Origin of the sequence: Psychrobacter sp. SC65A.3 (assembly GCF_025642195.1) — a bacterium.
Taxonomy (GTDB): Bacteria; Pseudomonadota; Gammaproteobacteria; order Pseudomonadales; family Moraxellaceae; genus Psychrobacter; species Psychrobacter cryohalolentis.
In genome coordinates this window covers 576,714-634,384 of sequence record NZ_CP106752.1, presented here as the reverse complement: position 1 = coordinate 634,384, position 57,671 = coordinate 576,714, and the positions used below count along the sequence as shown (strand labels likewise).

Sequence of the window (57,671 nt, the reverse complement as noted above, 5' to 3'; positions counted from 1 at the left end):
CTTATTTAATAACAAACCTGATGAGCATCTAAACTATGAGCTGATACCGACGGTTATCTTTACCCACCCTCCTATTGGCACCATTGGTTTGTCTGAAATCGATGCCGTAAATCAATTTGGTAAAGACAATATCAAATGCTATACCTCCACCTTTACGGATATGTATAGTGCGGTGACTCAGCATCGCCAAAAGTCTACAATGAAGCTGATATGTTTAGGCGAGGAAGAAAAAGTCATTGGCTTGCACGGTATCGGCTTTGGCGTGGATGAGATGATTCAAGGCTTTGCGGTCGCGATCAAAATGGGCGCAACCAAAGCTGACTTTGATAATACCGTTGCCATTCATCCAACTGGCTCAGAAGAGTTTGTGACGATGCGTTAGCAATGGACTAGGTAATATTAGTAATAGCCTTATCTATGATATAAAAAGGATACCGTTTGGGTATCCTTTTTTATTATCAGCAACCAATAGAAGTGCTTATTTATTAGCCCTTATTTATTAAAAAGTATCAAAACCTCTAATTACCTAATACCCACTCATCATTAATTAGATAAACTTTAAATCCCGTCTTGTTGGTTTGGCTATTACCCGCAATCGTTTGGGTGACATCAGCGCTACAGAGATAGGCATTTTCACCCTCAATGGTATCGCAGTCGATATTCTCAATGCGCTCAAGCTTTGGCATCATGGTCTCCATCATGCCGCTCATGGCTTTTGCCATCTTATCATTGCCTGCGTTAGCCTTTGCGTCCTCTACTATCTTGGTAGTTTGCTCATATTGCGCTTCGATCAGCCCTTCAACCGTATTTTCAGGAGGCGCATTAGAACACGCGGTAAAAAACGGCGTGAATACCATAATGAATACCGATTTTTTGAAATTTCTCACGTCGTCGTCCTGATATGTTTATAAAATTTAAGGTGCGGATAATTCAGACAGTACAATCGGGATGCTGCTATGATGTGCTTAATAATGATGGTTGCGAGATAATCATGTGGCAGGCGTATTTTTTTATATTACCGATTGGGCTTGGCATTTTAACCTTGGTTGTCAGTCTGATATTTTTATTTGCCTATATCACCTCTAATGACAATGCCACACGCTTACCAGCATTTAACTGGTTTAAGCGCTTAATTGTGGTGGCATTTTTACTGCTGAGTATAGGACTGTTTATGACTTTCAAATACTTTTGGGGTCGATAATATTAGCCTTTACATATTTTTTAACTGACTGGTTTTTCTAATTCTAGTAATTCCAAATCCTGACGCTTTGGCTCGCCATTATTACCATCATTTGGAAACGGCATTTTATTGCCATTTAGCTGATAACCACGGCGCTGATAATAAGACAATAGCTCAGGACGATGGCTTAAAATAGACATGGTCAAACGAGCCGGCTTTTTATTGGTTGCTTGACTATCAGTGGCTTGCTTATCTGATTGCAAATGACGACCTGCAAATGTCTCAGCTGCTTGCAAAATCACGTTGCCAACGCCCTGCCCTTGTAGCTCAGGATGGACGGCAAACATGCCGATATAGGCTTTTTTATCACCAGCAGCATTAACTTGCATATCTACTCCGATACATCCTAACAGCTCACCCGTTTCTTCTCCATCACGCTCACCTGTTATGGTTTTTGGATAAACGAAAAGATAATGGGTGGGATTAGTGATGGTACTAGCCAGCTCATCTTGAGTGATACGAATACCACCGATTAAGTCTGCTTCGTTGGTCCAGCCTTCTGTCTGCCGATAACAACGATTCAATAGCTGCTCAAGTGCGTCGATATCACTAGCTTCTGCTTGGCGTAAGAAAACAGTTTCTTTATTGGCATTTTCGTTATTAATATTGTCGTTATTAGCCTGGTTTTCATTCATATTATTTTGTCCTTTTATTATCCGTATGTTCAGTTCATTACAAAAAGCTCATAAAGAGGCAGATAGAAATTTTTGCCGCCTCTGTCGGCGGAGGCACAGCACGCAAGAAAATTTCTATCTGCCTTATGTATTGATAAAATACGTGAGATTTTTATGTGATACCTATCCTAGATTAAAAAGCTGACCTAAATAAATAGCTCAGCTTTAATAGTAATATTTATCCGTTTTCATTACTAGCGCGATAACGCCTGCGCTTGCTCGATGATATCAAACCCTGCGTTAATCTGTGCCCGTGTTGGCGCATGACCTTGGCGTAATAACTCAGAGAATGCCACCAGCTCCTTATCACGTCCAAGCGAGCTTGCTGCACTGGCACGCATGTTTTCATCTTCGTCATCGAAGTAGTATTCTATGTAGTTAAAACTATCTGGCGAACCCATTAGAATGCCATGATCTGGCGTCGCAGCATGTCCACTATAACGCAAACTTTTGCCATATTGCATCGTCCAAAAGAAAGGAATACGCTCCTGAAGCGATTTGACGTTATCGTCATTTAAGATAGCAGCTGCCGTCACCATGCCATGTTGCAATGCAACCCGCCAGTGCTCAATACGCATACGCCCCAGTTGATTGGGCGCTTTGGCAATATCCCCCAACGCATAGACACCATCGCGCAGTTGTAAATGCTCATCGACTTGTACGCCATCTGGATGATTTGTATTCTGTAATAACTCGATACGCGGTGCGACACCTGTTCCTAAAATGACGATATCAGCATCGATTTGCTCACCATTGGCTAATTTGACGCCAGACACTTGTGAGAAGTTATCTTCGTTATTGTCAGTAGTATTTTTAGCTGCAGTGATTTCAGAGACGCTGGCATCAAACACGAACTCAACACCATTTTCTTTATGCAATTTAATCAGCGCATTACTGACCGTTTCTGAGACGATATTGCCCATCACGCGATGGTCTTGACCGATAACAGTGATAGAAGCAGTAGTACCCGATTGCGCCAATGCTGACGCAACTTCCATACCGATAAAGCCCGTCCCGACGATGACTACGCGCTGATCATGACTGGCGGCTTTGATTAATTTGGCATCATCCATACTACGCAAGGTATAGACACCATCAAGCGTTGCCCCTTTAATAGGTGGAATCTTGGGCTCAGCGCCGGTTGCCACAACCAAAAATTCCGCTGTTAGCTTGTTGCTATCACCCTTTTCATCTGTTATCACGATACTACGCTCATTGAGCAACACTTCACTGACCGTTTGCTTTAAGCGCAGTTCAATATCGTGTTTGCTTGCCCAATCTGTACCGCCCAGTAATAGCTTTTCTTCTGGCATATTACCGGCCAAAAAAGCCTTGGATAATAAAGGACGATTATAAGGGGCTTTGTCCTCGGCACTCACCAAGGTAATCTTGCCGCCGTAGCCAGTATTGCGCAGCTGATGGGCAGTCATAAACCCTGCACCACCGCCGCCAACGATAATGGTATGAGTATCAGTCAGCTTATCATTTTCAACCTGCTTATCTATCTTGGCTGAGGTATCAACCGTTAGGCTATCGCCATTATCTATGATTTGATATTGAGTCAAGCCTGTTGTCGCGATTGGCTCCAGTAATGCGCCGTCGCTGCTGTCAAAAGTTGCATGATGCCAAGGACAAATAACGCGATTACCACAACGCAAACCTGTACCCAAATCTGCTCCAGCATGCGGACATTTGCCATCAAAAGCACGAAACGTGCTGTCGTCGCGGGTAATTAAAATGATACTATCGTCATCTTGCTTATACGATTTCATGCCGCCGCTGACAATATCAGCTTTGTTGATAGTGACTGTATTTATAGTAGCTGCCTTACTCATAAGTCATCCTTAACGGTTATAATGGTTCCTGTTTAAAGCGTGTCGAGACTTATCGATAGTAGCAAGCCTCCTTCACTTATGCTGTTCTTTTGTATATTGACCACGTTGCAAAACGTAATGACTGCTTTTTTAATCCCTATTAATGTTCTATAAAACGTAAAAGACTATCTTATGACTGTTCAAGACCATGATATTACCGCTGCTACTGATACTGCCAATTTACCGCAGCCGATACAGCCGCTGTTAAAGCATGCTACTTACAAGGCTCATACCACGGATTTTATTGTTAACGAGTTGCTACCATTAGAGTTCACCGGTGAGGGTGAGCATCTCTGGCTACATATCCAAAAGTCAGGGATGAACACGGCGTATCTTGCCAAATTATTGTCCGAATGGGCGGATATTCCTTTACGTGATGTCGGCTTCTCAGGACTGAAAGACCGTCATGCGCTAACAACGCAGTGGTTTAGCTTGCGCATACCAAAGAAGCAATTACCAGACTCTGAGTTTGCGCCCGTAGATATCGGTGCTAATGAGTCAATCACTATCCTTGAACAGCAGTGGCACAATAAAAAACTCAATCGCGGCACGCATAGAGCCAATCAATTTACCATTACTTTACGAGATATCCAGTTTGCTGATTTAGAAGTTACAGCGTCCGAGCAGGATTTATCGGCTAAACAAAGTGACAAAAGTGCTGTCGAGCAGCATTTAGCCAATATCAGCACAACGGGCGTGCCCAATTATTTTGGCCCGCAGCGCTTTGGTCGCAGTGGCAACAATATTAGAGAAGCATTGTCATTGTTTGCGCGTCCTGTACCTGAGGCCCGTCCGCCGTCTAATAAAGGCAAACGTAAACGCGTGCCACGCGAGCAAAACACTATGGAGCTATCGGCGGCACGCAGTTTGATATTCAATGAGATATTGGCAGCACGTGTCCGTGATGGTAGTTGGAACAACGGACTTGCAGGTGAAGTATTTAATCTAGATGGCTCAGGCTCGATATTTGCAAGCGACGAGATAGACGATACCTTACGAGCCCGTCTTGAATCAGGCGATATCCATCCGACCGCCGTGCTGTGGGGCACAGGTAATGAGAAGGTCAGCGGCAAAGCGGCAGCCATGGAAACTGATATCGTAGCGCATAGTGCATTGTTAACACAGCTAGCCACAGGTCTAGAGCAGCGTGATATCAAGGCGCAAAGGCGAGCACTACGATTACCTATTGAAGCATTAAGCTGGGAATGGCAGGATACAGAAGGTAGTCAGATACTAATCTTAAACTTTACTTTGACGACCGGTAGCTTTGCGACCAGCGTATTAGCAAGTTTGGTACAAGAATTAAATACCTAGACATTATCTATGTCATAACCGGTTAAGGACCTAAAAGGTTAAAGTACTGATTTATTTGCTAGCGGTATAAAATGAGATAACCGTGCTATTTTCTGCTGCTAGTATCTCGTTGGCACTAACGACTTGATTACGTCCGCGATCCTTGGCTTCGTATAGTGCTTTATCAGCGATACAAATCAAGCGCTGGCAAATGTCGATGGGCAATTGTGCCTTCGCGATTTCTGTGGCGACTCGTTTTCTTCTGTGGGCAATTCTTCGTTGCGAGCTGTTTTGTATTGGGCTACTTTTTTGCAATTCTTTAATAGATAAACGGTCTTTTTTTGAACTATTTGGCGATTGTATATTCTCTTCTAATTCAGTAGCCCTATATTCACTTTGAATATGAATACGCTCAGCATGCGTCAAGGTATAAACTCCTAAGCTTGCCGTAACATTAAAATCTGCATGGTTGTCGCCACTGATAACTTGCTCAGCAATATCTCGTCGCAGCTGTTTAGCAATCGTCATGACGCTATCATGCGAGGTATCTGGGAGCACGATTAAAAACTCTTCTCCACCATACCGACTCACAATCGCCTCTTCTGTCAATGAATTCAATAAGGTTTGTGCAACCTCAGACAATACTTGATCGCCAACATCATGACCATAATTGTCATTAATGTTTTTGAACCAATCTAAGTCTAATAATATAATACTGACGTCCTGCTGATCTCTCATTGCCAAAAGCGCCTGCTGCATTTGCGTTAAGCCATAACGGCGACTTTTTAGCTGAGTCAATTCGTCATGATTGGCATACTGCATAATCTCCGCTTTACTGTTATCCAATATCAACAGCAGCGTGCGAAACATATAGATGATAAAAATCGCTTTTGGCAGCGACATATAAATATGTGTGCTGCGCCAAAAAAAAGCGGAAGAAAAACGCAGTTGATTAAACGTATCCCAGCTAAGCGTCCCATTTTGAAATATGGACGCAGAGATGGCATTTTCGATAGCCGTGGTCTCGCTATAGGTCAAATAGTTATAGCTATCCAAGGGAAAAGAGGTCGCTGTCATTTGTTGCAGGTTGGGAATCGTAAAGCCGAAATAGGGAATTAATGTAGCCGAAAAAATCAGCATACTATGAGCCAAAAAAGCCTTCCATACATAACGTCGCCGTATAAGCATCATACCCAGCATCGCCCCGCCCACCAGCGACACCCCAGCAACCAAGCTGCTATGCCCCATTACCAAAATAACCACCGCAATATAAGTACTATAAAGCGTGATTAATACCGCCTGCCACGTATGTAGCGAGCCGCGACCGGTTTTAATAGGCGATGAGCGACTGATCATCCATAAAAAGAAGAGTCCAAGCAGCGTAATGCCAATCCATAAAGGATACAACAGCGCCATGTCGACATAGGAGCCATAGGTCTCTCTACGAAACCAAACATACAAGCACCAGATCCAATGTAAGGTAATTTCCATCAACACAAACAATGCTAGCAGCAATGCTCTATCAGCAGCCTGCCACTCGAAAATAACTCGAGAGAGTTTTCTATAGCCTAGATGAGATATCGAAAAAGCCATAGTGGGCTACCGAAAACAATGAAAGTGATTGAGTTAAAACCAGAGCAATCCATCCGGTGTCATGATTGATACTAAATCTGAACTTATCATTGAGTGTGGCAATTTTTACACTATTTATCAATCCGTTTAATTGATTCATCGGTCAATAAGTGCAGCCGTTTTCTAGTTAAGACAAAGCCGCAAAAGATTGCCAGATACCTTGCTGTTCGGGATGCATGTTAGGGACATCGCCCAAGCGTCGCCATGGCATATTACTCCCATGAAAGTCACTACCTATCGATGCAGCAAGCTTGTGCTCAGCAATACTACGGTCAACCATTTTACGCGTACTGACAGGCTCGCTATTGGCAGGTAACTCACAAGCATCACCACCAAGCTGCGCAAATTCTTCAATAAGCTTACGGACGCGCGTCGCTGACAGCTGATACCGCGTTGGATGTGCCAACACCGCTTTGCCACCACATTCCTGTATCAGCTCAATGCCGCGCTGCATTGTCAGCGCCTCGATCGCCACATAAGCAGGTTTATTGTCTGCCAAATACTTATCAAAGGCTTTTTGTACCGTCTTTACTTCACCACGTTCAAATAACACTTGTCCGATGTGTGCGCGCCCAACTGCTTGCGGGTTGCCACTAGCTTTAGCAAGAACAGCTTGCCACAGCTCATCATAATCGATACCAAGCAGCTTACTGAGTTTTTCTGTAATACGTTGACCGCGAGTCGCGCGGCTGTCTTGCAACTGTTGTAGGGTGGCGTGCATTTTTTCGCGGTCGGTAAAATCAAGACCAAGTACATGAATAATTTTGTTAGTAGATTTATTTTTACCGTAGCCGCCGCTCAAGGTATGCTCACAGCTGATTTCTACGCCATTAATCAGTTTTATATTGCAAGCTTCCGCCGCGGCGCGTGCTTCATCGATACCTAGCAAGGTATCATGATCGGTTAAGGCCAATACATTAATGCCAGCCGTATGGGCGCGCTGTACCACTTCTGCCGGCGCATAAGTGCCATCAGAGCAGGTACTATGACAATGTAAATCGATTTTCATAAAGCAAGCCTTAGAGTTTTGAATATTCTTGAGTAAAATCAGGTTAAAAGCGCCAAAGCAACTCATATCAGAGGATTATAGTGTTGATTGCTTTTTTTTGGCGCAGTAGACGTGTAAACTAGCGCATACGTTTTAGTTGGACATTTTATTTGCTATGAAAGCCTTATTAGACTTCATTCCTTTGATCGCGTTTTTTATTGCTGCTCGTTACAATGGTATTTTGGCAGCAGCTGGCGCATTGCTCGTTGCCACTATCATCGTCTATGCGATTCACTTTGTGCGTCAAAAGGGCAAGTTCGACAAACAGCAATGGGTCGTCTTATTGTTAACCATCGTTTTTTGCGGTGGTACCCTGCTGTTGCGTGACGATATTTACTTGCGCTGGAAATCACCGATTATTAACGGTATTTTTGCGCTAACGCTATTGGTCAGTGCCGCAATCAATAAACCTTTGATGCAATTGGCAATGAAAGATGTTTTTTCGCTCACGATGAGTGGTTGGAAAAAACTGACCATTGCTTGGGCATTGTTTTTTGCGATGATGGCGGTCCTACATTATATCACGGCATTTACCATGTCTGATGAAGCTTGGATTAACTTTAAAACTTATGGCTGGATTCCGCTTATGCTGGTATTCGTAGTTGCTCAGTTTTTGTTATTGAAAAAGCATCTAAACCCTGCATTGACGGATAAGTCTGCTAAATAAAAAGTTAAATAGCAGCTGATAACTTAATAGTAGATATTTTGTTATCTCTGAATGCCAATGATAACTATTATGCTTTATAAAGTCTGATAAGACAAAATGACGCATGATAGTTATTGATTCTAACGCTCTATTTTTATTATTAATTGGGGAAGCAACATGTCTTTATTCGCCATTATCGGTCATGACGTAGCAGGCAGTAGCGCGCAACGTCAGCTGACACGCCCAGAGCACGTTGAGCGCTTACAAGTATTGAATCGTGAGCAGCGCTTGATTATCGCAGGACCAACACCGATTGAACATGGTAAAAGCGAGATGTCAGGCAGCCTGATTATCGCGGACTTCGTCTCGCTTGAGGCAGCTCAAAACTGGGCAAGCGCTGAGCCGTATTTGCGTGACGGTGTCTACAGTCATGTCGATATCAAGCCATTTATTCAAGCGTTACCAGCAGTGAATGTCAGCACAACAAATGAGGTAGCATCATCGTGATTCAGCGGTTACTCTCATTAAAAAGTCGTAAAAATGATCTTGCAAGTACTGCTTTTGCGGGCATAGTATCTATTACTGCCCTGTCAATGTCAGTACATGCAGCGCCAACACTGACTAATCAAACCGAGCCCGCAGCAGGGATTGTGCCAGCACTAATTGCAGCTAACAACGCTCCTCAATCGAGCGACCCTCAAACAACTGCTCCGGTCATAGAAATGGCTACCGCAGCAAAGCCTGCTACCGATATTAACGATACCTTGGCGGCACAGCTGCAACCATCAAATAAAGCTTTATCGGCTGCCAACCAAGAATTACTAAGCCGTAATGCCCAGCTACAACGCCAAGTCAATGATTTGCAGACGCAAGCAAACGTCTTGGTTTACGAAAGTCAAGGTCAATTATTTTTATATGGTGCATTTACTGTTTTGCTTAGCCTATTGGTCGGTATTTTCATCTCATGGCTGGTATTTGTTCGCCGTGAACGCTGGTAGTTGCATTTTTATCGATTGAAATCATCTATTGGATTGATGTCTACCGATTTGATGCTTCACTTCCTACTTGCTTGACCACTGTGGGGTTGATAAATAATTATGCCCAAACCAGCTTCTATGGCTATTAATACAATCAAAAGCACGACACCAGCACATGTTATCTCTCCAGCCAACATTGAGTGGCAAATTGATGCTGCTGGTAATGAAGTGCCAATATCAGGTGAGTTTGGCGATGCCTATTTTTCGCAAGCAGATGGTTTAGCAGAATCTCACCATGTATTTTTGGCACATAATCAGCTGCCCACGCGATTGGCAAACCTTATTCCCAAGCAATGCTTTACGATCTACGAACTAGGTTTTGGTACAGGACTTAATTTACTCGCGACTTGGCAGTTGTGGCGACAGCTTCGATTAAAACATCCGCACTTAGCAAGCGCCTGTTTGCACTTTATTACTACCGAAAAACATCCCGTCCTCCTTAATGACTTAGCAAAGATACTTGCCCCACTTGGACAACGTACACCTGAACTGGCACTGTTGATTGAGCAACTTTTAACCAGTTATCCTCCTCTTATCGCTGGTTGTCATCGGCTAGATTTTATTGATGATAATTTAACCCTTGATATTTGGCTAGGTGATGCTAGTGATAGCTTAGCAAGTTTAGATAGTGCAGTAGCTACTCAGCGTCCGTATATCAATGCCTGGTTTCTAGATGGGTTTGCACCTTCTTGCAATGAGATCTTATGGACAGAGCGTATCTTTAGCCACATGCAACGCCTATCACGTGCTGGCACGACTGCTGCTACCTATAGCTGTGCAGGTATCATCAAACGTGGATTACAGTCGCAGGGTTTTGTCATTAAAAAGAGCAAAGTGCTTGGGTCTAAGCGCGAGATGCTCACGGCCGTTATGAGCGAGATGTCATCTTTAGATAAGCCTATTTCAACCTTATCTAATAAGGTGCCTTTGTCCAACTATCCTAATAATGCAGTCGTTATTGGTGCTGGTGTGGCAGGACTACTGACTGCATGGTCACTTGCCAATCGTGGTATAAGCGTGACAGTGCTCGATAAAGACGCACCGCTGGCTGGTGCATCCGGTAATCCGCGTGCCCTACTCGCCCCAAATATGACGCCTATTCATCATGTTTATGAGCATCTGCATTCTATTGGCTATTTATACAGTGGTCGATTATATCGATACTTTAATCAGCAAGCTGCTATCCAAAAATCGCCGCTGATACTTGAGCAGACCGGCACATTAGACTTATTGGTGAAAACTAATATTGGTACGGAGCAGATTTTAGATTATCCAGATACTATGGCAACCACTATCAGCACTGAAAAAGCACAGGATATCAGTGGTTTAAAAGATAAAGACTTAGCTCATAATTTGTATCTGCCACAGTCCGGTTTGGTCAATCCACAAGCCTTGAAAACTGTTATTCTTGCGCACCCCAATATCACCTATCAGCAGCTCAATATTATCAATATTAAGGAAACCGAGAACAGTATCATTTTGACAGGTTCTAAAGAGGACAAAAATGCGAGCCAAGCCTCTTTGACTATCACAGCTGACCATGTTGTGATTTGCGCGGCTTATGAAAGCCATCAATTGGATAAACGTATCGTTAAGTGCCGGACGATTCGCGGGCAACTGTCTTGGTTTACGCCAACTGCGCAGCAACTGACTAAATTGCCCAAATTGCCGCTCAAATACAGTGGCTACTGTGCGCCATTTATTGGACAGAGCGGTGATGCGGAACTGAACCCGATTAGCGAAAATCAGCCACAGTTTTTACTTGGTGCAAGCTTTATCGATGGCGATACCAATATCGATGTCCGAGATGAAGAAAATCAGCAAAATTATGACAAGTTGATTGAAGATATGCCTGAATTAAGCAGCGTCTTGCCAAATGATATCAGTACATGGCATGCGCGTGCTGGCATTCGTACTCAAACGATGGATTATCATCCACTGGTCGGATTACTTGCGCAAAGTCAGCGTTTATGGACCATGTCAGCAATGGGTGCAAAAGGTTATGCAATTGCACCTATATGTGCCGAAGCGTTAGCAGATATGATGTTAGGCTGTTTTACCCCTTTATCGGCTGTTACGTTGGCGCGCCTATCACCCAATCGGGCGCGGCTACATAAAGTACATAAGCATAAAACACGTCAATCATTAATTTAGGTTCAGTACCTTAGCTATATGCCTAATTATGACCCTCACTAATGGATAGCTGTCTTATTATGAAAACTCTTCCCTTTACCTTTATAAAATCAAAACCATATTTTCAGGCTGTATCTGCCATTTTTTTAAGCTTAGCACTGTTGATTGCCTGCAAAAAAACACCAGAGCCTGAGACAGCTAATGAAACAGCCACAGAACTGGCAGTTCAAACGACACCTGTGACTTCCAACATTAATGCACCCAATGTTGCTGATGATATTAATACCAACGCGTCTGCTGCGAATCCAGAACAAGATGTGAACTTAACGGAGCTAGAGGATAATCTTGGCACAACGGATACCTCTGTCATTGACCCTGCTCCAGCGCCCAATCCAGAGCAAGCCATTAAAGGCGCGCAAATCACTGACGTTAAATATCGAAGTACCTCGGGCGAATCATTATCAGTCGTTTTTGAGACTTCAGCAGCGGGCATGCTCAATGCCATCATCACCTTACCGAACAAACCTAAAATGACCTTAAGCGCGCCTGAGGGTCAAGGTAATAATCCTACCTATCGCTCAAGCGATGGCAATGTTCAGCTAGTTAGTCATGATGGCGGTGGTACGGTAGATTTTATTCAAAATAATAAAATGACAAGCTTTGATGCCATTAGTGCCGATGCAGAAGTGATTACTGAGTAAGCTTTATAAGTATAAAAATATGTCGTAAAGTTAGTGGAAATGGCAATAAAAAAGGCTGCAAACGTTGATATCGTTGCTGCCTTTTTTATTGCCTAACTGACCTATTTTTCTATTATTTAACCAAATCCAGTAGTTTTACCAAACAGACTCACTAGCCAGCTCATCAATGACCACAAACCCCAACCGATAATGACAATGACAATGAGCCCCAACATATCAGGAATATGCAGATACAGCCAAGCAACTATTGGATTGCGCCAAAAAGCGCCAAAACGACTTTGCTGCTTATCTTCAAGTGATTGATGCAAAAACGGTCGATCCATATGGATGGTTTCGGTGATGCCATACTCGTTTTGTAGATGCTCATGCACGATGCCCAAGGTCTTACGACTAGGACGAATAAAGATGTCAAGCAGCGTCCCGATACCCGGTACGATACCAACCACCATATCAATCAGTGCCAATCTGACAGCGGGCGTCATTTTATGTGCGGGTACACCGAGCTGACGACCCAATATAAACGCATAGCTGGTTAACACCAGACCTGCTAAATCTCCTGCCAGCGGAATGGTCGAAAGCGCAGCATCTGCGCCCATGCCTTGCTTGGTGAAAGGCACACGTACGAGCGAATCCATGGTATTGGCAAATTTTGCCAATTTACGCTCCGTCTCAATCACCTGCTCGCGCGTCAAACCATTCTCAGCCAGTCTCGCCTCATAATCTATCTTAGAAGCACTATGCGCAGATGATTTCTTGGTCTTTAGTCTCGAAAATTTATTGATTTTATCCATTAAAAGTCGTCCAGATACAAGCGATGGCTATAAGAACAAAAACGTAACGTCCTACCCATATATTGGCTAAAAATGCTTTAAAACAAGCCAAAGCATTACGACTGGCACACGCACTGTTTTGCTTAGCAAACATCATCGCGACTAACGCCAAGCCAAAGACTGGCGTAATACCTAAACTGGTTGGCGCAAAATAATGCCACATGACTGCGCCCATGATAACTAAAAACAACATCTGTAGTAACGAGATGATAATCACATCATAACGACCAAATAATATCGCGGTTGATTTGACCCCTATTTTTATATCATCCTCTCGGTCAGCCATTGCATATTGAGTATCATAAGCGACTGTCCAACACATATAGGCAAGGAATAACAACCAACACCATATATCAGGCGCGCCTTGTATCGCCACATATGCCATCGGTATCGCCCAACCAAAAGCAGCTGCCAAAAACACTTGCGGCAAATGCGTATAACGTTTCATAAATGGATAAATAAACGCCAATATGACGGCACCAAACGACCAATAGAATACTTGAATGGGTAAAAACAGAAGCAAACTTGCACTCAATAATACTAATACTGAAAAAGCTGCAATTGCCTCTTTAGCAGACAGACGGCCATCAGCTAACGGACGACCTTTAGTACGGCTTACGTGACCATCGACTTTACGGTCGGCAAAATCATTAATCGCACAGCCTGCTGCCCGCATCAATATCGCTCCAAGGGCAAAAATCACAAAGATACTGAAACTGGGTAGTCCTGCCGTAATGCCTGCGCCTTGTTGCTGCGCCTGCCCCATCGCAGCGAATAATACACCCCATAATGTTGGCCATAGTAGCAGTTCAATACCTACTGGCTTATCAAAACGTGTCAGCTGAATATAAGCTTGTAGCTTGTCGTTAAATGTCATGGCGTTTTAATTATCATGGATAGAAAATAGTAAATAATGATTTGGGTGTATAGCAATTTAGTACATGGAACTTGGCGTACGCTATAGTGAGTTCAATATAAAAGAGTTACGTTTAGAATAGCATTATGCTGGTATAAATTTCTCTCGGTTGTCGTGCGCTTCGCACTCCAGAGGCTTCGTAAAATTTATCCCAGCAGTACTGTATTCTTTTTAAATTGAATCGACTATACTTTTTTTGACATTAATAATGTCACTAAACTTGTTGCCACATCTTATTGGCTTCAATGAGTGATAGCTCGGGATACTGCTTGCGTAAGGCTTTAATCGCAGCAACTTTCTCTTTTTGTGCAGCTTGCTGGCGTAAAAATGCCAATTGCTCTTTAGGATTACTTAACTCTTTTAGACGTGCTTCAAGGCGCAAGATTCTGGTACGCAGCATAATATTGATTAACAATAACGCCGCACCCATCACCCAAATAATTAATACAGACATTCCCTGCTCCTAAATTTATAAGCTGTCTTATTTGATATTATTAAACGAAATAACCGTCAAAACGTACTGCTTCATTATTCCAGCTTTCACTTGGCTGTTGATCAGCAAGTAACGGCGCAAATTGTGGACGCTTAACGATGACGCGACCTTGTTTTTGACCGTTTTGACTGACAACGGCTTGTGCAGATTGTAGTAATTGCTGCTCTTCATCTAACGTTGGCGGATGCGCTAATTGATGCAACGCTTGCATATGCTTACCGACTTTCGCGCCCTTCCCCGTCTTGCTATCTTGATAACTGTCTTCTGGAAACATAGGGTCAAGATATATCACATCAATGGCTTGCTCGTTACCATCCCCTAGATAGTTATTAAACCTTGCAAAATGAGTGAGCGCATCGGTATTAACAATCTGCAAACGTGACATCAGCTTTTGCCAATTTGGCAGCGTACTCATACGCAGCTGCTCTACAAGTAATAATAACGCCATCAATGGCTGCTGCTCAAGCATGGTAACTTGAGCGCCAGTACTCGCCAGTATCAGACTATCATGACCAAAACCAGCAGTTGCATCAATAACCCTACTATCTGCGGTCAATTTCGCTGCCTGCAATAAAAGCTCAGACTTACGCCCTGCACTGACTACGCGCCGCTGCATTTTATCCCATTCAGGGGCAACGCTTAACCCATCACTTAACCATGAAAGTTTATCTTTTTCATCTAACAGCAATATAGGTTGGGTAGCTATCTGGCTTAACTGCTGGCGACGTTTTTGATTTAATTTCTCTGTCACCAGTTCAGCATTCAAAATAATGGGTAGCTTATGCTCAGCTATGAGTGCCTGCAAGCTTTCGACTTGATTTGCCTGCGTTTCATTAACATAAAGTAGTTGGCAGCTTATATCAGCAGTCAGCACTTGCTTCAAATTGGTCATGATTGCCATTCCTTTTTAATACTTATAACATCATGAATCTCTATTAAAAACCATTCCATCATGAAGTTTAGCCTGCCATCTGATAACCAAAACCCCAAGCGGCTATTAAAACCAACACACCAGTGATAATACGCAACCATGCAAAGATTTTAAAGTCACGGCGACTGACCCAAGCGACCAATAAGCGAATACAAAGCAAGGCCACGATAAACGATACGACAGTACCAATGCCTAGCACTAACCAATCTTCGCTGCTGGTTAAAACGTCACGATGCTTAATAAAATCTAATAGAGCCGCACCAATAATGACTGGAATACCTAAAAAGAATGAAAATTCAGCGGAAGCTTTACGTGAGACACCAAGCCACAGCGCACCAATAATCGTCGCACCTGAGCGTGATGTACCGGGTATCAATGCCAAACATTGCAGCAAACCTATCATCAAAGCTGTTTTTAGGCTAACGTCTTCTGCTTCTTCTGCAATAATGGCTTTCGGGCGATTCTCAACATAAAAGATCAGCAAACCACCGATAATCAGCATAATTGCAACGACGATAGGATTGAATAAATAGGCTTTAATCTCATCAGCAAAAGTAAAACCAACAATCATCACCGGAATAGTGGCGACAATTAGGCTAAGTCCAAGCTGGCGCGGATTACTCATGCCTTCTGCTTTACCCGTCAGCAAACCCATTAGTGCCTGCCAGAGTCTGCCCCAATAATCATATATGACCGCTAAAATAGCGCCAAACTGCACCACCACGACAAACAAATCGACTTTTTCTTTGGTCCAAAAACCCATCAAATCAGCGGATAAAATTAAATATCCCGTGCTAGAGATGGGTAGAAATTCAGTGATACCTTCAACGATACCCATGATGACAGCTTGAATTAATAAAATAATATCCACAAAATTATTCCTAAGAAATCCCGAAAACAGTAAAGGCGTTTTTTTTATATTGTTATATTCATAAAACTGTTATTGTCGCGTGCGACACTTGAAAGCTTTATAAGGACTGAATATAGAAAGGGTACACTAAGCCTTACCTTGCTCTTTGAGCGTTTTCCACGCTTGATTGCGTAAGTATTTGGGTAAAGCTTGCGCCGCTTCTGTTCCGCCATTGACCATAAACTGAGCCATACCCAGTTGTCCTATCACGGTCGCATCAGGATGGATATCAGCATAAATAATCTGACCGTCATGCAAAGTTAATAAACCGGCACCATTGCCAACGATAGGAATATCTAGCGCTGTCTGGCTATCATAATCTAGCAACTGCTCGCTATCCTCGCCATTGTCTTGATTAACGGGCTGCATAATATTGTCTATTAGAGCATATTGCCCAAAATATACCTGCTGCATACGCGCATCAAGAGCACTGTATACTTCGCTTAAACCCTGTTGCTGATACGCCGCTTGCGCAATCGCTTGCAGGCTTGAAACGCCCACACAAGGAATATCGTGCGCGACAGATAGCGCCTGTACCACTGCCGTATTGATTCGTATACCACTAAAGGCACCAGGACCACGATTAAAGATAAGCGCTTGTATGTCAGCCAGTTTTAGTTGCGCCTCAGATAATGCCGCGTCAATCATCGGTAAGATTTGCTGCGTCTGCTGGCGCTTACCTGTCTCAGTATGACTCGATAACACTTGACCGCTGGCATCTAAAATGGCGATCGAACACTGATCGAACACGGTATCCATTGCTAAAAACATCATAACCTCGGCTAATTCTCTTGACATCGTAAAACAGCGCCTATCATAGCATTTAGGACAGATTAATTGACTTACTTTCTATATTTTTCATGCATTCTTTGTGAGAATTCACTCAAATATTCAAAATATGAAAAAACCTCAAAACTCATTTAGCTTTGAGGTTTTTAATATCAATATTTCCCAGTAGCACTAAATCATTTAAAAACGTGTTTTAAACTTCTTCGGCGCTTGGTTTTGTAGCTCTTGCATCTGTTTTTGCATCTCTTCAGTGCTAGGCATATTATTTGGGTCAAGTCCCATCTGCTTTGCCATTTGCTGTGGGTTCACATCTTTAACACCACCTTGCTGACCGCCACCGCCGAATAATGGACCACCGCCGCCTGCTCCACCGCCGCCGCCCATTAACCCTTGCATCGATTTCATCATTTTACTGATGCCTTCAGGCTTAGAAATCATTTTCATCATTTTTGCCATTTGCTTATGCTGCTTGAGCAAACGATTGACGTCTTGAATCTCACGACCTGAGCCTGCAGCAATACGGCGCTTACGACTTGGATTGATTTTATCAGGATTTTTGCGCTCAAATGGCGTCATCGAATTGATCAACGCTTCCATCTCACGTACTTTTTCTTCTGGCTTGGCATCTTCAACGGCTTTTTGCATATCAGAGCCGCCCATACCTGGCATCTTATCTAAGAAGCCTGCCATGCCGCCCATGCTTTTCATTTGCTGAAACTGGGTCAATAGATCTTCAAGGTCAAACTCGCCGCCCTTTTGCATCTTTTTCGCCATTTTTTCGGCTTTATCACGGTCAATCTTTTGCTCAACTTCTTCGACCAGACTTAAGACGTCACCCATACCAAGAATACGCTGGGCAATACGTTCAGGATGGAATAGCTCTAGCGCATCTAGTTTCTCACCGCGACCCAAGAATTTAATTGGCTTACCTGTGATGGCGCGTACAGAGAGCGCCGCACCGCCACGAGCATCGCCGTCAGTCTTGGTCAAAATAACGCCCGTTAATGGCAGCGCATCGTTAAAGGCTTTGGCGGTATTTGCCGCATCCTGACCGGTCATCGCATCAACAACAAACAGTGTCTCAGAAGGATTGACCGCAGCGGTTAACGCCTTGATTTCATCCATCATGGTTTCATCAATAGCCAAACGACCCGCTGTATCAATAATCAAGATATCTTGATATTGGATTTTAGCTTCTTCGATAGCACGCAAGGCGATATCAATCGGGTTTTCGTCGCTACTTGAGTTGACGAACTTGGCATTTACTTGTCCAGCGACTTGCTCAAGCTGGGCAATCGCTGCGGGACGGTAAACGTCAGCAGATACCAGCATGACTTTTTTCTTATGGCGCTCTTGTAAGAACTTGGCCAATTTACCGGCAGTGGTAGTTTTACCAGCACCTTGTAGACCCGCTAGCAGATAAATAACTGGCGGCTTACCTGTCATCTCAAGCTGCTGATTGGCACTGCCCATCATTTCAGTCAGCTCGTCATGGACGATTTTGACAAATGCCTGTCCTGGTGCTAACTCTTTAAGCACTTCAGCGCCAAGCGCTTGCTCTTTGACACGCTTCACAAAATCACGAGTGACTGGCAATGCCACATCGGCTTCCAGCAGCGCCATACGTACTTCGCGTAAAGTGTCTTTGATATTGTCTTCGGTCAATTGCCCCGTGCCTGCGATATTGCGCAGACTAGACGACAATCGTTCTGTTAAGGTATCAAACATAAATAACTCTCAGTTAAAATAATTCTGGATTAAGCTTAACTCTTCATAAATAAAAGAGTTGATAAATACTATTAGGGTATGCGATCGCAGGTATTCAAGCTCAATTGCTAAGCATTTATCAGGAATACATAAGACGGTGCTCAATTGAGTGCCATTTTATGATAAATTGGGTAATTATTCTAATAATACCACTTTAGCATGAAATTAAGCGCGTATTTTGCGCGCATTATGAGATGAGGTTTTATATCTTGCAACTTGCATTTTTACTTGCTGCGATGGCTTATTTCTTAGTCAGCATCTATATTGGTTGGGCGCTGATTCAAGATAAACCTGTCCATAAAGGCCCAAGCTTAGGCTTATTATTTGTGGGCATGTTGGCACACGCAGGGCTACTTTATCCACACATAGTCACACTCTATGGGCTAAATTTCAATCTGTTTAATATCATCAGCTTGATCAGCTTATTCTTTTTGTTTTTTTACGTCATGTTTTCTCTGTATCGACCTATTGTCAGTCTGGGTATCCTCGCGGCACCGACCGCTCTTGTAGGTATGCTAATCGGTCATATTGGACGCGCGCCTTATCGTCCGATTACGGATATCAGCATTGGGCTTGAGTCTCATATCTTGCTGTCGCTTGCCGCATATTGTGTGCTGTTGATGGCAGCGGTACAAGCGCTATTTTTGCGACTACAAATACGTGAGCTTAAGCATCAATCGATTCACCGCTTTTGGGTCAACAAGCTGCCGTCTCTTCAAAGCATGGAGAGCCTATTATTCGATATGCTATTGGTCGGCTTTGTCCTGCTTAGTATCGCACTGGGTATTGGTTTTATCTACGTAGATGACTTGATGGCGCAGCATCTTGTGCACAAAACAGCCTTTAGCCTGATGTCTTGGCTGCTGTTTGGCGCATTACTTATCGGTAATTGGCGTGCTGGATGGCGCGGAAAACGTGCCGCTAATATGACTATCTATGCTTTTATTTTATTAGCGATTGGCTTTGTCGGTAGCAAGTTTGTATTAGAGATGCTGTTATAGAACCAGTTCCACAGTAGTAATATAGTAAAAAGCTGCGAGTATTAAATAATAATACTCGCAGCTTTTTTATTAAATATCTTTTAATACTCTGTTCTAAATTTCAAACCACTCTAATGAAAACCTAATTAAATACTACCGTCTTATTCCCTGCGACAATCACGCGATTTTGTACATGCCAATTGACTGCGCGTGCCAATACATTACGCTCGATATCACGACCAATAGCGCGCAGTTCAGTGACACCTTGACGATGTGTCACACGGTGCACGTCTTGCTCAATGATAGGTCCTTGATCGAGCTCAGCAGTCACATAATGGGCGGTTGCGCCAATCAATTTCACCCCTTTATCATAAGCTTGACGATAAGGGTCAGCACCGACGAACGCAGGCAAGAACGAATGATGAATATTGATAATCTGCATCGGCCAGCGCTTAACAAAGTCTAACGACAATATCTGCATATAGCGCGCTAGCACCAATAAATCATTACCCGCCATCAATGTATGGATCTTCTCTTCTGCTTCTACTTTATTATCTTTGGTCACTGGAACGTGATGAAAAGCGATACCAAAATTTTCTACTGATTGGCGTAAAGCAATATGATTACTCACCACGCAGGTAATCTCGCAATCGAGCAAGCCGCGCTGATGACGCCATAGTAAGTCTAATAAGGCATGATCAAATTTAGATACCAAAATTCCAACTTTGGTCTTAATCGCATTGTCATGTAAGCGCCATTCCATATTGTGGCGTTTGGCAACGGTATGCGCAAAACTGGCCTCAAAGTTATCGATAATCTCGCTCAATCCTGCTAAAGCGAACTCTAAACGCATAAAGTATTGACCCCCTTCATGGGCAGTTGAGTACTGATCTAACGTAATGATATTGCCGCCATAGCGATGAATAAACTCAGATACGGCTTGTACGATACCGGCTTGGTCGCGGCATTTGATCAATAGGGTCGCTGTAGCAGTAATAGTAGGAATCTCTCTAGGTGTCATTTGAAGTGACGTTTTTGGTGAAGCAATCGTTACGGTGTCTGACATAGTACGCTCAATTAAAAATAAAACTTGCTGCTTACTTTGAATATAGCTAACAGCATAGGAAACCGACTATTCTAATCGTTTTTGCAAGAATTTGCTGATTGAGTTGGTTATATTTAATTATATTTAATTATAGAGATTATAGAGATTATAGAGATTATAGAGATTATAGAGATAAAACCCCCAACGCGAGGGTTGAGGGTTTTTGTATTTATAATATTGTAAGATGCTTACTATATGACAGATATTGTGGTCGTTGTCGTAGTAGCGGCTGGAGCTGGTGTTGTTACTGATACTTTGATTTTATCATTAGGACGACAGCCGCTATATTCGAACTTATAGCTTACCGCGCTATCAACTACTTTACCAACTCCTAGATTAATAATACTAGGTAATTTCAAATTGCCAGAAGTAAGTTCTGCTTCACAGGTCACATTCGTATTTGCTACAGTTAAGGATGACCCTTCTGGCAACGTGGTACTTACTGAACCCGTACCGTTCCCACTGATTGAAACACTAATAGAGGTTGAACCTGATTTAACAATAGCCGTAGTATTTGGCTCAGCATTTGATACCTGTATTATACCATTCGTCAGTTCTACCGTAGGAGAGTAGTCAGTCTTATCTTCAGCCACAACACTAATGGTAGTTCCTGACGGCATACTGACCGTACGTGCACTATTACCATACATTTTAAAAGCTCGGGTGATTGCCGTCTTTCCTAAATTAGGATTAAGAGAACCAGGTAAACCCTCATATACTGGACTATCGGAAGCTAAACCTAGTATAAACTGTTGGCGTAAGATAGCTGACAGCTTATTATCACAGGTCTCTTCAATATTTGGTTGAGAGTTAGAAGAAGGTGCACAAACAGCGCCAGTAGCCCCTCTTCTATATACAAATTCGCCAGCTTCAGAATCATAATTGTTATTTTCGTTATCATCACGGAAGAAGTCGCCGATGTTATGCGTGAATATATCACCAGCGCTAAATTGATTATCGCCATCCTTATCAATATAAGCTTTATCACCTTCTACATAAGCAATTACTGCGACACGATTATCTACTGGACGTGGGTTTTGAGTACTGAACTCAACCGTACATATTCCTTTGTTAGTCGCGCAACTTGGCGTTACTCTACCACCTTCACTGACGAAACTCATTACCGTACCATCAGGTACAGGGTTACCCACTCTATCTACTAATCGTACTGTAATGGTTGCAGTATCGCCATCTACACTATTAGCTAATACGTTTTTGCTCAACGAAATACTAACACCATTTTGAGTTGCACGTCCTGTCGCTACAGAGACGTCTTTTGATAAGGCAAATATACTGGTATTTGATTTTAAGGTGGCTTTAATTTCTACAGGTCCTGGTAATGCACCTGGATATAAGTTGACGACGACCTTACCTTGCGAATCACTAGTTACTGTTCTAGGGGCTTGGTTATTTAATGTTACAAAACTAAAGTCAGTAGGTACCTGCAATTTACTTATTTCAACTTGCTGATTGGCAGCAGGTCTGCCATTTGCGAATACAGTAAACTCTATCTGACCTGAGCTTGATGAGCCACTATTACTTGCTCCTAACTGCAGTTTCTCAGTTGTGGTATAAAATATTGAGCTCGCTTCAATACCAGAGATGTTTATAGTCTTTGTTTGTCTGTTTACTGGATTGTTCGCAGGAGTAGCAGTGATGGTTTGTGCACCTTCACATAAGTTACCATTATCATCAATAGCCTTATAAGTTGTACTTACATCACCTTGATTGCTAGAAATGACACTATTACTATCAAAACTGCCACAACTAGTAGTGAAGTTTACAGTAACATCGTTTTGGTAGACGTCATTGATTGCATCTTTTGTTTTGAGAGTGATATTTGTATTACTACCCGAGTCCAAACTGGTAGATGACAATGTAAATTCAGTTAGTGACACTTGTATAGCCTGTAAAGAAAAGTTATAGCCAGGCGTAGTTTTGGTCAAATCATTATAATTAACAGTTGCGCTGAGTTGATAGCTTCCTGTATTTGCACTATCTAAAGGTTTGACGGATATAGATGCCTCACCTTTTTCATTCGTCAAAACAGTGTTATTGCTAGTACCAAATATAACACCTTCAGCTTGAAAGGATACCAAAGCATTGCTTACTGGATTTCTATTACCATCAGTTACTATCACTGTTGCACTCGCTCCAACTGACGTAATAGTACGAGTTACTTTGCCATAGGAATCTATTAAAGTTATAGGTGTTACATTGATAGCACTTACTGGTATTCCTGTTCCATCCTCACCGTTGCTACCATTGCTAGGCTTTTCAGGACCCAAATCAGGGGCAGGCGCAATTATATCCGTGCCATCTCCACCACCACAACCAGCCAGTGCCAATGCGCAGGTTAAAAAGGTGAGCTGAAATAATTTAGAGGTAGGTAATGAAGAATATGACATGTTTGGAACTCCGCAACGGCAATCATTTAGATAAGTAAACAGGCAAAATCATTACACGGAATCCTAATAGATTGGTAATGATACATACATTTACAATAATGCCAGTAGTATTAACAGATTGTATTAAATATATAACTGAGACTTTACTGACTTTTGTCATAACTTACAACTAAAAAGTGAATCCTTATTATTAAATAATCAATAACATAGGGCGCTCATTTCAGGGTATAATAGCTACCCTTTAAACCAACAACTATCACAAAAATATTTGAGTATTCATTACTTTTATGGTATAAATGTCGGCTTTAAAATTTTCTGATTTGGTTTGCCTGTTATTTGCCTTTAGATGACAGTAAATCAGCTCAACCTTCATATAGTTTTGTTTGGTGCAAAGCTGCCGCTTGCTGTGTCCATGCCGCAAATACGTGCAACTTGCCCAGACTGGTATGAGAAAAACTCATACCTCATAGATTAGGAGTTCGCCATGTCTAGAGTTTGCCAAGTGACTGGAAAGCGCCCTATGGTGGGTAATAATGTTTCGCACGCAAACAACAAAACCCGTCGTCGCTTTCTACCAAACCTTCACAACCATCGTTTTTGGGTAGAGTCTGAAAATCGTTTTGTACGTCTACGTGTGTCTACCAAAGGTATGCGCATCATTGACAAATTGGGTATCGATAAAGTGCTAGTAGATCTACGCGCACAAGGTCAAAAAGTTTAAGTAAATATTGGCAGCCTAATTTATTGATGAATGTCGCTATTTAGGCTGCTGCTATGCTGAATATTTACCAGCTCATATATTTATGACTGGATACTATCTACAGCCACTTAATACTCTAGACCCATACCTATCGATTGAAGACCGCTCATTTACAGGAAAGCCATCATGAGAGATAAAATTAAATTAGTATCAACTGCTGGTACTGGGTATTACTACACCACTACCAAAAATAAGCGCACTATGCCTGGCAAAATGGAAATCAAAAAATTTGATCCAAAAGTACGCCAGCATGTGATCTTTAAAGAAGCAAAAATCAAATAATATCCATTTTCATAAATGGTTTTATTTGAACAAAAAAAGGGTTTATCAATTGATAAACCCTTTTTTATTGTCGTTATTTAGACTGACTACTATTTATCTATTTGCTATTGATTTATACATCATTAACTATAGTGCGTTGGCTCTTTGTCATAGACATGCGCATGCCATTGACTCATCTGCTTTTGCATAATCACTTGTATTGCAGCATGAATCATATGCTGACCTATCGCTTGGGTATCACTGCCCAATATCTCTTTTAACTTATCAGAAAAATCAATGGTCATCAGCGGCGCATCATCTTGTTCAGCATCACGTAAGAGCAATTTGCCATCGTCTGCTTCTACCAGCTCAAGGGTCGTCTCTTTAGCAAACCCTGCAAACTGATCGGTACTGTCATTATCTACTTCAATCTCATTATCGATATCGTATGGCATTCATTGTATCCTTATTATCCCGATTTATACCTGTAAAAAACGCGCTGATTCCACTTACTAAAGCTACTGTCTTACAGTCATGCGGGCAAAACTATCTTATTCATACAATGGACGCTTTGGCGCTGTAATTCAAGGGCTGTTCTATAAGTCTTTTGCACAACTCAGGTTCGATAGTCTTAGTTTTATAGAAATTACCAGCGTTTAACGCCAGTAACGCAGTTTTGCTAGGGTAAATAAGAAAGCAACAAACATGCCCAGATAGTACATGAGCTTTAACTCTAATGTTGGATCGCGATATTTGAACGGTAACGCTACTGTCGCAGTCGCGGTTGGCAGTATCAATAACATGAGCAGCCAGTTTTCAAAGACGTGTAGCCAGCCTTGCCAATCAGTTCCATGACGAAGCGAAGACAGACCTAGCAACAGACAGGCAATAATTAAGCTGGTAAATAAACCATTTGGTAAGTCTTTTGGATAAATAATATTGGCAATACTGGTCGGTATGATTCTCATGTAGAATTCCAGTCAAGCTTATAGAGCATGACTTAACGGTGAAAAAGTGTATCAAAAAACAACTTATAAAAATATTACAAGGTTATCTTTATTAAGGAGCTTTATCTCTACTAATAAAAACTTAACTATAAGTACCCATTAACCACAGCATTGAGATACAAGAGGTCAAATACCCCAAACTAATGGCATTCCAGCTCTCTATATGCATATCTTTAACCTTGTTAAGTAGGCGTGAACCTAGCCAAAATAAAAGGGGAATGCCTAGCATAAATGCGGGTACGATCACCGCCGCGTGGCGTAATACTTCACCGGCATCTTCACCAACCATCAGGCGAAAGCCATAACCAGCTAGACTCAGAACAAGGGCGAACATGGCTAAGCCAATAGTAATACCTTTTGGCACTAAGCTACGTGATTGCGAGGCTTGCTGGGACCCAGCTCGATGTTTTGCATTTTGCATATTCATATTTTACCTTTAGCTGACGTGTCGCTTAATATAATCAGTCATACAGCGGCTATTAAATAGGTAACTTTACTATTTAATAGTATATAACTTACTATATGGGGCGTTACTCCCCATTTGCCAAGGCAAGCTCTGCACGCATGGCATCGATTGCTGCTTTATAATCTTCTTGATTAAATATCGCTGAACCGGCGACGAACATATCAGCACCTGCTTCAGCAATGGCGCGGATATTACTGGCTTTGATACCGCCATCTACTTCTAATCTAATATCACGACCGCTAGTAATGATACGCTGACGTACTTGGCGAACCTTTTCTAGCGTCCCTTCAATAAATGACTGACCACCATAGCCAGGATTGACACTCATCAGTAGGACCTGATCCACTTTATCCATGACATAGTCTAAATAATGCAATGGTGTTGCTGGATTCAATACCAAACCACACTCAGCGCCGCCATCTTTAATCAACTGCAAAGAACGATCGATATGCGAGCTTGCTTCCGGATGAAATGTGATGATGCTGGCACCTGCCTCTAAGAACTGCTCAATCATACTATCAACAGGGCTCACCATTAGATGCACGTCAATTGGTGCATCAATCCCATAATCACGCAGTGCCTTACAAATCATGCTACCAAACGTCAAATTGGGTACATAATGGTTGTCCATCACATCAAAATGGATGACATCAGCACCAGACGCCAATACACGTTCTACCTCTTCGCCTAATTTGGCAAAGTCAGCAGATAATATAGAAGGGGCGATTAGATACGGCTTAGAGGGACTGATCATAATTGAGCTACCTAATGGATATTTGACTAAGGATTTAATGTATAGATGTGTGCATAGCACGAATAATACGTATGTCTATTATAACGGATAATCAGGGTCTATAATGGGTACTGAGTATCGATATTATAGCTGCACTCAGCAGATACAGACATATGCAGACATATGCAGACAATTAGCGCGGTTTATATTGGGTTTTGCAATAAGCACGACCTACCGTAAAACCTCGTATCGCTTCATGCTTGGTAGCGCGATTGCTCACACGTTGACGCCATAAGCGAAACGAGGATGGTTTTAGCACCTGACGCATCAGTGTAATGACGCCAGACTCATTGAGACCATAGCTATGCTCTATCGCCTCAAACGGTGTTCTATCCTCCCACGCCATCTCTATCACACGCGACACTTGTGACTCTTCCAGGGCGTGAGTAGTCATATCATTGATGGAAGCGGCGATAACTGCGATAGCTGGGCTTGATTTTACTGCATGATTTTGAGGATTATTTAAATTGGTACTGGTAGGGTCTCGCTGTTTATTCTTTAAAGCGGCATCCATATCCGCTTGCATGGTAGCAAGCGTAGATTTAGCAGCAACAGAATTAACATCTGCTGACTGGGTATCGGCAGTAACGGTACTTAAATCTTGATAACTTGCCATAGACCTAACCTTTTAAATCTGAAACACTATAACGAACAATATGAGAGCAAATTTTAGCTAAGCTGTGCCATACGCCAGTGATGTTCAATATGCTCATTGATCACTGTTTGAATAAAATAATAGCTATGGTCGTGACCGGCTTGATAGCGCAATGTTAATGGTTGCTTGGCCTTTGTACACGCCTGTTGTAATTTTGACGTTTGCAACTGACCATCGGCTAAAAACTCATCAGCCTCGCCTTGATCAACCAAGATGCTTGAGTATTGCTGACCGACTTGTTCAATCATCTGAGAAGCGTCTGATTGCGCCCACAAGCTCTTGTCATCACCAAAATACTCTGTATAAGCTGCTTGACCCCATGCCGACTCACTGGCGGCGCACACAGGTGATAAAGCTGACACACTCACAAACTTGCCTGGGAATTTAAAACCCAATAATAAGGCACCATGACCACCCATCGAGTGACCCGTGATACCAATACTATCAATTGGAAACTCTGAGCGTAATAAATCATACAGCTCATCAACGATGTAACTTTGCATATTAAAATGCTCAGCCCAAGGTGCTTGCGTCGCATCGACATAGTAGCTTGCGCCTTGACCAACAAAATAACGCTCGTCGTTTGCCACCTCATTACCCTCACTACTTCTAGGAGAGGTATCTGGCGCGATAAATATCATACCAAGCTCGCTACATTTTTGTTGAAAATGCGCTTTGTGGGTCACGTTATCAGCATTACAAGTGAGACCTGATAAATATAAAATCGCCGGACAACGCTGCCCTGCTAGTGCTTCATCAGGCAGATAAATACTAAAAGTCATTGGCGTCTTGGTAGAGGTTGATTGATGGCTATAATAATGCTGCTCGCCATCAAAACAGCGATTGACACTTTTTTGCGTGAGCTGGGTGCTGGCTGAGAGACTGTGGTTATAAGAATTATTCATGAGCATTATCCTTTTTAGCTAAGATAAAATAGTTGAAAACAGATGCTTATTTAAAAAAGCATCAGATTAAAAATGGGATGAAAATCAGTTCGCTGTGTTCTTATCATCTACAACTGTATCTGCGCCTGTATCCGGTGAAATATTGATAGTCGTTGTCGCATTCGAAGTATCTATAATGCTAGCAAGCGGCGGTCGTGTTTTATCAAATAACACTTGCTCAAATGCTGGCAACGCCGTTTCCATCAAACTACCGATCACCATTTGCGGCTCTGATGGCTCAAAACCCATATAAAGCTCACGCTCTTTTACTCGATACGCAGCGTCTTTAAACGCGGCAGAAAAACTGGTGTTTTCTCTTAAGCTTTCCGCAAAAAATGCTTGCCCAAAATAGGTCATTTCAGCACTATTGGTACAGCCAAATGACATCTTGTCTGTTGCCGAAGCGGTAATCACCACTGTCGTCGACGACGCTAATTCATCAATAAACGAACCTGAATAACAAGCCGATACCACGATAACACGCCAGCGAATACCTGAGGCATCTAACGACTCTCGCAGCCATGTTGCATCCAGATTATCCATCGCAAGCGGTGGATTAGATAAATGGATAAAATCCTGATCGCCATGCGACGATAGTGTCATAAATAACACGTCTTCATCAGCGTTCATCTGCTGACCAATTCTTTTTAAGCCGCGTAAAATACTGGTTTTGGTGGCAATTGGCTCATCTAGCCAAGTGTAGTTATTATTAATCAGTGCCAATGAATGCCCGCTAGTACCAAAACGCACATCAAACAGCTCACGTACTTTATTAATCTCAGAGCGGAAGACGTTTTGATCAGAGAATCCCGCCACACCCATAAAGTACCAATCACTTTTGCCCGGTATACTAGGATCTATACGAGCCAGCGCCTCTTGTAATAAACGCGGCTGCTCATATAATGCCGCTTCTTCTAACACCGGCTCTACCGGTATCTGCTTAAATATGGGCTGGTCAGCGACGTTACGCTGCCATATCGTCAATAGTGCAACGGCACCGATGAGGACGATGATCCGCTCCCACCACGGTATACGCAGGCGACGAGAAAATATCCATAACAATGCCAAGGTCTGCCATAAAAACAGCACCAAAAATAGCGTTGGTAAAAACGAATAACTCCAATCGGGCAACCAGCTATAACTGCCTAAAAACTGTACTAAGCTTTGTAATAGAGCCGATAAAGTATCAGCAACCAACCACAGTACAACAGGCACAAAAACCAGTGCTTGATTGCCTGCGCGCCGTGCCAGAATAATACCGCCAAGCAGAATAATCATCGGCCATATGAGATAGCTGACCAATCCTTGCTCATTAAAAATACTGCCATCTGGAGCGGCTAACCAAGAAAATAGGACATTACTACCCAAAGCCAATAGCGCAAATACAGCGAACTGAACAAAGGTAGGTTTAACCCAAGAGAATGCCCGTGTTGAGCCTACTAGCATCCACAAGGTTGCAATAATATTGGCAGCGAAATTAAGCGAAAAGCGCTGCAGTGAGACGGTTTTTAACGACGCAAGTGACAAAGACTTAGACCTCTAGCCAGTCGAGAGAAATAAAACAAATCAATGATAAAATATTTTGATATCCATGCCATTTACTGTCTTTCAATTAACTCTTTTGCAAGGCACACGAATGTCAATTTTATATTTAATTCATTATGAAATGGATATAAGAGACGGATAGCGCACATCAATATTATTGACTAATATTTTAGCTCGCTAATCTATCGCGATTGTAACGGATTGTCGGTCGAGAGCATAAGGCTGAATTGTAAAATTCGCTTAAAAACCCATCAAAAAAGGAGGTCTTAAACTTAAGACCTCCTTTTATCTCAATAATGACTGTATCAGAGACTCACTACTATCTCATCAAAAGCTCATTAACACGTCTGAGATAAGCGGCTGGATCATCTAACTGACCGCCATCTGCTAGTAATGCTTGGTCGAAAATAACTTGCGCCAATTTATCAAAATCTTCGGCTGACTGCTCGCTACTTTCAAGCTTTTTAATGAGTGGATGATCAGGGTTAACCTCAAGTGTCGGCTTGCTTTCTGGCACATCTTGACCCATTTGCTTCAGCATCTGAATCATTTGTGGTGATAACTCACCTTCCCCAACGACTAAGCAAGCAGGACTATCAACCAAACGCGTCGATACTTTAACGTCTTTGGCACGTTCGCCTAACGCCGTTTTTAGCTTATCAACGACTGGCTTCATGGTTTCTTGCGCTTTTTCAGCTTCAGCTTTTTCAGCTTCGTCTTGCAAGTCGCCCAAATCAACTGCACCTTTAGCGATGTTTTGTAGCGGTGTCTCATCAAATGAGGTCAAGAAATTCATCGCCCACTCATCAACACGGCTGGTCATCAAGATAACTTCGATGCCTTTCTTTTTGAATAGCTCAAGTTGTGGGCTATTTTTAGCAGCCGCTAGATTGTCAGCCGTTAGATAATAAATGGCTTTTTGACCGTCTTTCATACGTGCTTTGTAGTCTTCAAAGCTGGTCGTCACACTATCCTGAGTACTGGTTGCATAACGCAACAATTTGGCAATACGTTCTTGATTGCCCATGTCTTCGCCAACGCCTTCTTTGATAACATCACCAAATTCAGCGTAGAACTGCGCAAATTTTTCTTGCTTATCACTGTCTTCACTGTTGGCTAGACTGGCAAGCAAAGTCAAAATACGACGCGCGTTACCATCGCGGATAGACTTCACATCACGCGACTCTTGTAATAGCTCGCGGCTCACGTTCAATGGCAAGTCTGCTGAATCGATGACACCTTTAACGAAACGCAGGTACATTGGCAACAGCTGCTCTGCCTCGTCCATAATAAAGACGCGCTTAACATAAAGCTTTAGACCATGCTGCTGCTCACGAGTGTACAAATCTACAGGGGCTTTTTTAGGAATATACAATAGCTGAGTATACTGAACACGACCTTCGACACGGTTATGCGTCCATGCTAGTGGCACGTCCATGTCATAGGTGATATTTTTATAAAAATCGATATACTCTTCATCTTCAATCTCAGAGGCTGAACGTGTCCATAAGGCACTGGCTTTATTGATAGTTTCCCATTCGTCTGTTAAGACCATTTGACCATTGGCAGGCGTGTCGCTTCCTTCTTCAACCTCATCTTCTTGCCAAACTTCTTTACGCATCTGAATCGGCAAGCTGATATGGTCTGAGTATTTATTAACCAACTGCTTAATTTTTCCCCGGTCTAAATAGCTGTCTTCACCCTCACTATATTGCTCTTTTAAATGCAAAGTAATGGCGGTGCCACGAGTTTCTTTAGTGATAGGCTCAACGGTAAAGCTACCCGTACCATCTGATACCCAGCGTACGCCTTTATCCGCAGGTTCGCCAGCTTTGCGGGTTTCAACACTGATCGTATCGGCAACGATAAAGCCCGAATAAAAGCCAACCCCGAATTGACCAATCAACTGACCATCTTGCTTCTGTGATTCAGACAGCTTGTCTAAAAATGCTTTAGTGCCAGATTTGGCAATTGTGCCTAAATTTTCGATGGCATCAGCTTCGTTCATCCCGATACCGTTGTCAGTAAAGGTGATGGTTTTAGCGTCTTCATCGACGGCAATGCGAATTTTTAGCTCGCCATCGTCTTCATAAAGGCTGTCATCATTGGTCGCTTCAAAGCGCAATTTATCACAGGCATCAGAGGCGTTTGAAACCAGCTCACGGACAAAAATATCGGAATTAGAATATAGCGAGTGCGTCACTAAGTGTAATAATTGAGCTACTTCTGCTTCAAAGGTATGTTTTTTTAATTCTGGGCTGCTTTTATTAACATTGATGCTATCAACTTTTTGGTTATCAACTGGGTTCTGTTCACTCATAAAAAACTCCTTCAATTTATGTTAAAAACTTATTATAAGATAGCAGTACTCAAACGAAACTTACTCAATGAATATTAGAGAGCTTACGTTTTGAACACTGCTAAGCTGTTTATACTAATAGGGGCGCGGGAGAAAATTTCAAGCGTAAGAACTTGATTCAATAAAAAACACCGCCCTAGTTTCCTGAGGTGGTGTCGTTATATCGATAATAGGTTTAGCAAATATATTTAGTAATACGTTTTTAGATAGACCTATCAACTATAAGCAGCTAGGCAAATGCAGCGCTGGATCCGAATCACGGGCTGCCATTGCATCTTCAACCGTTAAGCCTAATGCTTTGGCAACGCCTTCGCCATAAGCGGCATCACACCAGTTACAGTTGCGAATGTGGCGATACTGAATAAAGTCCGGCACACCCGCCATATTGTTCGCTGTATTTTCAAATAGCACTTGTTGTTGCTCAGCACTCATCAAATTAAACAACGCTCTCGGTTGACTGAAATAATCGCTATCGTCTTCACGGAAATCATAATGCGCCGCATAGCCGTCAATTTTTAATGGTGGCTCAGCATAATCAGGCTGCTCTTGCCACTGGCTAAAGCTGTTTGGCTCATAATGCGGGCGACTGCCATAGTTATCATCGACACGTCCTTGACCATCACGATGATTGCTCATCACAGGGCAACGCGGCTTATTCACCGGAATTTGCTGATGATTGACCCCAACACGATAACGCTGAGCATCGGCATAGTTAACCAAGCGATTTTGTAGCATTTTATCCGGTGAAACGCTGATACCCGGTACCAAATTACTTGGGGCAAATGCTGCTTGTTCCACATCGACAAAGTAGTTGTCAGAGTTTTTGTTTAATTCAAACTCACCAACTTCGATCAGTGGGTAATCACCTTTTGGCCATACTTTGGTCAAGTCAAACGGATGATAAGGAACGGTATCCGCCTCAGCTTCTGGCATGATTTGCACATACATTTTCCATTTTGGGAAATGACGATTTTCGATGGCATCGTACAAGTCTTTTTGATGACTTTCACGATCCGAACCAACCACCTCTGCCGCTTCTGCATCGGTCAAGTTCTTGATGCCTTGTTGCGTGCGGAAATGGAATTTGACCCAAAAACGCTCATTAGCGGTGTTCCAAAAACTATAAGTGTGCGAGCCAAAACCATGCATATTTCTATACGATGCTGGCAGACCGCGATCACTCATAACGATGGTGACTTGGTGTAATGCTTCAGGTAATAAAGTCCAAAAGTCCCAATTGTTGGTCGCCGAACGCATATTGGTACGTGGATCACGTTTGACAGCTTTGTTTAAATCTGGGAATTTGCGCGGATCACGTAAGAAGAACACAGGCGTATTATTACCCACCATGTCCCAATTACCTTCTTCGGTGTAGAATTTCAAAGCAAAGCCACGAATATCGCGTTCGGCATCAGCCGCGCCGCGCTCACCTGCGACGGTACTAAAGCGCGCAAACATTTCCGTTTGCTTACCCACTTCGCTAAAAATATCCGCACGGGTATATTTAGTGATGTCATTGGTCACGGTAAAAGTACCAAATGCGCCTGAGCCTTTAGCGTGCATGCGGCGCTCTGGAATCACTTCACGGGCAAAGTTGCCTAGCTTTTCATTTAGCCAGATATCTTGTGCTAATAATGGACCACGCTTGCCTGCAGTGAGACTGTTTTGATTGTCTGCAACTGGTGCGCCGTTGCTCATCGTCAATTGGGTCGGGGCGTAAGGACATTTTTTATCGCTGCTATTATTACTGTTGTTGTCGCTCATAATCATATTCCTTTGGATAGCAAATGGATGAAAGTACAAAACCTATTCTGAATAAGCCTCTAATAACATATCCAGAATAGTTGTAAATGTTTCTGAAAAACGGCTATTTTTATTCATAGTAACCTGTAAACACAGTAATCTTGCCTCGTTAGACACCATTACAACCGATTAGCATTGATTTGTATAATTAATTAATTACATGCTTTCGTTTTGTTTTTCAGAATTACTCAAAATATTGTCTAACTCATCCAAATGCTTTTCACTCATAGAGCGATCTCAAACAATGACTACCTATTGGATACATCTTTGCACTAGCGCGGCATGGGACGAATAGTCAGAATTTGCTCACTACGACCAAAAGGTCCTTGCGTATCATGTAATATAGCGCTGCTAATCCCTATGCCATCAGTACCGTATTGCTGCACGGCTTCGATTCCAAGCCAGCGACCTTGCGGCGCGCGGTGCATATGAATTTGCAAATCAGTATTGGGGAACATCCATTCCAGTTTTGCCATCCCCAGTCCAAGCCTTGGTACAACCCCATTGGCAGTATCGGCCATGCCCAATAAATGCACCATGTCATGGGTAGGCATACCCTCTACCATGTCGATATCATTGGTCATCCATACCATACCTTTACCAGGACGACGATTAGGTTCAGCTACCAAACGTACGCTTTCAATGAAACCGCCGGGCCAACCTTTCATACCATCCCAAGCGGGTAACGCTTCAGGCTTATATATGGATTTTTGATCTTCAAGCCCTGCAATGACACTGGTATCTTGAGTAATCAAGCGCCATGCACGCGCAATGATGGCATCGCGACCACGACTGCTCATCACTGCTTCGATAAGCTCAATGGTCCTACCCGGACGGATACATCGCGTAGTCACGATAAAATCGTCAAGCGGTATCAGCCCTAAAATATCTAAACTGATACGAGCAATGCGCATATTTTCTTGTGGTATAAAACTTTGTAATTCGGCAGTGAGCAAGCCGGTGGCTGGCGCCATATGTTGCTCATGCTCGTTCCAAGCGCCTTGCGCATGCTTCGTTGGCTGATAATAAGCAACACTACTACCATCTGCTTGCTGCTCACGTTTTATAAAAGTGTAATAAGCTGACATGAATGTCCTCGGATTCTTTTTAAAATAGATTGATTAGGTATAAAAGAAAGGTAGTCTTTCTTTGTTTAGCGCATAAGGGCTTGCTTTTGTACCGTCAGCAGTGTGCGACTTTTAGCCATTACAAATAGAAAGAAAGCCATAATGGCGATAAGCGCGCCATATAACAGACTGTAATCTCTCATAAACTGGGTTGCATTTAACATCAGCATCCCTATCAGGATGACAATCGTAAACGTATTAATTTTTAATTGTTTATTGATCTCATCAAGGCTAGCTTCTGCCAAGACAAATCTTTTTTTCTGCTTTTTCATTTTATGTGACCTATCTGGCGCTATATACAAAGCCTGCTTATTTTATTTGCCAACTTGCGTCATTGGAATTCGTAAAGCTTTTGGCAAGCTAAAGGTGACATTTTCTTCAATACCCAACAGCTCACTTGGCAAATCACCACCCCAATTTTGCAGCTGCTGTAGTACCTCTTGAATCAATACTTCAGGCGCTGAAGCACCCGCAGTCACGCCCACACTTTGTATCCCATCGAACCAGCTCTTATTCATTTCAGTGGCATTATCAATCAAATACGCGCGGCAATTCATGCGCTCTGCCAATTCACGCAAACGATTTGAGTTTGATGAGTTTGGTGAGCCAACGACCAAGACCACCTCACAGCGACCCGCTAAATCCTTGACCGCATCTTGACGGTTTTGGGTGGCATAACAGATATCGTCTTTACGTGGACCTTGAATGCTTGGGAATTTTTCACGTAGCGCATCAATAACGCGCGCGGTATCATCCATCGATAAGGTCGTTTGGGTCACAAATGCTAAGCGCTCAGCATCTTGTACGCTCAAAGCTTCAACATCGCTCTCGTTTTCAACCAGATGAATCTGTCCGCCATGACGATGGTTAAAGCGTCCCATAGTGCCTTCTACTTCAGGATGTCCCGCATGTCCAATCAATACCGCATCCATACCATCCTGCGCAAATTTAGCGACTTCGATATGTACTTTAGTGACCAAAGGACAAGTGGCATCAAACACCGTCAAATCACGACGTTCTGCTTCATCTTCTACAGCTTTTGAAACCCCGTGAGCGGAAAAAATAACAATAGAGCCGTCTGGCACTTCATGTAGCTCTTCCACAAAAACAGCACCGCGATTGGCCAAGTCGGATACCACAAACTTGTTATGTACCACTTCATGACGAACATAAATGGGTGGCTCAAAACGTAACAGTGCTTCGTTGACAATCGCAATCGCGCGATCCACACCAGCACAAAATCCACGTGGATTGGCAAGATAAATTTGCATAAGAAGACCTATCATTAGATAATTTATATAAAAGCCTAGGCTTAAAGCTTAAGCCACCGAAACTTTTATTCAAAAGTTGGGATAAAATCGATACCCTACTTTAGCATAATTTGCTTTTAAAGCAGTTTATAATGAGGCATCGATTACTACTTTTGTCACCATACATGATGGTGTTTTTTATTTTTACCAGCCTTTTATATTAATTCGAATACTTTTATTTATTTATCAAGACACAATTCACTAGGACACACTGTATGACAGGTTCATTATTTATTATCACTGCCGCTTCTGGCACAGGCAAGACCTCCTTGGTTAAGCAGCTACTTGCCACCACCAATGATTTGACTGTCAGTGTCTCACACACCACTCGTGAGCCGCGCCCAGGCGAGATTGACGGTCATCATTATCATTTTACTAATGTTGATAAGTTCGTGACTGCCATCAGTGAAAGTCAGTTTTTAGAACATGCCGAAGTGTTTGGCAATTATTATGGCACCTCAGAGCAAAGTGTACGCGCGCAACTGGACGCTGGTGTCGATGTCATTTTGGAGATTGATTGGCAAGGCGCGCTGCAAGTCAAAAAAATCTTTACTGATGCCATCATGATTTTTATTTTACCGCCAAGTATCGCCACTTTACGTCAACGCTTATCAACGCGTGGACAGGACAGTATGGAGGTGATCGAGCAGCGTTTGGCTGGTGCTGTTAATGAGATGGCGCAGTACGTCAATTTTGACTATGTCATTATTAATGACAGTTTTGAGGTTGCTTTAACTGAGCTTAAAGCAATTATCGTTGCCGATAGACAGACGCTAAAGCGTCAACAGCAGCGTTATCAGCGCACGATTACCAATCTACTTAACAATACAGTAGACGAGTAAATGTGGCGTTGACTTGCCTTAATGCTTCATCTTGAAAATAGTTATCAGCAGACAAGCAAAAAGCAATTACGCCTGCAAGCAAAAAATGCTATAATGTCTAGCTATCCCCCTTTATATTTTTGATATTATTTTTATTGAGTGGCGCGCCATGCGCGCAACCAGTAAAAACAACCGAGGTAGCTATTTATGGCACGAGTGACGATTGAAGATTGTTTGGATAATGTTGATAATCGCTTTGAGCTGGTTCTAGTCGCAAGCAAGCGCGCACGTCAGTTGGCTAAAGGCATTGCAGAGCCGTTGGTTGATGTTGATAACGACAAGCCAACAGTATTGGCATTACGTGAAATCGCTGCTGGTAAAATTACCCGTGATATTTTAAATCAGCCAGAGCATAACTTTGCTACTAGCTCGTTAGATTTAGCATTGTCAGGCGATCATAGCTTCTAATAAATTACCGTAAAAAGTATGAATTTAGCAAGCATACGAGTATTGACTGACGATAGAGACCACAGCATAGGCTGTGGTTTTTTGGTTGTAATGATACTGGCTTTACTGTTTTAGTAACCGTTTGGTGCTTAAAGCCTAACCTTAAGTAAGAATTCTCCAGTTTTTACACTAGCTTATTGCTTAGCGGTTGACATTGGCGGCGATTTACGATTAATTAGAGGGTAGTCTGCCCAATTTTCAGCTTTATTCTTAAGCTCTATATCAATAGCTCAGCATTTATTCAGCCATTCTTTACCTTGCTAAATCATCATTTAAGCAGGTAAAAGAACATAGGATCGTGACTTTATGATTCAAAACTTGCCCAAACTCAGTCATCCGTTAGTTGATGACGCTCAATATAACCTGCTGCGTTCAGTAGGTTACCTCACGGGCGCTGAACGCCGTGATATTGTTGATGCCTGTGAGTTCGGTGATGTTGCGCATATTAAAGACAAGCGCAAGTCAGGAGAGCCTTATATCACGCATCCGATTGCGGTCGCTGAGATACTAGCCGGCTTTCGCTTAGATCGAGATACCATCATTGCGGCAATTTTGCATGATACGGTTGAAGATACGGAAGTGAGCGATGAGCAGATAGAGCAGCGTTATGGCAAAGTGGTTTCTAGGCTGGTCGATGGTGTGACCAAATTAAAATCATCGACGCATAATAAACAAGAAAATAAAGCGGCGACCTTTCATAAAATCCTAACGGCTACCCTCGCAGACCCACGTGTATTGATTATCAAGCTTGCTGACCGTTTGCACAATATGTCGACCCTAGATGCGGTACGTCCTGAAAAACAACGTACCACCGCTCAAGAAACTTTAGACTTTTATGTGCCCTTTGCACGGCTCATGGGTCTCAACGATATTGCTGATTATATCGAGGTACTTTGTTATCGCAATCTTAACTCTGAGATGTATAACAAGATCTCTGATAAATTGCTACAACATGGGCTTGGGCGCAATTTTCAGAGAGAAGCCATTCATCGTTATTTAAGTATTGTTCTCAATAATCTTGATCTTGATGGCATGGTTAAAGTCTTAGACAATCGCGTGGTTATCTTCCGACAATTTTTCCGTAATCGCGGCGAGATTAATGCACTGCTACGCCATTACGCATTTGAGATTGTGCTAGATAATATCGAAGCTTGTGACAAACTTGCCTACTATCTCATTAAAAAATATCAAATTGCGGACAGTCATATCGCGGACAATATCCGCAGACCTTTACCTGGCGGCAATCAATCGCTGACGCTTATCTACGAGCGCGACAATGATTTTGTTAAAGTAACGATTTTGACTAAGCAGATGCAAAGTGCGGCAAGGCTTGGTGTCATTGGTGCAGAGCATGCCTCTGATGTCAGCCAATCAGTCATTCAGGCGTCATTACGCAATATGAAAGATTTGGTCGATGAGGACTGTTTAAACGAAGGCAACCCTGATTTTGCCGCCGCGGTATCGACTATTAATGAGCTGATGGATTACCTGCATTCTAGCAAAATCATCTGTTATAGCCCGCAAGGTCGCGCTTATGAGTTGCCACAAGGTGCCACAGCGCTAGACTTTGCTTATGCTGTTGGTCCGATGGTTGGCAATGTCGCTGTTGGCGCTAATATTGATAAAAAACATGCCAAGCTTGGGACTGTAGTCAAAAATGGACAGTTAGTAGAAATCGAGGTTAATAGCCATTCTGAGCCAAAAGCAGAATGGCTTGGGTTTGTGGTTACTAATAAAGCCCGTGTAGAGATTTTGCGTTGGTTCAAAGATTTATCGGCGGCTGATAAGCAGCACCATGGTAGACAAGCACTAGATCGCGCGCTAAAAACCTATCAAAAAAGTCTCGATGATTTGACCGATAGTGATTGGAAAAATCTAACAGAATGGCGTGGACTGACTGAGAAATCAGCGCTATTTGAGCAAATAAGCTCCGGTACGTTATTACCGCAACTCGTGGTCACGCGTTTGTTTAGCGATGAAGTCTGTGATATCCAATCGCAAGAACGTATCGATGACATGACCCAACCACAGCAACTGATCGTCAATGCTTCAGGCGTTGAGCTTGATTTTGCCAATTGTTGCCATCCGATTTATGGTGATCCTATCGTTGGACATTTATCCCGTCATGGTCTGGTCGTGCATCGACATAAGTGCTTTTCACTAGACGATATTCGTAAAGACAATCCCTATCAAGTCATCCAATTACGTTGGCGCAATGATAAGGCGATCAAGCAAAGTGACTCAGAAGATCACGATAATAAAATTCGTTTTCCTGCTTATTTAAAACTGTCTATAGCACTGAGCGACGAGCAAATCAGTAAAGTTATTTATAATCTGCGGCAGTTAAATATAGGGGTTGAAAAGGTCGACGTACGTAGCAATGATACTATCATTCATATTGTTGTTCGTAGTCGCAATCACTTAGCCCAAGGTATTCGTGAACTACGCTCCTTACTTGGTTTCCCCAATATTATGCGTTTATATCAACTATAAATACTTTTATCATCATAACTGTTAAAATATATGACCTTTAAATTATCTCTTAACGCATAGATGATTTTGAAATATGTAAAACTTTTAATCGTGCTAAACGCTTCTATTAATTTTTAGAAAATAGCTTTAGCACATCAAACACCAAAAAATATGATAAGGATATATCATGACACGTCAAACCATTCAAACGGATAATGCACCTGCAGCCGTTGGCACTTACTCACAAGCGGTAAAAGTTGGCAATACTGTTTATATTTCAGGTCAGCTAGGTTTTGACCCTATCACCATGGAACTAAAAGAAGGGTTTGATGCACAAGCGAAGCAAGTATTTGAAAACATAAAAGCCATCTGTGAAGCTGCTGGTGGCAGCTTAAATGACGTGGTCAAATTCAATGTATCGTTAACTGATTTAAATGATTTTGCAGCATTAAACGAAGTATTCATGGCCAATTTGACTGAACCTTATCCTGCCCGCGCAGCGGTGCAAGTAGCGGCATTGCCTAAAGGTGGCGTGGTCGAAATTGAGTCTATTCTATATATTGAATAAGTTAGATATTCAATACTGCTTGAATAACAATATTTCATATTAGATCACCATAAGCTTAGCCTCATGCTAAGCTTATTCGTCTCTCCCTCTTTATTTTTATTTCATATTGACTTAATCAAACTGCGAAGCCTTTTTATGTTGGTACAAGTTGCTCTGCCCGTGCCCCTTTATCGGGTATTTGACTATAGCCTACCGTCCGATATAAGTGCTTTGCCAAATGCTTCGCCAAACAATAGCTTAATACAACTGCCGCAAATTGGCAGTCGTGTTGAGGTGTCCTTTGGTCGTCAGACTTTAATCGGAATCGTGGTTGCTCATATTGCGCAAGCGGATACCAGCGTACCACTCAATAAGCTGAAACCCATCAATAAGTGTTTAGATGCTGAGTCTATTTTAGATAACAGCATGCTAAAGCTCGCCTATTGGCTTGCTCGTTATTATCATTATCCGCTTGGTGAGGTGTTAGCGGTCATCTTGCCCACCTTGGTTCGTCAAGGTAAACCGCTAGATTTATTCATTACCCATTGGCGAATTCTGCCACATATCACTGATGACGACTTTCGTACTAACGCCAAAAAGCAAAAGCAGCAGTTTGATATGCTAAAGCTACATGGTCAACATGGTGCAAGTGAAGATGTACTATTATTAGAAGGTATGGAGCGTGCTTTTTTAAAAAAACTAGAAGATAAGGGTTTGATTGAGCGCTATATTCAACCAAAACAAGCACCTACTCCTGTCAAATTGGCAAAAATGCCCCTTGATCTTAATGAGGAGCAACAGCTTGCCGTTGCAGCGATTGTTGCTGCACATGAATCCAAATGCTACACGGGCTTTTTATTAAATGGCATTACCGGTAGTGGCAAGACTGAAGTCTATCTACAAGCCATGCAAGCAGTATTAGAGGCTGGCAAGCAAGTGCTTATTTTAGTACCTGAGATTGGACTCACACCGCAGACGCGTGCGCGTTTTGCCAGTCGCTTCGCTGCGCATATCGTCTTGCTACATTCTGGTATAAATAACACTCATCGATTGCAAGGTTGGCAAGATTGCCGTACGGGTCACGCACAAATCATTATTGGTACGCGTTCGGCAGTACTATATCCGTTTGCAGATTTAGGCTTAATTATCGTTGATGAAGCGCATGATGGCTCCTATAAACAGCAGGATACCTTGCGCTATCATGCTGCTGATGTCGCACTTTATCGAGGATTCCAAGCTAAAATACCGGTGGTCCTTGGTACGGCTACCCCTTCTCTTGAACATTTAAAATTAGTCGATGAGGGCAAGCTAGTAGAGTGTCAATTATCGACGCGCCCTGGCAATGCTAAACCTGCGCCCATGCAGCTGATTGATGCGCGCTTGCAAAGTACTCATCAGCAAACGCAAGATGATGGCGCGCGCTATGATACCGGACTGACGGATGCGCTTATCGGCGCCATAAGGCAAACCCTAGAAGCTGGCGATCAAGTTTTGATATTTTTAAACCGTCGCGGCTATGCGCCTGTTTTATTATGCGAGGCGTGTGGTTGGCAGGCAGATTGTCCGCGCTGCGACGCGCATTTAACCGTTCATTATAATAATCAAGCCCAGCGTAGCAATTATTCCAGCAACTCTTATTTAAAATGCCATCATTGTGATTGGCAAGCCTATATTCCGACTGTATGCGCTGATTGTGGCAGTCAAAATCTAGATGCCAAAGGGATGGGAACAACAAGGCTAAGCGAAAATTTGCACGCTATCTTTGCCAATCCGCAAACCAGTAAAGCGCTTTATCCCATTATTCAAATTGATCGTGATACCACTAGGCGTAAAGACAGCTGGGAAAATATCTATCAGCGTATTAATGAAGGCAATCCTGCCATATTGGTCGGTACGCAAATGGTTGCCAAAGGTCATCATTTTTCCAATGTCACGCTCGTTTGCTTACCCAACGCTGATCGTGGCTTTTTGTCTGCAGACTTTCGTTCGCCAGAGCATACTGCCCAATTGATGATCCAAGTAGCAGGGCGTGCAGGACGCGGGGATAAATCAGGACGGGTATTGATTCAAACGCTGCAACCGGACAATGCGTTATTATTAAAATTGGTGAAAGATGGTTATTTGTCTTTTGCTCGTGAGCTGTTGCAAGAGCGTAAAATGATGGGACTGCCCCCTCATAGTCATGCTGCGCTGATACGCTGCGAAGGTAAAACCCTTGCTGCCACCACACAAGCACTCAAAGATGCCATTGCCGTTCTGCCAACAGGGCACAATTTAGCCGTTCTTGGTCCTATCGATGCGCCCATGAGTAAAAAGAACAGTCGCTATCATGCCCAGCTTTTGCTATTGGCCAAGGATCGGCAGCAACTGCATCATGTTTTAAATCATTGGTGGCAACCCGTCCTTACCCTACCGAGCGCTAAATATCTTAAGCTTACTTTAGATATTGATCCTGTCGGCTGGTAATGGAAATTTGCGAGTTATTGCTAGCATAATTATTTGTCGCATTACTCTTTTATCTTTACTTCGTCAGTACAGTTTCTAATATTTGACTATGATAAATTTACAATAACAAGTTGATCATTGTTATCAAAAACCATCCTACCTTATGTAGAGTAGATATTGCTCATTAAATCCATTATCAGCAAAATTGAGTGTTGTTATGAATCCAGACCATCCAAACTCTAAAAAAAATGACCATGCTCATCAGAGTATATCGGCTGATACGCATGGACACGTTAAGGAAGGTGAGGAAAGTAGTGGAAAAAGTAATAATGCTTATAAGAATCAAGAAAGCCACGATCATGATGAACATCTAGAGCAAACAGTCGCCACGCGAGATACCAAAGGCTATCAGCGCACTTTACTGATAAGTTTTTTGATTATTACAGGCTACATGTTTGTAGAAGCAATCGGCGGTTGGCTCACTGGCAGTTTGGCATTATTGTCCGATGCCGGTCACATGCTGAGTGACGCGATAGCACTTGGCGCCACCTTAATGGCATTTAAAATTGGGGAAAAAGCAGCTACTCATCAAAAAACGTTCGGTTATAAACGCTTTGAGATTTTAGTTGCCTCTGTGAATGGGGCTACACTTGTCATTATTGCGCTAATGATTTTTTATGAGGCCATTAAACGCTTTAATTCACCACCTGAAATTGCGACCCAAGGCATGCTTATCGTCGCCACTATCGGTATGCTGATCAATATTTTGGTTGCATGGCTTATGCACCGAGGTAGCCGTAGTGGCGATACTCACGGTCATGATCATGGAGCCAATGAAGGCACAGCAACGGTCAAAACATCGGATGATAAAGAGCCGGTCAATCTCAATATGCAAAGTGCTTATTTACACGTATTAAGTGATTTAATGGGTTCAGTGGCTGCCATTATCGCCGCATTATTAATGATGAGTTTTGGCTGGGTATGGGCAGATGCGGTAGCGTCCGTAATTGTAGCGATACTTATTTTATTTAGTGGCTACCGTGTCGTACGGGATTCCGTACATATCTTAATGGAAGGGACGCCAGAAGGCATCTCTCTAGTTAATGTTGAGGAAAAACTCCTTGCTCATCCGCAGGTGCAAAAAGTGCATGACCTACACGTTTGGAGTATTACCAGTGGTTTAAACGCCTTATCTTGTCATGTGGTCGTCGATGGTGAAATGAGTATTCATGAGTCCAGTATATTGATTGGCAGTCTAGAACAAAGCCTGCTTGAGCTCGGCATCCATCACGCTACTATTCAGGTAGAAAGTGCGGCACACCCACAAACGAGTACCCATAGCGATGCCCTAGTCTGCAATATCTCAGAGCGACCAGCAGAGAATAACCATATCGGGCACAATCATTAAAATAGTTTGTCATTGAAAAAGTCTGGTTTAAAAAAAGCTGCCAGTCATCTAGACGTCATTAATTATTTAAATATCGTCAATTGTTAATGACGTCTAATGAAATCATAAAAACAACACAGTATAAGCCACAATAACCATACGGCAATGCTTATCCAAACACCCAATCCCACTCCTAGCAAAGTCATGCGAATCCAAAAATCCAAGTCACCATTCATGATATGAGGCAAATAAGCGGGTCCCATATTCGATGCCATTATTAGCCAAAGTCCAATTATAAGTGCCAATCCTGCACCTATAATTCTTAATATTATCTTTCCAATATTTTTTAATAAGCTAAGGCGATTAAGTATAGCAAGCTTATTTTCTAGAGTATTATTCATAAGTCTTCTCTTTCTATTTTTTCATTTAAGCCATATTTAATGCCCTATCTTGCGATTAATAGTAATCAAATATAGCAAAATGAAATATCTCCATACCGCATATACCAATATCACACTGACTTTTATCAATGTAATCACATGTTAAAAATGATGAGAAATTTAGCCTCACTGTCATATTTTTAATATAAATTCTGTATACTGAAAATTGAAACGCCACATTTGCCACCAATGGATGACCTTCTGCTATGTCTAGACGCTCAGCGCCATTCGTCGCCCCAAGCTATATCGATGACCCGATTTCAAAGGATGGCAAAAAACACGCCAAAGTTTTATTATCCACGCTGCAAGAAGACATTGCTCGCTTTCGAGACGTACAGTTTCCACCTGATATCTTACGTCAAATTCGTGACATGCCTATCTATGAAGGTAACTTAGCAGAAGTCCAAGCCTATCAGCAACGTTGGCACAATTTGCTTGAACGCGCCATGGCGTTTTATCCTGCTGCCAATCTGCCGCCTGACTATTTGCCACTGCCTGCCAGCCTTGAGATACCGCAGTTTATATATCATGTGCAGCGCCTACATCTGACCAAAACCCATGCAAAAGAATCCAAGAGTTTCGGCTCGGTCGGGGCACTTACGGATAAATGCGGCGATTATAGTGCTGATGACATTGCACGTATGACTGCTGCGTTTGATAAGGATGAGGAGACGCGTTTGGTCGCGCACCGTGAGTTTATTGATTTGCGTGCTTATGTATTTTGCCGAGATAATAAGGGTGAGATGCTAGAGCCTGAACGGGTACGGTTTTATCGAACGGGACTTATTGTCCATGCCCTACCCGATTTTAAAATCGTAGACAGTCGACAGACACCACGCAAGCGCCGTAACGATGCTTATAACAATCCGCTGGCAGATAATGGCGTGTGGAAAATTTATCGTAAAAAATAATCGTTATAAAATTGCTTTTTATTTCTAATACTGCTGTTGTACTGCCCATTTATCGTCATTGCTAAGGATTCCAGATGTTCGCTGCCGCCGCCAGCTCACCAAATTTAATGTTACAAGCGACAATTTTCTTGGGAGCAGCCCTGCTCTTTGTACCCCTTGGTAAACGTTTTGGTATTGCGACGGTTTTAGGTTATCTGATCACAGGATTGATATTAGGTCCAAGTGTACTGGACGTGGCAGGTGACGCTGAGAGCTTATTACATTTCTCTGAGTTTGGCGTGGTGATGCTGCTGTTCATCATTGGGCTTGAGCTGCAGCCATCAAGGCTCTGGGCACTCAGGCGCTCAATATTCGTCCTTGGCGGTTTGCAAGTTGGTTTGACTGGTGCCTTATTGATGGGGCTGTTACATCAGATTTTTGGCTTGCAGCTCGATACTGCTTTTATCGTTGGCTTCGGGCTTGCGCTCTCATCTACCGCCTTTGTCCTACAAATTCTGACTGAAAAACAGCAGCTATCGAGCACTCATGGCCGTGAAGCCTTTACGATTTTATTATTCCAAGACATTGCGGTTATCCCTCTATTAGCGGTCATTCCTTTCTTATCAGGGGTGCGTGAACAAAGCTATGATTTGATTTATTTTGGTAAAGTTTTTGCGGTTTTTGCTGGGCTTATCTTTGCCAGTCGCTACGTCGTTCGTCCATTTTTTAAATTTGTTGCCTCAAGTGGTGCGTCAGAATTACTAACGGCAGTCGCGCTATTTATCGTAATGGGTGTATCGATTTTGATGGGTCAAATCGGGCTCTCAATGGCGTTGGGCGCATTTTTAACTGGTGTACTGTTGGCGGATTCTGAATACCGCCATGAGCTTGAAGCCAGTATCGAGCCTTTTAAAGGATTGTTATTAGGTCTGTTCTTTATGTCAGTCGGTATGTTGACCGATGTGAAATTGATATTAGCAAAACCCATTTTTATCATCGGCTGTGCGATGGCATTAATGTTTATCAAGTTCGGAGTGATTACAGCTATTGCAAAAATCTCAGGTAATCGCTGGCCAACCAGCATTCGACTGGGGGTTACACTGGCTCAAGGTGGTGAATTTGCTTTTGTCTTGTTCAGTGTTGCGAGTGCCCAAAACGTCTTACAACCTGAACTTGCCAATACGTTAAACCTGATCGTAACCATCTCTATGGCACTCACTCCTTTGGCATTCTTGTTATTAGAAAAAGTCGGCGAGCCATTATTTGCCAAAAGCAAACCAAGCCGCGAATACGACACGATTCCAGATCATGAGCATCAGGTGATTATTGCTGGCTTTGGGCGAGTCGGTCAGATTATCGGTCGTGTGCTACGTATGCACAATATTGAATTTACCGCGATTGAGCGCTCGGCAAACCGCGTCGATTTTGTCCGTAAATTCGGTAACCAAGTCTATTATGGTGATCCAAAAAACCCTGAAATCCTACGTGCAGCAGGTATCAAAAAAGCACGTGTCTTTATCCTTGCCATCGATGATTTAGAGCGTTCTATCACTACCGCCCAATATTTACGTAAAAACTATCCAGATTTAATTATCTTAGCACGGGCACGTGACCGCCAGCATTACTACCGATTACGTGAGGTTGGGGTTCGTCATATCTGGCGTGAGACGTATTTGTCCTCGCTAGATATGTCGCGTGAGTCGCTACAATTGCTTGGCATCTCACCAGAAAAAGCGCGTGAGACAGTGCAAACTTTCCGTGATTACGATGATGATCTGATTGAACGTCAACAAGCTATTTATGATGATGAGGCCAGTATGATTGAGTCGGCTCAATCATCGATGGCGGAGCTTGAAAGCTTATTTGATGAAGATATTGGCAAAGCGCGTAAGATGGACTTGAGCGATTTTTATGAAGCGCTAAAAAGCCAAGCCATACCAGTCGATGATGAAAATAATACGACTGAATCTAAGCATTAATTTTTTCAACTATAGAAATAGTTGTCAAAAATAATTCTCAATCTTTGTAGCCACCTAATCAGGGCTACAATTTTCCGGCGCTTGTTTTTTATTCAATGAACTGATGCATTCCCAATCATCACTGTTTGGCAGATGATAAAAGACCAGTGTTTGATCATTGAGATAGCGTATAGGAAATTTTACATTTTGAATGGTCGCAATCACTACACAATCAGTTTCTGCAACACCAGCTGCGCTACGATCGATCTCAATATGCACCTTCTCAGTACCGCTATCGATAGGCAGATCCAGCGGACATTGTCCTGTTTGCCGATACGCTAGCGCCACATAATTTTGCGTGGTTTTAACGGTATCATACGCATCAAACAGCACTTCGTTTTCTTTTGGTTTGGCGATAATGGGTAAGAACTGCACTTTAATGACCATTAATATAAAGGCAAAAAATCCAAAACCCCATCCTAGCCCAAATAAGCTCACCCCGCCCTCTTGGCTTAGATGGGCTTGTTGCAAGCGCGCATCTTGTGGATAGTCATTAATCACGTCGGCAATCTCACGTCGTGCCATTCGGTAATAGTAAGCATCCGTCCAACGTGCCACCATAAACGACCAAAACAGCCAAATCAGCGCGGCAATACTAACGCGTATCGTCATCTGATAAGCATCAGCAATATAAGGCATTACTAAGAACTCAACCGCTACCAAGACTAGCGCGATATTAAGCTGAATAAACGACCATCCTGCCACGCTGTAGACGAGCGCATCCATATAACGCTTACGATAGAGCAACCATGGAAAGGTCACAAAAAATGCTGCCCAATGCCATTTCGGCGACAGATAGCCTTGTTCATCAAATTGCTTAAAGCGTTTTAGATAATAGCGTTGGCTACGATGCCCGATAAACCATTTATCTAGTTGTGTGCGTCTGGCAGGAGGCAATTTTTCTTGGTAAAAAGGGGGCGGCGAATCCGTCTCAATAAATAACATAGTGACAAGCCTTACATGCGATTAAAAAGACATTTAACTTAACTATTGGGATTATATGATAACGCTAATAGCATTGTATGGGCCAGAGAAACACTAGATAAATAGTGCACCTAAATTACAAAACGCGCTAACATTATTAAAAAAGTATTGTTCATTCACAGCCGTACAGATTTCACTTATAATAAGCGCACTACCCATTTATTAAGCCTTGTTAATCCTATGAGTCAACATCCTGATATTAATACCAACGTCGACGCCACCAGCCTTACCGATGATCAAAAATCTTTAGACACTAATGCTACTAGTGGCAATGAGGTCGCACCTGACGGCAGTAAGCATATTCGTATCGTCAACACCTTTATGAAACGCCGTACGCACATGAATAAAAATGCCGAGCTGGCATTGACGGCGCCTGAATTTGCGCATTACTTGGTTAATAACAGCTTTGGTGATGGTAATCTTGAAGGTATTGACGATTTGCGCGCGCTATTTGCTGGATTGCCAAACGGCAGTGAGGCACCCTTGACCCTTGAGATTGGTTTTGGACTTGGGGATTCGTTCATTGAAATGGCAGCAGCCGAGCCAAGTCGTAATTTTGTTGGCATTGAAGTCCATGAGCCGGGTATCGGCAAATGCGCTTATATGGCTGGTACTCAAAATTTGAGTAATGTCAGAATCATCAATGGTGATGCCATTCAACTACTCAAACAGCTACCAGAAAACCATATCGATCGCATTCAGCTCTACTTTCCTGACCCATGGCAAAAAAAGCGCCATCATAAACGCCGCTTTGTTAGCCCTGAGCGTATGGCGATTGTCACCCGCAGCCTAAAGCAAGGCGGCTGGTTCCATACCGCCACTGACTGGGAACATTATGCCTTTTGGATGGTAGAAGTTTTGGATGGGTTTGTAGGCTTAAGCAATCAAGCAGGCGCAGGCAATTTCACTTCCCGCCCTGACTTTCGTCCAATGACAAAATTTGAGCGCCGCGGTCTAGCAAGCGGACATGGGGTTTGGGATTTAATCTATTTAAAAGACTAATACCAAACGCATTACGTCGGCTTCCTTTAAAGCGGCTAAGATATTTATCAGTATCTTAGCCGCTTTTTTATATCTATCAGTCTTCAAACCTTTTACTCATAAGGGTTAAAGACTGATATAACTGACTATAAATATGTTTGATGAGTATCAATAGCTTTCAATTCGAAAAAAAATTATCAGCACAGATGTGAAACATAGGCATTGCCCATACTAAAATCCTGCTAAATTTAAACTTGTAAAATCAGAAATAGCCAAGTTTTGTAAATTAAATGATAACTCTTGTCTGCGCAATCATTGATACCGTAAGGGCTTGGTGAGTTCTCCCCATAAGCTGTGGATAACCCTGTGCATAAGTCGCTACTTGACAAGCATTTGCCTAGATAGCTTAAAGGCTTAGGTAAAATCGTTCATTTTTTGTACGATTTAAAAATTTATTAAAATCAATAGGTTAATGATAATTTAAAAGTAAAATAATTTATTTATAAAATTTTTAATATTAATTTTATCCTATGATATGTTTCACACTGGCTAAATAAACTTTATTTATTTATTGTGGATAACTTCCAAAACTATTGACAAATAGTATGCTCATCAGGTTCAAATATGAACAGCAATTTTGAGAATTATATACAAATATTTTTGTTTTCCCATACGACATCTATTGTCGCCTAGTATTCAGTTATGCTCAATATATGCCTTGGATTTTGTTATAATTACCCTATCTAATAAACAATGATATAAAGTTAGAGGAAGACATAATCTGGTGATATAAGTTGCAAGCCCTACGAGCCTCATTAAAATCTCTAAACTTTTTTTCGCTTTTATCAGCATCTAATTTTACTGTATAGTAGCGTGATGTAACTGACATCGCGATCTACAAGACTCATCTCATTGCCTACTCTAAGCTTAGTTCAAAATGCTATCAGCGATAGCTTACATTGTCATTGATAACATTGAACAAGCCGTTTTTGATATTAATACAACTTATTCTTATAAATGATTGATAACAAGGAGTCCTACATGGACGACAATAAAGCCAAAGCACTTAAAGCTGCACTAGCTCAAATCGAAAAGCAGTTTGGTAAAAATACCATCATGCATTTGGGTGACAACTCAGCAACGCTTGATGTCGACGTGGTATCGACTGGTTCATTAGGTTTAGATATTGCACTTGGGATTGGCGGTTTGCCAAAAGGTCGTATCGTTGAAATTTATGGCCCTGAAAGCTCAGGTAAAACGACTATGACATTGCAGGCAATTGCAGCGTGCCAGAAACAGGGCGGCGTTTGTGCCTTTATCGATGCTGAGCATGCCTTAGACCCTGTATATGCTCGCAAGCTTGGTGTGAATACGGATGACTTGCTACTTTCACAGCCTGATAATGGTGAACAAGCACTTGAAATTACTGATATGTTAGTACGCTCAGGTGCAATCGATATGATCGTTATTGACTCGGTCGCAGCCTTGACGCCGCGTGCCGAGATTGAAGGTGAGATGGGCGATTCACACATGGGTCTGCAAGCCCGTCTGATGAGCCAAGCTTTACGTAAAATCACTGGTAACGCCAAACGTTCAAACTGTATGGTGTTATTTATTAACCAGATTCGTATGAAAATCGGCGTTATGTTCGGTAGCCCTGAAACCACAACTGGTGGTAATGCGCTTAAGTTCTATGCCTCGGTACGTATGGATATTCGCCGTATCGGTGCAGTCAAAAATGGTGATGAAATCATCGGTAACCAAACTCGTGTTAAAGTCATCAAAAACAAAATGGCACCGCCATTCCGCCAAGCTGAATTTGAGATTACTTACGGTGAAGGCACCAATCACTTAGCCGAAGTGATTGATTTGGGTGTTGAGATTGGTGCAGTTGGTAAAGCGGGCTCTTGGTACAGCTATGGCGATGAGAAAATCGGTCAAGGTAAAGCCAATTCTGTACTTTTCTTAAAAGAGAATCCTGCTATTGCTGAAGAGATAGAAGCCAAAATCCGTGCTGAAAAACTTGGCGTAAAGGATGACAGCAAAGCAGCGGTCGTGGCTGAGACTAACGAAGAACTAGCCTCTGAACCTGTACAATAACGGTTTATTTTTAAACCATTATCAGCAACTATGATGTCTTATGAAAATTAAAACGTTAGCTGAAATACTCGCTGAGTCGGATACTGATTCAGCGAGTTCTACGCATAAAAACAAGAAACCCATTGAACAACATTCATCTACTAGGTACTCATATAAAGACAAGCCTAAAAGTACCAGTAAAACTGGTAAGCGCTCTCAGAATCTAAATACACATGATTTAGATGAGAAGTGCACAGTAGGTAACCATACTAATTTTACGGCAGATTCGATTGGCGCCTCTTCCTCTTTAAAAGTTTCATCCAAATCCAAAAAACGTAAAAAACACTTTCATCCAGCTGCTATCTTTCACGCTGAGCCTAATAGTGTACCTACTTATCAGCCACCTGCTGCGCAAAGTATCAAAGAGATGCTGGCTGAAGTTAAACATTCGGTTCATGACAATGAAGAAGATAATGTCTTTATTAATGAGACTGGCGTTGATTCAGCTTTGATGAACTCACAACAAGCATTTGAATCGGTAGCTGCTCATGATATTCAGGGAGGCGACCAAAACAGCCAAATCGATAACTTACCAGCTGCTCTAAAAGCATATTTGCGCACGCCTGAGCAGCGCCAAGCGGAAATGGATGCAATCAAAGCAGAAAGTCGCTTACGTTGGTTAGCATTTTATTATTTGTCACGCCGCGAATACGGTAAGGCTGAGCTTAAGCAAAAATTGCTAGATAAAGAGCAAGAAGCGGCTAAAATTGATGCCCTACTCGATGAGTTCGAAGAAAAAGGCTATCAAAGTGATTACCGCACTACTCTAATGCTGATTCGTGAAAATATCAGAAAAGGACGCGGCAGAGGTCGTATCAAGCAAGAATTCCATCGTAAAAAGATGACGATGCCCGATAATATCGATGAACTTATCGATATGGCAAATGCAGAATCTGATGAGTTTAGTGAATTTATAGATGACAGCGCAGATAATTTGGTCGAAGGTATAGACTGGCTCAAACTGGCAGTCACAGCGCGTATCAAAAAATATGGTGATGATATACCCACTGAACAAAAAGACAAAGCAAGGCAGCTGCGGTTTTTACAATATCGCGGCTTTAATAGTGATATTTGCTTTGCGGCATTAAACTATACGTTAGATACTTTAGATGAACGTTTTTAGCAATTTTTAATGCAACAATTTTAACCTTTAACGATCGCTATTATATTTTAGATATAAAAAAGCGCACCTAGTCAGGTGCGCTTTTTTATCGTTTTAAATGCTATAAATAATAACCTAATTATTTTAGTGCCCCTAGACGGCTTGATAATTGACTAATAATTTGATCAATTTCTTCATTGGCTTCAGGTTCGTTATCTAAATTACCGTTTGGCGTCAATTGGTTCATGACTTCAGGTAATAGCTCAGCCAACCCTTGACGCACCTCTATCTCGTTAGCGCCTGTATGAGCAGCGACTTGCTGTATTTCACTGTCATCAAACAATCGATTGATGTCGTTAGGATCAAGATTATCGTTAAGCTCATTAGTACTCAACCAAGAGCGCGCTTGTTTTTCATAGCCCATACCGGTAATTTTCGAGAGAGCACCACTTAACCCACCATTGCGCTTTATCCAACTCAGTACCATAGGCATAAGGGCAGCAATAAGCATACCTTTACCACCGAAGCCACCCCTCGTCGTTTGACCACCAAGTACACTACCTAGAATATCACCAAGTCCACCAGTACCTGAACTCATGCCACCGCGCTGTTTGCCACCTGTTAACCCGCCGATAATATCGTCTAACCCAAAACCATTGTCTGCTGAGCGGCGCTCGTACTGTTGTGGATTATAACCCGCTGACTGATTGCCACCGCCAAGCACACTCCCCAATATATCACCAAGACCGCCGGTACGACGCGGATTGATACGTTGATTAACTGGATTACGCTGTGCGTCCTCTGGATCCATGGCACTACGTGCTACTTGACTCACTAAATTCCCTAGCAAACTCATAACTTTATCCTTTTTATTATAATAAAATTCGTCGATACAGGTTTTGGTATAGCAAAGTAACGACTGCTACCATCACCTACTATTTAAACCGACCTATAAATATAAATTCCAATATAGCAAATCTATTTGCCTCTCTAGATAGGCATTTTGTTATGAGATGTAGTAGATAATTTAGTACGGTAAGATAAGGCAGGTAAGCATCTACAATTGAAACTAAGTTCAATTAAACGGTTTTGTTTGCAATCATATTTGACAAGATGGTCAACTCGCGCCATTGCTCGGTATTAACCTGATCACGGAATATAGCTACAGAAAATCGGCGTTTATAAGGCTCTACGATATTAAAATCAAAACAGATAACCCAATGAGATTGACTGACCGTATTGAGCTTTGCTTGCCACAAGGCATCCCCACGACTCGTACGTATTAATAACTGCCAATCTTGATAAACACTTTTATCAAGTGGCGGCTGGCTTAGATGTAATAGTATGGGTCGTGATAATGCTAAATAGCCAATGACTGCAGCGCTGATGAGGAGTATAACGACATATTGCCATAAGGCTAATGAAGCAAGCGCCCCCAATACCATAACGATACTGAATAATGCAATATAAAATATCAGATATAAATAGCTTATAGGTTTAATAGCAGTATCGATACGTAGCGAGGTTAATGCTGTCATAGTGAGCTACCAAAGAATATTTCTGATTAATAGAAAAGACTCAATACTACTTTAACAATCAAAAAATAAAACTAGCCATTTAAACAATTAACTCAGACTTTTACTGTGACGCCACGTCTTAATCTTATTAACCAACTCCCATATCGCCTCATCTTCTGGTCGGTTTTGATTGGTAAAATAATCTAATAAATCTGGGTCTTCATGAGTCAGCATTTGCGCAAAGCTTTCTTGTTCGGCAGCTTCTGCCGTTAAATAAAGCTCTTTAATATAGGGTTCAAAATAAAAATCCAACTCTTTCAAACCACGGCGGGCTTGATAAATAATACGGCGTTGCTCATTGGTGGGCTCTGGCTGGTTATTAATGGTCATAAAGGTATTCTCATTCGTTTAAAAGGTATGTAAATAAATATAAAGCACCAAAACTCTATCGTTCACAATTATTATCATCGATAAATTTATTTTTGATTATAAGTTCTTAATTATAGACATAATCACCATTATTAGCTTTTATCATATGCAGATAGCTGGCTCCATAACGCTATGGCTTGCTGCATCATAGCGACATTATGAGTACGAATGATACTTGCCCCCTGCTGCAATGCAAAAAGACCTGCAGCAGTACCCACGTTATCACGCTCAAGCGGTTGGGTGGTAGCAAGCGCTTCTAGACCTGTTTTGGTCAGCACTTCTGCTAAAAATCGCTTGCGTGAAATACCAAACATCATTGGCAGTTTGAGTGTTTGTAAGCGCTTAAGCTCACTCAATAATGCACAGTGATGCTGATAGTTTTTAGCAAAGCCAAAACCGGGGTCAATAATAATATTTTCGCGCATGACACCCATACTTGTCACTTCATCAATACGCACTTTTAGCTCTGTCATGACTTCCTTAACCACATCATCATACTGTGCCAGATTATTCATCGTGGTTGGCTCACCGCGCATATGCATGAGCATAACAGGAATGTTAAGCTTAGCTGCCATCAGCGCAGCGCCCTCACGCTTGAGTGCCCGTACATCATTCCAAATATCCGCGCCTGCTTCAAACGCTGCGTGCATAACCTCAGGACTACTGGTATCAATGGATAGCCATATGTCATCGCCTAGCTGCTGCCTAATCGCTGTCACGACTGGCACCACACGCTGTAGTTCATCAGAAGTCGCCACCATTTCAGCATTTGGACGGGTAGACTCGCCGCCAATATCGATGATGGTAGCACCTGCATCGATCATCTCTTTACATCGTGCTACTGCCTTATCAACTGCATCAAACTGCCCACCATCTGAGAACGAATCTGGCGTGACATTTAAAATGCCCATAATATGAGGCTGTGATAAATCTAAAACCTTATCACGACTGGTCACAGTATAAGCAGTTAAGGGTTGGAATAGTGACATAACTTATCCATGATAATTTGAATTCGTAAAATTGATTTTAGCTCTAACTTATAATGCTTATGATACCAGTAAATCTGATGTCATTCTAAATTGGTAATAAAGAAAAAGCCCTTTGTTAAAAGGGCTTTTTTTATTCAAAACTTAAGAGTAACTTTTACATCGCTGGTAATGGCGGAGGAGTCATTCCGGTTGTTTTCACATCATTCTTTGATAAGTTCACTTCATGATGCTGATAGACTCTTGGTGGACGAGGTTGTTCGCCCGCTAAGATATCTTGCAGCTGATCGCGGTCAATGGTTTCCCATTTCATCAAGGCATCTACCATAGCATGCATCTTTTCTTGATTGCCTTCAATTAATTCACGAGCGATATCATATTGCTCCTCTAGCATACGGCGTACTTCTTCATCAACCTTTTGCTGTGTTGCTTCTGAAATCGTACGACCACCGCCACCAAAGTAACCTTGTGAGCTGTCATCATCTTCATAGACCATGATACCAAGCGCATCAGACATGCCGTATTTGGTTACCATTGCTCGTGCCATTTTGGTCGCACGTTCAAAGTCATTTGAGGCACCCGTCGACATTTGATCGATAAAGACTTCTTCAGCGATACGACCACCAAATAAAATCGCAATATCACTCAGCATTTTTGATTTATACATACTGGTTTGGTCGTGCTCAGGCAACTGCCACGTAACACCAAGCGCAAATCCACGCGGCATAATAGTGACTTTATGCACAGGATCGGTACCCGGTAGCAGCTCGGCGACTAGCGCATGACCTGCTTCATGGTAAGCAGTAGCACGGCGCTCTTCTTCACGTATGACCATTGATTTACGCTCAGGACCCATATATAGCTTGTCTTTAGCATCTTCAAAATCATTCATATCGACGCTGCGCTTGTTACGACGAGCGGCAAACAAGGCTGCTTCATTAACAAGGTTAGCAAGCTGGGCGCCACTGAATCCTGGCGTACCACGGGCTAAGGCATGAGCGTCAACACCAATAGTATTAGGCAGTTTCTTTAAATGCACTTTAAGAATTTGCTCACGACCTTTGATATCTGGCAGCCCTACTTGCACCTGACGGTCAAAACGACCCGGACGCAATAGTGCTTTATCAAGAACATCTGCACGGTTAGTGGCAGCAATGACGATAACACCTTCGTTGCCTTCAAATCCATCCATCTCAACCAATAATTGGTTCAATGTCTGCTCACGCTCATCATTACCGCCGCCCATACCGGAACCACGATGACGACCGACAGCATCAATCTCATCAATAAAGATAATACATGGCGCGCTTTTCTTCGCTTGTTCAAACATATCACGGACACGTGACGCACCAACACCGACGAACATCTCAACGAAGTCAGAACCTGAAATCGAGAAGAAAGGTACTTTAGCTTCACCAGCAATAGCTCTTGCTAATAGCGTTTTACCCGTACCTGGAGGACCTACCATCAAGATACCGCGTGGAATCGTCGCACCAAGCTTGGTAAATTTATCCGGGTCTCGTAAGAACTCCACCACTTCGACGACTTCTTCTTTGGCTTCTTCACAAC

At 42.4% G+C, this 57,671-nt stretch carries 55 protein-coding genes (2 of these 55 cut by a window edge); 22 read left to right on the top strand and 33 right to left on the bottom strand.

The window, feature by feature from the left end:
* Positions 1-382 carry the 3' end of a glutathione-disulfide reductase gene (gene gorA, locus OEG80_RS02740; RefSeq protein ID WP_263241635.1) on the top strand. The gene continues 974 nt to the left of window position 1, outside the view, so the window shows 382 of its 1,356 coding nt (coding positions 975-1,356); the start codon falls outside the window, past its left edge; it ends in the stop codon at positions 380-382.
* Between the two features lie 136 nt (positions 383-518).
* On the opposite strand, the gene OEG80_RS02735 is transcribed toward gorA, so the two are convergent.
* Positions 519-887 (bottom strand): hypothetical protein, encoded by a 369-nt coding sequence (locus tag OEG80_RS02735; protein ID WP_263241634.1) that lies wholly within the window; start codon positions 885-887, stop codon positions 519-521.
* A gap of 104 nt (positions 888-991) precedes the next feature.
* On the opposite strand from OEG80_RS02735, the gene OEG80_RS02730 reads away from it, so the two are divergent.
* Positions 992-1,201 (top strand): hypothetical protein, encoded by a 210-nt coding sequence (locus OEG80_RS02730; RefSeq protein ID WP_149409416.1) that lies wholly within the window; start codon positions 992-994, stop codon positions 1,199-1,201.
* 20 nt (positions 1,202-1,221) lie between these two features.
* On the opposite strand, the gene OEG80_RS02725 is transcribed toward OEG80_RS02730, so the two are convergent.
* Both OEG80_RS02725 and OEG80_RS02720 read right to left on the bottom strand, forming a co-directional pair.
* On the bottom strand, positions 1,222-1,875 hold the full coding sequence (locus OEG80_RS02725) for a GNAT family N-acetyltransferase (RefSeq protein ID WP_263241632.1): 654 nt from the start codon (positions 1,873-1,875) through the stop codon (positions 1,222-1,224).
* Between the two features lie 233 nt (positions 1,876-2,108).
* Positions 2,109-3,749 (bottom strand): FAD-dependent oxidoreductase, encoded by a 1,641-nt coding sequence (locus OEG80_RS02720; protein ID WP_263241631.1) that lies wholly within the window; start codon positions 3,747-3,749, stop codon positions 2,109-2,111.
* A 171-nt stretch (positions 3,750-3,920) separates the two neighbouring features.
* Between OEG80_RS02720 and truD the strand changes: the two genes are divergently transcribed.
* Positions 3,921-5,102, top strand: a complete 1,182-nt coding sequence (gene truD, locus OEG80_RS02715) for a tRNA pseudouridine(13) synthase TruD (RefSeq protein ID WP_263241630.1) — start codon at positions 3,921-3,923, stop codon at positions 5,100-5,102.
* 51 nt (positions 5,103-5,153) lie between these two features.
* On the opposite strand, the gene OEG80_RS02710 is transcribed toward truD, so the two are convergent.
* Positions 5,154-6,674, bottom strand: coding sequence for a GGDEF domain-containing protein (locus OEG80_RS02710; protein WP_263241629.1), 1,521 nt, complete (start codon positions 6,672-6,674; stop codon positions 5,154-5,156).
* A gap of 166 nt (positions 6,675-6,840) precedes the next feature.
* Entirely contained in the window at positions 6,841-7,722 is an 882-nt protein-coding gene (locus tag OEG80_RS02705) for a PHP domain-containing protein (RefSeq protein WP_263241628.1), read from the bottom strand.
* 154 nt (positions 7,723-7,876) lie between these two features.
* Here OEG80_RS02705 and ispZ point away from each other — a divergent pair, with 154 nt between their 5' ends.
* From ispZ to OEG80_RS02680, 5 genes are all read left to right on the top strand, one after another.
* On the top strand, positions 7,877-8,428 hold the full coding sequence (ispZ, locus tag OEG80_RS02700) for a septation protein IspZ (RefSeq protein WP_011514294.1): 552 nt from the start codon (positions 7,877-7,879) through the stop codon (positions 8,426-8,428).
* A gap of 156 nt (positions 8,429-8,584) precedes the next feature.
* Positions 8,585-8,914 carry a YciI family protein gene (locus OEG80_RS02695; RefSeq protein ID WP_263241627.1) on the top strand — a complete coding sequence of 110 codons (330 nt, stop codon included), beginning with the start codon at positions 8,585-8,587 and terminating at the stop codon, positions 8,912-8,914.
* Between the two features lie 86 nt (positions 8,915-9,000).
* Positions 9,001-9,405 carry a hypothetical protein gene (locus OEG80_RS02690; RefSeq protein ID WP_263241626.1) on the top strand — a complete coding sequence of 135 codons (405 nt, stop codon included), beginning with the start codon at positions 9,001-9,003 and terminating at the stop codon, positions 9,403-9,405.
* Between the two features lie 99 nt (positions 9,406-9,504).
* Complete coding sequence (mnmC, locus tag OEG80_RS02685) at positions 9,505-11,598, top strand: FAD-dependent 5-carboxymethylaminomethyl-2-thiouridine(34) oxidoreductase MnmC (RefSeq protein ID WP_263241625.1); 2,094 nt, start codon at positions 9,505-9,507, stop codon at positions 11,596-11,598.
* Positions 11,599-11,657: 59 nt separating this feature from the next.
* Entirely contained in the window at positions 11,658-12,278 is a 621-nt protein-coding gene (locus tag OEG80_RS02680) for a hypothetical protein (protein WP_263241624.1), read from the top strand.
* Between the two features lie 116 nt (positions 12,279-12,394).
* On the opposite strand, the gene OEG80_RS02675 is transcribed toward OEG80_RS02680, so the two are convergent.
* The 7 genes from OEG80_RS02675 to ffh all read right to left on the bottom strand — a co-directional run bounded on the left by OEG80_RS02675 (position 12,395) and on the right by ffh (position 18,875).
* Entirely contained in the window at positions 12,395-13,069 is a 675-nt protein-coding gene (locus OEG80_RS02675; RefSeq protein WP_263241623.1) for a DUF4112 domain-containing protein, read from the bottom strand.
* Positions 13,062-13,985 carry a 4-hydroxybenzoate octaprenyltransferase gene (gene ubiA / locus OEG80_RS02670; protein ID WP_263241621.1) on the bottom strand — a complete coding sequence of 308 codons (924 nt, stop codon included), beginning with the start codon at positions 13,983-13,985 and terminating at the stop codon, positions 13,062-13,064. Before ubiA ends, OEG80_RS02675 begins: the two co-directional genes overlap by 8 nt.
* Before the next feature lie 253 nt (positions 13,986-14,238).
* Complete coding sequence (locus OEG80_RS02665) at positions 14,239-14,478, bottom strand: hypothetical protein (RefSeq protein WP_011514301.1); 240 nt, start codon at positions 14,476-14,478, stop codon at positions 14,239-14,241.
* Positions 14,479-14,518: 40 nt separating this feature from the next.
* Positions 14,519-15,409 (bottom strand): class I SAM-dependent methyltransferase, encoded by an 891-nt coding sequence (locus OEG80_RS02660; RefSeq protein ID WP_263241620.1) that lies wholly within the window; start codon positions 15,407-15,409, stop codon positions 14,519-14,521.
* Between the two features lie 67 nt (positions 15,410-15,476).
* Positions 15,477-16,319, bottom strand: coding sequence for an undecaprenyl-diphosphate phosphatase (locus OEG80_RS02655; RefSeq protein WP_263241619.1), 843 nt, complete (start codon positions 16,317-16,319; stop codon positions 15,477-15,479).
* A 126-nt stretch (positions 16,320-16,445) separates the two neighbouring features.
* Positions 16,446-17,129, bottom strand: a complete 684-nt coding sequence (gene tsaB, locus OEG80_RS02650) for a tRNA (adenosine(37)-N6)-threonylcarbamoyltransferase complex dimerization subunit type 1 TsaB (protein ID WP_263242455.1) — start codon at positions 17,127-17,129, stop codon at positions 16,446-16,448.
* Positions 17,130-17,327: 198 nt separating this feature from the next.
* Complete coding sequence (gene ffh, locus OEG80_RS02645; protein WP_011514305.1) at positions 17,328-18,875, bottom strand: signal recognition particle protein; 1,548 nt, start codon at positions 18,873-18,875, stop codon at positions 17,328-17,330.
* A gap of 233 nt (positions 18,876-19,108) precedes the next feature.
* Here ffh and OEG80_RS02640 point away from each other — a divergent pair, with 233 nt between their 5' ends.
* Positions 19,109-19,915, top strand: coding sequence for a cytochrome C assembly family protein (locus OEG80_RS02640; RefSeq protein ID WP_263241618.1), 807 nt, complete (start codon positions 19,109-19,111; stop codon positions 19,913-19,915).
* A gap of 121 nt (positions 19,916-20,036) precedes the next feature.
* On the opposite strand, the gene purU is transcribed toward OEG80_RS02640, so the two are convergent.
* Together purU and OEG80_RS02630 are read right to left on the bottom strand one after the other, a co-directional pair.
* Positions 20,037-20,915 carry a formyltetrahydrofolate deformylase gene (gene purU, locus OEG80_RS02635; RefSeq protein ID WP_442792460.1) on the bottom strand — a complete coding sequence of 293 codons (879 nt, stop codon included), beginning with the start codon at positions 20,913-20,915 and terminating at the stop codon, positions 20,037-20,039.
* Positions 20,916-21,190: 275 nt separating this feature from the next.
* A complete protein-coding gene (locus tag OEG80_RS02630) occupies positions 21,191-23,407 on the bottom strand; it encodes an Ig-like domain-containing protein (protein ID WP_263241616.1) in 2,217 nt (738 codons plus the stop codon).
* Between the two features lie 484 nt (positions 23,408-23,891).
* On the opposite strand from OEG80_RS02630, the gene rpmB reads away from it, so the two are divergent.
* Positions 23,892-24,128 carry a 50S ribosomal protein L28 gene (gene rpmB, locus OEG80_RS02625; protein ID WP_011280972.1) on the top strand — a complete coding sequence of 79 codons (237 nt, stop codon included), beginning with the start codon at positions 23,892-23,894 and terminating at the stop codon, positions 24,126-24,128.
* Positions 24,129-24,293: 165 nt separating this feature from the next.
* Positions 24,294-24,449: a 50S ribosomal protein L33 gene (rpmG, locus tag OEG80_RS02620; protein ID WP_010201403.1), complete on the top strand. Its 156-nt coding sequence runs from the start codon at positions 24,294-24,296 to the stop codon at positions 24,447-24,449.
* Between the two features lie 122 nt (positions 24,450-24,571).
* On the opposite strand, the gene OEG80_RS02615 is transcribed toward rpmG, so the two are convergent.
* The 12 genes from OEG80_RS02615 to ispH all read right to left on the bottom strand — a co-directional run bounded on the left by OEG80_RS02615 (position 24,572) and on the right by ispH (position 36,398).
* A complete protein-coding gene (locus OEG80_RS02615) occupies positions 24,572-24,883 on the bottom strand; it encodes a hypothetical protein (protein ID WP_011514309.1) in 312 nt (103 codons plus the stop codon).
* Between the two features lie 201 nt (positions 24,884-25,084).
* Positions 25,085-25,396, bottom strand: coding sequence for a hypothetical protein (locus tag OEG80_RS02610; protein WP_020444158.1), 312 nt, complete (start codon positions 25,394-25,396; stop codon positions 25,085-25,087).
* A 121-nt stretch (positions 25,397-25,517) separates the two neighbouring features.
* The gene (locus tag OEG80_RS02605) at positions 25,518-25,862 is read right to left on the bottom strand and encodes a hypothetical protein (protein WP_020444159.1); all 345 of its coding nucleotides are present in this window, start codon (positions 25,860-25,862) and stop codon (positions 25,518-25,520) included.
* A gap of 103 nt (positions 25,863-25,965) precedes the next feature.
* Positions 25,966-26,655, bottom strand: coding sequence for a ribulose-phosphate 3-epimerase (gene rpe, locus OEG80_RS02600; protein WP_011514312.1), 690 nt, complete (start codon positions 26,653-26,655; stop codon positions 25,966-25,968).
* Positions 26,656-26,827: 172 nt separating this feature from the next.
* Complete coding sequence (locus OEG80_RS12925; RefSeq protein WP_327108135.1) at positions 26,828-27,088, bottom strand: TIGR03643 family protein; 261 nt, start codon at positions 27,086-27,088, stop codon at positions 26,828-26,830.
* Positions 27,089-27,363: 275 nt separating this feature from the next.
* Positions 27,364-28,254 carry an S-formylglutathione hydrolase gene (gene fghA, locus OEG80_RS02590; protein WP_263241612.1) on the bottom strand — a complete coding sequence of 297 codons (891 nt, stop codon included), beginning with the start codon at positions 28,252-28,254 and terminating at the stop codon, positions 27,364-27,366.
* Between the two features lie 84 nt (positions 28,255-28,338).
* Positions 28,339-29,820 carry a C13 family peptidase gene (locus tag OEG80_RS02585; protein ID WP_263241611.1) on the bottom strand — a complete coding sequence of 494 codons (1,482 nt, stop codon included), beginning with the start codon at positions 29,818-29,820 and terminating at the stop codon, positions 28,339-28,341.
* Between the two features lie 337 nt (positions 29,821-30,157).
* A complete protein-coding gene (htpG, locus tag OEG80_RS02580) occupies positions 30,158-32,158 on the bottom strand; it encodes a molecular chaperone HtpG (protein WP_263241609.1) in 2,001 nt (666 codons plus the stop codon).
* Between the two features lie 258 nt (positions 32,159-32,416).
* A complete protein-coding gene (locus tag OEG80_RS02575) occupies positions 32,417-33,961 on the bottom strand; it encodes a catalase (RefSeq protein ID WP_263241607.1) in 1,545 nt (514 codons plus the stop codon).
* Positions 33,962-34,272: 311 nt separating this feature from the next.
* On the bottom strand, positions 34,273-35,088 hold the full coding sequence (locus OEG80_RS02570; protein ID WP_263241605.1) for a thioesterase family protein: 816 nt from the start codon (positions 35,086-35,088) through the stop codon (positions 34,273-34,275).
* Positions 35,089-35,153: 65 nt separating this feature from the next.
* On the bottom strand, positions 35,154-35,399 hold the full coding sequence (locus OEG80_RS02565) for a hypothetical protein (protein ID WP_011514319.1): 246 nt from the start codon (positions 35,397-35,399) through the stop codon (positions 35,154-35,156).
* 42 nt (positions 35,400-35,441) lie between these two features.
* Positions 35,442-36,398, bottom strand: a complete 957-nt coding sequence (gene ispH, locus OEG80_RS02560; protein WP_011514320.1) for a 4-hydroxy-3-methylbut-2-enyl diphosphate reductase — start codon at positions 36,396-36,398, stop codon at positions 35,442-35,444.
* A gap of 254 nt (positions 36,399-36,652) precedes the next feature.
* Between ispH and gmk the strand changes: the two genes are divergently transcribed.
* The 6 genes from gmk (at position 36,653) to OEG80_RS02530 (ending at position 44,637) form a co-directional block, all read left to right on the top strand.
* Positions 36,653-37,279 carry a guanylate kinase gene (gene gmk, locus OEG80_RS02555; protein WP_263241603.1) on the top strand — a complete coding sequence of 209 codons (627 nt, stop codon included), beginning with the start codon at positions 36,653-36,655 and terminating at the stop codon, positions 37,277-37,279.
* 186 nt (positions 37,280-37,465) lie between these two features.
* Positions 37,466-37,726, top strand: coding sequence for a DNA-directed RNA polymerase subunit omega (gene rpoZ, locus OEG80_RS02550; protein WP_011280985.1), 261 nt, complete (start codon positions 37,466-37,468; stop codon positions 37,724-37,726).
* Between the two features lie 345 nt (positions 37,727-38,071).
* Positions 38,072-40,258, top strand: a complete 2,187-nt coding sequence (locus OEG80_RS02545) for a RelA/SpoT family protein (RefSeq protein WP_020444169.1) — start codon at positions 38,072-38,074, stop codon at positions 40,256-40,258.
* Positions 40,259-40,424: 166 nt separating this feature from the next.
* Positions 40,425-40,805 (top strand): RidA family protein, encoded by a 381-nt coding sequence (locus OEG80_RS02540; protein WP_263241600.1) that lies wholly within the window; start codon positions 40,425-40,427, stop codon positions 40,803-40,805.
* A gap of 135 nt (positions 40,806-40,940) precedes the next feature.
* Entirely contained in the window at positions 40,941-43,250 is a 2,310-nt protein-coding gene (locus tag OEG80_RS02535; protein ID WP_442792448.1) for a primosomal protein N', read from the top strand.
* 196 nt (positions 43,251-43,446) lie between these two features.
* Entirely contained in the window at positions 43,447-44,637 is a 1,191-nt protein-coding gene (locus OEG80_RS02530) for a cation diffusion facilitator family transporter (RefSeq protein ID WP_263241597.1), read from the top strand.
* An 83-nt stretch (positions 44,638-44,720) separates the two neighbouring features.
* Here the strand turns inward: OEG80_RS02530 and OEG80_RS02525 are convergent, their stop codons facing one another.
* Complete coding sequence (locus tag OEG80_RS02525; protein WP_149492070.1) at positions 44,721-45,017, bottom strand: hypothetical protein; 297 nt, start codon at positions 45,015-45,017, stop codon at positions 44,721-44,723.
* 245 nt (positions 45,018-45,262) lie between these two features.
* On the opposite strand from OEG80_RS02525, the gene OEG80_RS02520 reads away from it, so the two are divergent.
* Positions 45,263-45,967 (top strand): hypothetical protein, encoded by a 705-nt coding sequence (locus OEG80_RS02520; RefSeq protein WP_149492069.1) that lies wholly within the window; start codon positions 45,263-45,265, stop codon positions 45,965-45,967.
* Between the two features lie 74 nt (positions 45,968-46,041).
* Complete coding sequence (locus tag OEG80_RS02515) at positions 46,042-47,925, top strand: monovalent cation:proton antiporter-2 (CPA2) family protein (protein WP_263241596.1); 1,884 nt, start codon at positions 46,042-46,044, stop codon at positions 47,923-47,925.
* A 54-nt stretch (positions 47,926-47,979) separates the two neighbouring features.
* Here the strand turns inward: OEG80_RS02515 and OEG80_RS02510 are convergent, their stop codons facing one another.
* Positions 47,980-48,909 (bottom strand): DUF2628 domain-containing protein, encoded by a 930-nt coding sequence (locus tag OEG80_RS02510; RefSeq protein ID WP_263241595.1) that lies wholly within the window; start codon positions 48,907-48,909, stop codon positions 47,980-47,982.
* Between the two features lie 219 nt (positions 48,910-49,128).
* Between OEG80_RS02510 and trmB the strand changes: the two genes are divergently transcribed.
* The 3 genes from trmB to OEG80_RS02495 all read left to right on the top strand — a co-directional run bounded on the left by trmB (position 49,129) and on the right by OEG80_RS02495 (position 53,191).
* Positions 49,129-49,950, top strand: coding sequence for a tRNA (guanosine(46)-N7)-methyltransferase TrmB (gene trmB / locus OEG80_RS02505; protein ID WP_263241594.1), 822 nt, complete (start codon positions 49,129-49,131; stop codon positions 49,948-49,950).
* 1,020 nt (positions 49,951-50,970) lie between these two features.
* Entirely contained in the window at positions 50,971-52,029 is a 1,059-nt protein-coding gene (gene recA / locus OEG80_RS02500) for a recombinase RecA (RefSeq protein ID WP_020444176.1), read from the top strand.
* A gap of 40 nt (positions 52,030-52,069) precedes the next feature.
* On the top strand, positions 52,070-53,191 hold the full coding sequence (locus OEG80_RS02495; protein ID WP_263241592.1) for a regulatory protein RecX: 1,122 nt from the start codon (positions 52,070-52,072) through the stop codon (positions 53,189-53,191).
* 118 nt (positions 53,192-53,309) lie between these two features.
* On the opposite strand, the gene OEG80_RS02490 is transcribed toward OEG80_RS02495, so the two are convergent.
* The 5 genes from OEG80_RS02490 to ftsH all read right to left on the bottom strand — a co-directional run.
* Positions 53,310-54,026 carry a YidB family protein gene (locus OEG80_RS02490; protein WP_011514333.1) on the bottom strand — a complete coding sequence of 239 codons (717 nt, stop codon included), beginning with the start codon at positions 54,024-54,026 and terminating at the stop codon, positions 53,310-53,312.
* Between the two features lie 223 nt (positions 54,027-54,249).
* On the bottom strand, positions 54,250-54,708 hold the full coding sequence (locus tag OEG80_RS02485) for a hypothetical protein (protein WP_263241589.1): 459 nt from the start codon (positions 54,706-54,708) through the stop codon (positions 54,250-54,252).
* A gap of 87 nt (positions 54,709-54,795) precedes the next feature.
* Positions 54,796-55,077: an FAD assembly factor SdhE gene (locus OEG80_RS02480; RefSeq protein ID WP_201531096.1), complete on the bottom strand. Its 282-nt coding sequence runs from the start codon at positions 55,075-55,077 to the stop codon at positions 54,796-54,798.
* A gap of 131 nt (positions 55,078-55,208) precedes the next feature.
* Positions 55,209-56,105 (bottom strand): dihydropteroate synthase, encoded by an 897-nt coding sequence (folP, locus tag OEG80_RS02475; RefSeq protein ID WP_263241584.1) that lies wholly within the window; start codon positions 56,103-56,105, stop codon positions 55,209-55,211.
* Between the two features lie 154 nt (positions 56,106-56,259).
* Positions 56,260-57,671, bottom strand: the 3' portion of a protein-coding gene (gene ftsH / locus OEG80_RS02470; protein ID WP_020444182.1) for an ATP-dependent zinc metalloprotease FtsH. 484 nt of this gene lie beyond the right edge of the window; only the last 1,412 of its 1,896 coding nucleotides appear in the window; its start codon lies beyond the right edge, outside the window; it ends in the stop codon at positions 56,260-56,262.

Coding starts and splice junctions, on each gene's coding strand:
- OEG80_RS02515 (WP_263241596.1), top strand. CDS start 46,042: ATGTTCGCTGCCGCCGCCAGCTCACCAAATTTAATGTTACAAGCGACA.
- OEG80_RS02660 (WP_263241620.1), bottom strand. CDS start 15,409: ATGACCAATTTGAAGCAAGTGCTGACTGCTGATATAAGCTGCCAACTA.
- OEG80_RS02705 (WP_263241628.1), bottom strand. CDS start 7,722: ATGAAAATCGATTTACATTGTCATAGTACCTGCTCTGATGGCACTTAT.
- OEG80_RS02720 (WP_263241631.1), bottom strand. CDS start 3,749: ATGAGTAAGGCAGCTACTATAAATACAGTCACTATCAACAAAGCTGAT.
- fghA (WP_263241612.1), bottom strand. CDS start 28,254: ATGAATAATTCTTATAACCACAGTCTCTCAGCCAGCACCCAGCTCACG.
- rpoZ (WP_011280985.1), top strand. CDS start 37,466: ATGGCACGAGTGACGATTGAAGATTGTTTGGATAATGTTGATAATCGC.
- truD (WP_263241630.1), top strand. CDS start 3,921: ATGACTGTTCAAGACCATGATATTACCGCTGCTACTGATACTGCCAAT.
- tsaB (WP_263242455.1), bottom strand. CDS start 17,129: ATGTTTTTAGCAATGGATACCGTGTTCGATCAGTGTTCGATCGCCATT.
- gmk (WP_263241603.1), top strand. CDS start 36,653: ATGACAGGTTCATTATTTATTATCACTGCCGCTTCTGGCACAGGCAAG.
- rpmB (WP_011280972.1), top strand. CDS start 23,892: ATGTCTAGAGTTTGCCAAGTGACTGGAAAGCGCCCTATGGTGGGTAAT.
- OEG80_RS02535 (WP_442792448.1), top strand. CDS start 40,941: ATGTTGGTACAAGTTGCTCTGCCCGTGCCCCTTTATCGGGTATTTGAC.
- OEG80_RS02575 (WP_263241607.1), bottom strand. CDS start 33,961: ATGAGCGACAACAACAGTAATAATAGCAGCGATAAAAAATGTCCTTAC.
- OEG80_RS02495 (WP_263241592.1), top strand. CDS start 52,070: ATGAAAATTAAAACGTTAGCTGAAATACTCGCTGAGTCGGATACTGAT.
- folP (WP_263241584.1), bottom strand. CDS start 56,105: ATGTCACTATTCCAACCCTTAACTGCTTATACTGTGACCAGTCGTGAT.
- OEG80_RS02665 (WP_011514301.1), bottom strand. CDS start 14,478: ATGTCTGTATTAATTATTTGGGTGATGGGTGCGGCGTTATTGTTAATC.
- OEG80_RS02570 (WP_263241605.1), bottom strand. CDS start 35,088: ATGTCAGCTTATTACACTTTTATAAAACGTGAGCAGCAAGCAGATGGT.
- rpe (WP_011514312.1), bottom strand. CDS start 26,655: ATGATCAGTCCCTCTAAGCCGTATCTAATCGCCCCTTCTATATTATCT.
- OEG80_RS02640 (WP_263241618.1), top strand. CDS start 19,109: ATGAGGTTTTATATCTTGCAACTTGCATTTTTACTTGCTGCGATGGCT.
- OEG80_RS02675 (WP_263241623.1), bottom strand. CDS start 13,069: ATGGATAAAATCAATAAATTTTCGAGACTAAAGACCAAGAAATCATCT.
- OEG80_RS02610 (WP_020444158.1), bottom strand. CDS start 25,396: ATGAGAATCATACCGACCAGTATTGCCAATATTATTTATCCAAAAGAC.
- OEG80_RS02510 (WP_263241595.1), bottom strand. CDS start 48,909: ATGTTATTTATTGAGACGGATTCGCCGCCCCCTTTTTACCAAGAAAAA.
- OEG80_RS02485 (WP_263241589.1), bottom strand. CDS start 54,708: ATGACAGCATTAACCTCGCTACGTATCGATACTGCTATTAAACCTATA.
- OEG80_RS02710 (WP_263241629.1), bottom strand. CDS start 6,674: ATGGCTTTTTCGATATCTCATCTAGGCTATAGAAAACTCTCTCGAGTT.
- OEG80_RS02525 (WP_149492070.1), bottom strand. CDS start 45,017: ATGAATAATACTCTAGAAAATAAGCTTGCTATACTTAATCGCCTTAGC.
- OEG80_RS02695 (WP_263241627.1), top strand. CDS start 8,585: ATGTCTTTATTCGCCATTATCGGTCATGACGTAGCAGGCAGTAGCGCG.
- trmB (WP_263241594.1), top strand. CDS start 49,129: ATGAGTCAACATCCTGATATTAATACCAACGTCGACGCCACCAGCCTT.
- purU (WP_442792460.1), bottom strand. CDS start 20,915: ATGACACCTAGAGAGATTCCTACTATTACTGCTACAGCGACCCTATTG.
- OEG80_RS12925 (WP_327108135.1), bottom strand. CDS start 27,088: ATGACTACTCACGCCCTGGAAGAGTCACAAGTGTCGCGTGTGATAGAG.
- OEG80_RS02605 (WP_020444159.1), bottom strand. CDS start 25,862: ATGAATATGCAAAATGCAAAACATCGAGCTGGGTCCCAGCAAGCCTCG.
- mnmC (WP_263241625.1), top strand. CDS start 9,505: ATGCCCAAACCAGCTTCTATGGCTATTAATACAATCAAAAGCACGACA.
- ubiA (WP_263241621.1), bottom strand. CDS start 13,985: ATGACATTTAACGACAAGCTACAAGCTTATATTCAGCTGACACGTTTT.
- OEG80_RS02565 (WP_011514319.1), bottom strand. CDS start 35,399: ATGAAAAAGCAGAAAAAAAGATTTGTCTTGGCAGAAGCTAGCCTTGAT.
- OEG80_RS02690 (WP_263241626.1), top strand. CDS start 9,001: ATGTCAGTACATGCAGCGCCAACACTGACTAATCAAACCGAGCCCGCA.
- OEG80_RS02680 (WP_263241624.1), top strand. CDS start 11,658: ATGAAAACTCTTCCCTTTACCTTTATAAAATCAAAACCATATTTTCAG.
- htpG (WP_263241609.1), bottom strand. CDS start 32,158: ATGAGTGAACAGAACCCAGTTGATAACCAAAAAGTTGATAGCATCAAT.
- OEG80_RS02545 (WP_020444169.1), top strand. CDS start 38,072: ATGATTCAAAACTTGCCCAAACTCAGTCATCCGTTAGTTGATGACGCT.
- ffh (WP_011514305.1), bottom strand. CDS start 18,875: ATGTTTGATACCTTAACAGAACGATTGTCGTCTAGTCTGCGCAATATC.
- ispH (WP_011514320.1), bottom strand. CDS start 36,398: ATGCAAATTTATCTTGCCAATCCACGTGGATTTTGTGCTGGTGTGGAT.
- OEG80_RS02480 (WP_201531096.1), bottom strand. CDS start 55,077: ATGACCATTAATAACCAGCCAGAGCCCACCAATGAGCAACGCCGTATT.
- OEG80_RS02520 (WP_149492069.1), top strand. CDS start 45,263: ATGTCTAGACGCTCAGCGCCATTCGTCGCCCCAAGCTATATCGATGAC.
- OEG80_RS02630 (WP_263241616.1), bottom strand. CDS start 23,407: ATGTCATATTCTTCATTACCTACCTCTAAATTATTTCAGCTCACCTTT.
- ispZ (WP_011514294.1), top strand. CDS start 7,877: ATGAAAGCCTTATTAGACTTCATTCCTTTGATCGCGTTTTTTATTGCT.
- OEG80_RS02490 (WP_011514333.1), bottom strand. CDS start 54,026: ATGAGTTTGCTAGGGAATTTAGTGAGTCAAGTAGCACGTAGTGCCATG.
- OEG80_RS02730 (WP_149409416.1), top strand. CDS start 992: ATGTGGCAGGCGTATTTTTTTATATTACCGATTGGGCTTGGCATTTTA.
- OEG80_RS02540 (WP_263241600.1), top strand. CDS start 40,425: ATGACACGTCAAACCATTCAAACGGATAATGCACCTGCAGCCGTTGGC.
- OEG80_RS02725 (WP_263241632.1), bottom strand. CDS start 1,875: ATGAATGAAAACCAGGCTAATAACGACAATATTAATAACGAAAATGCC.
- OEG80_RS02530 (WP_263241597.1), top strand. CDS start 43,447: ATGAATCCAGACCATCCAAACTCTAAAAAAAATGACCATGCTCATCAG.
- OEG80_RS02615 (WP_011514309.1), bottom strand. CDS start 24,883: ATGCCATACGATATCGATAATGAGATTGAAGTAGATAATGACAGTACC.
- recA (WP_020444176.1), top strand. CDS start 50,971: ATGGACGACAATAAAGCCAAAGCACTTAAAGCTGCACTAGCTCAAATC.
- rpmG (WP_010201403.1), top strand. CDS start 24,294: ATGAGAGATAAAATTAAATTAGTATCAACTGCTGGTACTGGGTATTAC.